This window comes from bacterium (assembly GCA_004322275.1).
Classification (GTDB): Bacteria; Desulfobacterota; Deferrisomatia; order Deferrisomatales; family BM512; genus SCTA01.
The window spans coordinates 1-57,671 of sequence record SCTA01000036.1; the positions used below are offsets into that span (position 1 = coordinate 1).

Annotated in this window: 53 protein-coding genes and 1 tRNA gene (1 of these 54 running past the window's edge); 37 read left to right on the top strand and 17 right to left on the bottom strand. The window is 59.2% G+C overall.

Features of this window, described 5'->3' with window-relative positions; genetic code table 11:
- Positions 1-172 precede the first annotated feature (172 nt).
- The 3 genes from EPN96_10965 to EPN96_10975 are packed head-to-tail and all read left to right on the top strand — an operon-like array spanning position 173 to position 2,426.
- Positions 173-535, top strand: coding sequence for an aspartate 1-decarboxylase (locus EPN96_10965; protein TAL15912.1), 363 nt, complete (start codon positions 173-175; stop codon positions 533-535).
- Entirely contained in the window at positions 472-1,716 is a 1,245-nt protein-coding gene (locus EPN96_10970) for a hypothetical protein (GenBank protein TAL15913.1), read from the top strand. Before EPN96_10965 ends, EPN96_10970 begins: the two co-directional genes overlap by 64 nt.
- 2 nt (positions 1,717-1,718) lie before the next feature.
- Positions 1,719-2,426 (top strand): DUF502 domain-containing protein, encoded by a 708-nt coding sequence (locus EPN96_10975; GenBank protein ID TAL15914.1) that lies wholly within the window; start codon positions 1,719-1,721, stop codon positions 2,424-2,426.
- Between the two features lie 3 nt (positions 2,427-2,429).
- Here EPN96_10975 and EPN96_10980 read toward each other — a convergent pair whose 3' ends face one another.
- Positions 2,430-2,714, bottom strand: coding sequence for a hypothetical protein (locus EPN96_10980; protein ID TAL15915.1), 285 nt, complete (start codon positions 2,712-2,714; stop codon positions 2,430-2,432).
- A 7-nt stretch (positions 2,715-2,721) separates the two neighbouring features.
- Between EPN96_10980 and tilS the strand changes: the two genes are divergently transcribed.
- From tilS to EPN96_11075, 19 genes are all read left to right on the top strand, one after another.
- Positions 2,722-4,134, top strand: a complete 1,413-nt coding sequence (tilS, locus tag EPN96_10985) for a tRNA lysidine(34) synthetase TilS (GenBank protein TAL15916.1) — start codon at positions 2,722-2,724, stop codon at positions 4,132-4,134.
- Positions 4,135-4,276: 142 nt separating this feature from the next.
- The gene (locus tag EPN96_10990; protein ID TAL15973.1) at positions 4,277-6,157 is read left to right on the top strand and encodes an ATP-dependent metallopeptidase FtsH/Yme1/Tma family protein; all 1,881 of its coding nucleotides are present in this window, start codon (positions 4,277-4,279) and stop codon (positions 6,155-6,157) included.
- A 113-nt stretch (positions 6,158-6,270) separates the two neighbouring features.
- Positions 6,271-7,386, top strand: coding sequence for a dihydropteroate synthase (gene folP / locus EPN96_10995; protein ID TAL15974.1), 1,116 nt, complete (start codon positions 6,271-6,273; stop codon positions 7,384-7,386).
- Between the two features lie 3 nt (positions 7,387-7,389).
- A complete protein-coding gene (locus EPN96_11000) occupies positions 7,390-8,214 on the top strand; it encodes a TIGR00159 family protein (GenBank protein TAL15917.1) in 825 nt (274 codons plus the stop codon).
- Positions 8,211-9,122, top strand: coding sequence for a hypothetical protein (locus EPN96_11005; protein ID TAL15918.1), 912 nt, complete (start codon positions 8,211-8,213; stop codon positions 9,120-9,122). Before EPN96_11000 ends, EPN96_11005 begins: the two co-directional genes overlap by 4 nt.
- Positions 9,123-9,155: 33 nt before the next feature.
- Positions 9,156-10,523 carry a phosphoglucosamine mutase gene (locus tag EPN96_11010; GenBank protein TAL15919.1) on the top strand — a complete coding sequence of 456 codons (1,368 nt, stop codon included), beginning with the start codon at positions 9,156-9,158 and terminating at the stop codon, positions 10,521-10,523.
- 15 nt (positions 10,524-10,538) lie between these two features.
- Positions 10,539-11,270: a pyridoxine 5'-phosphate synthase gene (locus EPN96_11015; GenBank protein ID TAL15920.1), complete on the top strand. Its 732-nt coding sequence runs from the start codon at positions 10,539-10,541 to the stop codon at positions 11,268-11,270.
- The gene (locus tag EPN96_11020; GenBank protein TAL15921.1) at positions 11,267-11,647 is read left to right on the top strand and encodes a holo-ACP synthase; all 381 of its coding nucleotides are present in this window, start codon (positions 11,267-11,269) and stop codon (positions 11,645-11,647) included. The genes EPN96_11015 and EPN96_11020 overlap by 4 nt, the downstream gene beginning before the upstream one ends.
- Positions 11,648-11,665: 18 nt before the next feature.
- Positions 11,666-13,201, top strand: coding sequence for an NAD(P)H-hydrate dehydratase (locus tag EPN96_11025; protein ID TAL15922.1), 1,536 nt, complete (start codon positions 11,666-11,668; stop codon positions 13,199-13,201).
- Positions 13,202-13,204: 3 nt separating this feature from the next.
- The gene (locus EPN96_11030; GenBank protein TAL15923.1) at positions 13,205-13,651 is read left to right on the top strand and encodes a CBS domain-containing protein; all 447 of its coding nucleotides are present in this window, start codon (positions 13,205-13,207) and stop codon (positions 13,649-13,651) included.
- On the top strand, positions 13,648-14,151 hold the full coding sequence (gene tsaE, locus EPN96_11035) for a tRNA (adenosine(37)-N6)-threonylcarbamoyltransferase complex ATPase subunit type 1 TsaE (protein TAL15924.1): 504 nt from the start codon (positions 13,648-13,650) through the stop codon (positions 14,149-14,151). The genes EPN96_11030 and tsaE overlap by 4 nt, the downstream gene beginning before the upstream one ends.
- Positions 14,141-15,550, top strand: a complete 1,410-nt coding sequence (lpdA, locus tag EPN96_11040) for a dihydrolipoyl dehydrogenase (GenBank protein TAL15925.1) — start codon at positions 14,141-14,143, stop codon at positions 15,548-15,550. The genes tsaE and lpdA overlap by 11 nt, the downstream gene beginning before the upstream one ends.
- A 4-nt stretch (positions 15,551-15,554) precedes the next feature.
- The gene (locus EPN96_11045) at positions 15,555-16,769 is read left to right on the top strand and encodes an aspartate kinase (GenBank protein ID TAL15926.1); all 1,215 of its coding nucleotides are present in this window, start codon (positions 15,555-15,557) and stop codon (positions 16,767-16,769) included.
- A gap of 71 nt (positions 16,770-16,840) precedes the next feature.
- On the top strand, positions 16,841-18,424 hold the full coding sequence (locus EPN96_11050) for a citramalate synthase (GenBank protein TAL15927.1): 1,584 nt from the start codon (positions 16,841-16,843) through the stop codon (positions 18,422-18,424).
- On the top strand, positions 18,402-18,848 hold the full coding sequence (locus EPN96_11055) for a hypothetical protein (GenBank protein ID TAL15928.1): 447 nt from the start codon (positions 18,402-18,404) through the stop codon (positions 18,846-18,848). The genes EPN96_11050 and EPN96_11055 overlap by 23 nt, the downstream gene beginning before the upstream one ends.
- Positions 18,845-19,768, top strand: a complete 924-nt coding sequence (locus EPN96_11060; GenBank protein ID TAL15929.1) for a cysteine synthase family protein — start codon at positions 18,845-18,847, stop codon at positions 19,766-19,768. Before EPN96_11055 ends, EPN96_11060 begins: the two co-directional genes overlap by 4 nt.
- Positions 19,769-19,917: 149 nt before the next feature.
- On the top strand, positions 19,918-21,159 hold the full coding sequence (gene chrA, locus EPN96_11065; GenBank protein TAL15930.1) for a chromate efflux transporter: 1,242 nt from the start codon (positions 19,918-19,920) through the stop codon (positions 21,157-21,159).
- A 79-nt stretch (positions 21,160-21,238) separates the two neighbouring features.
- On the top strand, positions 21,239-21,619 hold the full coding sequence (locus EPN96_11070) for a diguanylate cyclase (GenBank protein ID TAL15931.1): 381 nt from the start codon (positions 21,239-21,241) through the stop codon (positions 21,617-21,619).
- Between the two features lie 197 nt (positions 21,620-21,816).
- Positions 21,817-23,091: an OmpA family protein gene (locus tag EPN96_11075; GenBank protein ID TAL15932.1), complete on the top strand. Its 1,275-nt coding sequence runs from the start codon at positions 21,817-21,819 to the stop codon at positions 23,089-23,091.
- 16 nt (positions 23,092-23,107) lie between these two features.
- On the opposite strand, the gene EPN96_11080 is transcribed toward EPN96_11075, so the two are convergent.
- From EPN96_11080 to EPN96_11105, 6 genes are all read right to left on the bottom strand, one after another.
- Complete coding sequence (locus tag EPN96_11080; GenBank protein ID TAL15933.1) at positions 23,108-25,354, bottom strand: tandem-95 repeat protein; 2,247 nt, start codon at positions 25,352-25,354, stop codon at positions 23,108-23,110.
- Positions 25,355-25,660: 306 nt separating this feature from the next.
- Positions 25,661-27,085 (bottom strand): hypothetical protein, encoded by a 1,425-nt coding sequence (locus tag EPN96_11085; protein ID TAL15934.1) that lies wholly within the window; start codon positions 27,083-27,085, stop codon positions 25,661-25,663.
- Complete coding sequence (locus EPN96_11090; GenBank protein TAL15935.1) at positions 27,082-27,759, bottom strand: response regulator transcription factor; 678 nt, start codon at positions 27,757-27,759, stop codon at positions 27,082-27,084. Before EPN96_11090 ends, EPN96_11085 begins: the two co-directional genes overlap by 4 nt.
- A 34-nt stretch (positions 27,760-27,793) precedes the next feature.
- On the bottom strand, positions 27,794-29,413 hold the full coding sequence (locus EPN96_11095) for a phospholipid carrier-dependent glycosyltransferase (protein ID TAL15936.1): 1,620 nt from the start codon (positions 29,411-29,413) through the stop codon (positions 27,794-27,796).
- Positions 29,410-29,685, bottom strand: a complete 276-nt coding sequence (locus EPN96_11100) for a hypothetical protein (protein TAL15937.1) — start codon at positions 29,683-29,685, stop codon at positions 29,410-29,412. Before EPN96_11100 ends, EPN96_11095 begins: the two co-directional genes overlap by 4 nt.
- Positions 29,675-30,406 (bottom strand): glycosyltransferase, encoded by a 732-nt coding sequence (locus EPN96_11105; protein ID TAL15938.1) that lies wholly within the window; start codon positions 30,404-30,406, stop codon positions 29,675-29,677. Before EPN96_11105 ends, EPN96_11100 begins: the two co-directional genes overlap by 11 nt.
- Before the next feature lie 290 nt (positions 30,407-30,696).
- On the opposite strand from EPN96_11105, the gene EPN96_11110 reads away from it, so the two are divergent.
- Genes EPN96_11110 through EPN96_11120 form a run of 3 tightly spaced genes read left to right on the top strand, consistent with a single transcriptional unit; the run spans position 30,697 to position 32,808 of the window.
- A complete protein-coding gene (locus EPN96_11110; protein TAL15939.1) occupies positions 30,697-31,929 on the top strand; it encodes a response regulator in 1,233 nt (410 codons plus the stop codon).
- Positions 31,926-32,369, top strand: coding sequence for a hypothetical protein (locus EPN96_11115; GenBank protein TAL15940.1), 444 nt, complete (start codon positions 31,926-31,928; stop codon positions 32,367-32,369). The genes EPN96_11110 and EPN96_11115 overlap by 4 nt, the downstream gene beginning before the upstream one ends.
- A gap of 1 nt (position 32,370) precedes the next feature.
- Positions 32,371-32,808 carry an arsenate reductase ArsC gene (locus tag EPN96_11120; GenBank protein ID TAL15941.1) on the top strand — a complete coding sequence of 146 codons (438 nt, stop codon included), beginning with the start codon at positions 32,371-32,373 and terminating at the stop codon, positions 32,806-32,808.
- Positions 32,809-32,907: 99 nt separating this feature from the next.
- Here the strand turns inward: EPN96_11120 and EPN96_11125 are convergent, their stop codons facing one another.
- From EPN96_11125 to EPN96_11135, 3 genes are all read right to left on the bottom strand, one after another.
- Entirely contained in the window at positions 32,908-33,600 is a 693-nt protein-coding gene (locus EPN96_11125) for a hypothetical protein (protein ID TAL15942.1), read from the bottom strand.
- Positions 33,597-34,130 carry a hypothetical protein gene (locus tag EPN96_11130; protein TAL15975.1) on the bottom strand — a complete coding sequence of 178 codons (534 nt, stop codon included), beginning with the start codon at positions 34,128-34,130 and terminating at the stop codon, positions 33,597-33,599. Before EPN96_11130 ends, EPN96_11125 begins: the two co-directional genes overlap by 4 nt.
- A gap of 479 nt (positions 34,131-34,609) precedes the next feature.
- The gene (locus EPN96_11135) at positions 34,610-35,494 is read right to left on the bottom strand and encodes a PstS family phosphate ABC transporter substrate-binding protein (protein ID TAL15943.1); all 885 of its coding nucleotides are present in this window, start codon (positions 35,492-35,494) and stop codon (positions 34,610-34,612) included.
- 310 nt (positions 35,495-35,804) lie between these two features.
- Here EPN96_11135 and pstC point away from each other — a divergent pair, with 310 nt between their 5' ends.
- From pstC to EPN96_11165, 6 genes are read left to right on the top strand one after another with little or no spacing between them, the layout of a single operon-like run.
- On the top strand, positions 35,805-36,680 hold the full coding sequence (gene pstC, locus EPN96_11140) for a phosphate ABC transporter permease subunit PstC (protein ID TAL15976.1): 876 nt from the start codon (positions 35,805-35,807) through the stop codon (positions 36,678-36,680).
- On the top strand, positions 36,677-37,531 hold the full coding sequence (pstA, locus tag EPN96_11145) for a phosphate ABC transporter permease PstA (protein TAL15944.1): 855 nt from the start codon (positions 36,677-36,679) through the stop codon (positions 37,529-37,531). Before pstC ends, pstA begins: the two co-directional genes overlap by 4 nt.
- 2 nt (positions 37,532-37,533) lie before the next feature.
- Positions 37,534-38,292, top strand: a complete 759-nt coding sequence (locus EPN96_11150) for a phosphate ABC transporter ATP-binding protein (GenBank protein ID TAL15945.1) — start codon at positions 37,534-37,536, stop codon at positions 38,290-38,292.
- A 14-nt stretch (positions 38,293-38,306) separates the two neighbouring features.
- Positions 38,307-39,005 (top strand): phosphate signaling complex protein PhoU, encoded by a 699-nt coding sequence (phoU, locus tag EPN96_11155; GenBank protein TAL15946.1) that lies wholly within the window; start codon positions 38,307-38,309, stop codon positions 39,003-39,005.
- Between the two features lie 3 nt (positions 39,006-39,008).
- Positions 39,009-39,713 carry a response regulator gene (locus tag EPN96_11160; GenBank protein ID TAL15947.1) on the top strand — a complete coding sequence of 235 codons (705 nt, stop codon included), beginning with the start codon at positions 39,009-39,011 and terminating at the stop codon, positions 39,711-39,713.
- A gap of 3 nt (positions 39,714-39,716) precedes the next feature.
- Complete coding sequence (locus EPN96_11165) at positions 39,717-41,450, top strand: HAMP domain-containing histidine kinase (GenBank protein ID TAL15948.1); 1,734 nt, start codon at positions 39,717-39,719, stop codon at positions 41,448-41,450.
- A 128-nt stretch (positions 41,451-41,578) separates the two neighbouring features.
- Here the strand turns inward: EPN96_11165 and EPN96_11170 are convergent.
- The 4 genes from EPN96_11170 to EPN96_11185 form a co-directional block, all read right to left on the bottom strand.
- A tRNA-Cys gene (locus EPN96_11170) sits at positions 41,579-41,652 on the bottom strand.
- A 132-nt stretch (positions 41,653-41,784) separates the two neighbouring features.
- Entirely contained in the window at positions 41,785-45,342 is a 3,558-nt protein-coding gene (nifJ, locus tag EPN96_11175; GenBank protein TAL15949.1) for a pyruvate:ferredoxin (flavodoxin) oxidoreductase, read from the bottom strand.
- Between the two features lie 65 nt (positions 45,343-45,407).
- Positions 45,408-46,127, bottom strand: coding sequence for a Bax inhibitor-1/YccA family protein (locus EPN96_11180; GenBank protein ID TAL15950.1), 720 nt, complete (start codon positions 46,125-46,127; stop codon positions 45,408-45,410).
- A gap of 677 nt (positions 46,128-46,804) precedes the next feature.
- On the bottom strand, positions 46,805-47,530 hold the full coding sequence (locus EPN96_11185; protein ID TAL15977.1) for a (d)CMP kinase: 726 nt from the start codon (positions 47,528-47,530) through the stop codon (positions 46,805-46,807).
- Positions 47,531-48,476: 946 nt separating this feature from the next.
- On the opposite strand from EPN96_11185, the gene EPN96_11190 reads away from it, so the two are divergent.
- The 6 genes from EPN96_11190 to EPN96_11215 all read left to right on the top strand — a co-directional run bounded on the left by EPN96_11190 (position 48,477) and on the right by EPN96_11215 (position 55,004).
- Positions 48,477-49,256 carry a DUF4388 domain-containing protein gene (locus tag EPN96_11190; GenBank protein ID TAL15951.1) on the top strand — a complete coding sequence of 260 codons (780 nt, stop codon included), beginning with the start codon at positions 48,477-48,479 and terminating at the stop codon, positions 49,254-49,256.
- The gene (locus EPN96_11195) at positions 49,121-51,055 is read left to right on the top strand and encodes a hypothetical protein (protein TAL15952.1); all 1,935 of its coding nucleotides are present in this window, start codon (positions 49,121-49,123) and stop codon (positions 51,053-51,055) included. The genes EPN96_11190 and EPN96_11195 overlap by 136 nt, the downstream gene beginning before the upstream one ends.
- Before the next feature lie 2 nt (positions 51,056-51,057).
- Positions 51,058-51,726: a hypothetical protein gene (locus tag EPN96_11200; protein TAL15953.1), complete on the top strand. Its 669-nt coding sequence runs from the start codon at positions 51,058-51,060 to the stop codon at positions 51,724-51,726.
- Positions 51,727-51,865: 139 nt separating this feature from the next.
- Entirely contained in the window at positions 51,866-52,462 is a 597-nt protein-coding gene (locus tag EPN96_11205) for a DUF179 domain-containing protein (protein ID TAL15954.1), read from the top strand.
- Between the two features lie 198 nt (positions 52,463-52,660).
- Positions 52,661-53,791, top strand: a complete 1,131-nt coding sequence (locus tag EPN96_11210) for an ABC transporter substrate-binding protein (GenBank protein ID TAL15955.1) — start codon at positions 52,661-52,663, stop codon at positions 53,789-53,791.
- A gap of 70 nt (positions 53,792-53,861) precedes the next feature.
- Entirely contained in the window at positions 53,862-55,004 is a 1,143-nt protein-coding gene (locus EPN96_11215; GenBank protein ID TAL15956.1) for a LysM peptidoglycan-binding domain-containing protein, read from the top strand.
- 225 nt (positions 55,005-55,229) lie between these two features.
- On the opposite strand, the gene EPN96_11220 is transcribed toward EPN96_11215, so the two are convergent.
- The 3 genes in view from EPN96_11220 to EPN96_11230 are tightly spaced (each overlapping or abutting the next) and all read right to left on the bottom strand, a layout consistent with a single transcriptional unit that may run on beyond the window.
- Positions 55,230-56,177, bottom strand: coding sequence for a 2-dehydropantoate 2-reductase (locus EPN96_11220; GenBank protein ID TAL15957.1), 948 nt, complete (start codon positions 56,175-56,177; stop codon positions 55,230-55,232).
- A complete protein-coding gene (locus EPN96_11225) occupies positions 56,174-57,190 on the bottom strand; it encodes an NDP-sugar synthase (GenBank protein ID TAL15958.1) in 1,017 nt (338 codons plus the stop codon). The genes EPN96_11220 and EPN96_11225 overlap by 4 nt, the downstream gene beginning before the upstream one ends.
- Positions 57,187-57,671, bottom strand: partial view of a ribonuclease HI gene (locus tag EPN96_11230; GenBank protein ID TAL15959.1) — the 3' portion only. Its footprint extends 196 nt past the window's final position; only the last 485 of its 681 coding nucleotides appear in the window; the start codon falls outside the window, past its right edge; the stop codon is at positions 57,187-57,189. The genes EPN96_11225 and EPN96_11230 overlap by 4 nt, the downstream gene beginning before the upstream one ends.

A 57,671-nucleotide genomic window follows, 5' to 3' on the forward strand; every position in this document is an offset into this window, starting at 1 on the left:
TTTGAGAGCGATTTTGTCGCGAAGACTGAGCAAAACCGCAGGCGTAGTTGTTCTACGGCGAGGTTTTGCGATTGATGAGCGGCAAAAGCGGGCCAAAAGCCGGATGCGAGAACGAAGGTTCTATTTACGGACAAGCCCTAAATCCGGCGCTGCATAGAAGGAAACTCCAGAGATGATCAGAAGAATGCTTCAGGGGAAGATACATCGCGCCACCGTCACCGGGGCGGACCTCCACTACGAGGGGTCGATCTCCATCGACACCGCCCTGATGGAAGGCGCCGGAATCCTCCCCTACGAGCAGGTGCAGATTTACAACGTGACCAGCGGCCACCGCTTCGCCACCTACGCCATCGAGGGCGAGCGCGGCAGCGGCGTCATCTGCGTCAATGGCGCGGCGGCCCACAAGGCCTCGAAGGGCGACATAATCATCATCGCCTCCTACGTCTCGATGGAAGACGCGGAGGCCCGGAAATGGAAGCCCAACCTCGTCTACGTAGACGGCCGGAACAAAAGAAGCGGCCTCGCGGCGGCATGAGGCTGCTTCGCGCCCCCCTCGTCTTCACCGGTTTTTCTCCGCTGATTGAAAACGGGGGGGTGCTCCTCGGCGACGACGGCAGGATAGCGTCGGTGGGGGCTGCGAAGGACCTTTTAAAAGACGCTCCCGGCGCACCCGTCGAGGATTTCCCCGATTCTATCCTCCTTCCCCCCCTCGTGAACTGCCACGCCCACCTCGAACTGGCGGCGCTGCCCAAAATCCGGGATGACGTTGACTTCACCGGCTGGCTGGGCGAAGTAGTCGCCGAAAAGAAGAGAGCCTCGCCCGCGGACTTCGAGCGGGGAATAAAAGAGGGGATTGAACTTTGCCGGGTGGGAGGGCAGGGGGTGATAGCCGACGTGGCGAGCGCGACGGGTGTAGAAAAGAGTTACGGGAAGTCCGGTGCGAGGGTGGTCTTTACCCCCGAGCTCATCTGCCTCGATCCCTCCGGCGCTGCGAAAGCCGTTGAAAACGCCCTGGGCCGGAAAGCAGGGGGAAACGCCTCGTGGGGCGGCGTCTTCGCCCACGCGCCCTACACCGTCTGCGAAGAGGCGTATCTCGAATGCGCCAAAGCGCTGCGCCGGGAAGGACTCCTCTTCACCCACGCGGCGGAGAGCCCCGAGGAGGTGGAATACTGCCTTACCGGCAAGGGGGCGATTCCAGAGCGGCTTTTCGGCAATTCGCCGGTAAACCCTCCGCCCTCTCCGGGGCTTCACCCCATCGACTGGCTGGACAAAATCGGCGTTCTGGGCAATCGGACGGTGCTGGTTCACTGCGTCCAGCTCGGAAAAGGCCACGTAAACCTTATAGCGGCCAGGAGGGCGCGGGTCGTCCTCTGCCCCAGGTCCAATAAAAACCTCGGGGTGGGAAGCGCCCCGGCCCTTGAGCTTCTCCGCGCGCGGGTGAATATAGGCCTTGGCACCGACAGCATCCTCAGCGCGGGAGACCTCGACCTCTGGAAGGAAGTCACAGCCGCCGTGGACGACTACGGCTTCTCCCCGGAGGACGCGCTCTTCGCCGGGACTTCCTGGGGAGCCAGGGTTCTCGGTCTGGAGGGGGAAAGCGGCTCTTTATCGCCCGGCCGCCGGGCTGCTATACTCGTGAGGAAGCTTGGGGAGGGGAAAGACCGCTGGGAAAGGATATTCTCCTCCTCCGGCGAAAACTGTTTTTACGTCAATTGAAAATGGGAGCCCGATTGTTTACCAGACTCAAAAACGCGATTAAAAGACACTTTCTGACGGGCCTTCTGGTCTTCGTGCCGATAGCGCTGACGGTCTTTCTCGTCAACTGGCTCGACACCGCGCTGATGGCGAAGATTTCGCTTCTGCCCCCCGACTACAACCCGAACACCTACTTCGAGGGGCGGGTGCCGGGGCTCGGCGTCCTCCTCACCCTTGCGATTATCTACGTCATCGGGTTTATCAGCTCAAACTATCTCGGGAAAATCGTAGTAAAGATCTACGAGAGGCTTTTAAACCAGATACCGGGGGTGAGCTGGCTCTACGGGGTCTCCAAGCAGTTCATGGGGGCGATCTTCAAGCTGCTGGAGGAGCTGCAGGGCAAGGGGGCCGACAAGTTCAGGGGGGTGGCGCTCGTCGAATACCCGCGAAAGGGCATTTACACGCTGGCCTTCATAACGGGGGATTCGGTCGCGGAGATTCAGGAGGTCACCGGCAAGGAGGTGGTCAACATCTTCATACCGACCACCCCCAACCCCACTTCCGGCTTTTTCCTCATGGTCCCGAAGGAGGAGCTTGTCCTTCTGAAAATGACGGTGGAGCAGGCCTTCAGGCTGATCCTGAGCGCCGGGATGGTGGGCGCGGACGCCCCGAAAAAGCAAAAAGAAAGGCCCGCCACTTCGGGGCGGGCCGTTGAAAACGTACCGGTGTAAAGCTTAGCGGCCTTTGGAAGCTCTTTTGCTCGCCTTGAGGGGGTTGAGCATCTTCTGGGTTTCCTGGGCCTCGATCTTGATGTGAGTAGCCATATTGCAGATTCCCATTGCCCACTGGAGCGCGGGAATCGGGTAGACGTGGCAGTACTTGCCGGTGGGCCATTCCTCAACGCGGGCGCAACCCTCGCATTTTTCGACGATCTGGGCGCATTCCTTGGCTTCCTGAAGGCAGCCTTTCTTGCTCCAGAAAAGGCACTCTTTTTCTTTTTTTACTGTCTGGCAACGCATTTTTTGCATGCCCTCCGTTTGGTTGTTACAAGGCCCGGGAGCCGGTGTATTCATGAAAGCGTTGTATAATAGCCACCAAGGAGCGGGGTTGTCAATGGATTTGCGGGAGGAAATTTCACGGGCCGTAGAAGGGGCCCGTCTCGGGGGCAGGGGCATTCTGGCCGCCGTCTCGGGAGGGGTGGATTCGGTCACCCTCCTTCGCCTCCTTTGCGAAACGGGTATAAGGGTCGAGGCGGCCCACGTGGACCACGGCCTTCGCGCCGACAGCGCAAAGGACGCGGAGTTCGTCAGGGAACTGGCGGCGAAACTCGGCGTCCCCTTTCACCTCCTGACCCTTACGCGCGAGGATTTCCCCAAATCCGTGAACGTTCAGGCTGCCGGGAGGGAGCTTCGACGCCGGTTTCTCGAAAATACCCGTGCCGAGAGGGGGCTTGACGCAATCGCCCTCGCCCACCACGCCGACGATCAGGCGGAGACCGTCCTCTTCCGCCTCCTGCGCGGAGCGGGGCCGAGGGGGGTGTGCGGGATGTCGCCCTGGGAGCCTCCTTACCTCCGGCCTCTCCTTTTCGTGAAGCGTTCGGAAATAGAGGGCTACGCCGCCGAAAATGATATTTCCTTCCGCGAGGACCCGACCAACAGGACTCCGCGCTACTCCCGCAACAGGATACGGCGCGAGCTTCTCCCTCTGGCGAGGGATATCTGCCCCGGCGCGGACTCCGCGATTCTGCGCTACAGCGCCCTTGCGAGGCGCGACGAAGAGTTTCTGACCACTCTCGCCCTCGGAGAATTTGAAAAGCTCGCGAAAAGAGAGCCTGAGGGGTACAGCTTTTCCACTCCGGACCTCGCGGCCCTGCCCCTGCCGGTCCGCTCAAGGCTCTACCTCGCGGCCTTCCGCTCCCTGGAGGAAGACACCTCCCTGCTCTCCTCAGGCCACCTCGAAGAGCTTGAATCCCTTCTGGAAGAGGGGAAGCCCTACCGCCGCGCCCCCGTGCCGGGCGGGGCGGTCTTCGCCAGAAGCTACGGCCGGTTCTGGGTGCTGAAAAAGACCGCGCTGAAAACCCCTTCGGGAGAACCGGCTCCAAATGAGTGGGGGGCGGGGGTCTTTGAAAAGCAGGTAATCCCGGCAGGCTCCCTGAGCGTCGAACTACCCGCCGGAAGGCCGGAGGGGGAGATGGTTTTTCGGCTTTGGAGGCCGGGAGACAGGCTTTTCGGGAGAAAGGTCAAGGATATCCTTATGGAAGCGCGTGTGGAGAGGTGGCGAAGGCCCCTTGCCGTGGTCGCCGAGGACAGGGAAGGCGTGGCCGCCCTTTTCGCTCCGGGGGAGCCCGGCTTCGCGCTGGGGGCGGACAAAAATGAGTCCTCCCCGTCCGGCGTTTTCGCCGCCCTCCGCGCCGGATGGTGGCGAAGGCCGCTTTTTTAAGGCAGACGACTCTCGGACCTTTGGCGCGAAGCGCAAAAGTGTGATAAAAATAATAAGTTTACAAAACGTTGCACCACTTCGTTAATACCCCGAAGTCCGGGGATTTTTTCGTGAGGTTTGGATGAGTTCGCCCGCAAGGCAGATGAAGCCCGTTTTCAAGAATCTAGCCCTCTGGCTGCTGATAGCCGTCATTCTGATGCTGGTTTACCAGTTTTTCGGAGAGATAGAGGGAGGCCCCAAAAACGTCCCCTATTCGGATTTCATAGAATCCGTCGAGAAGGGGCGCGTGACCGAAGCCCGCCTTCAAGGGCAGGAGGTCTCCGGCAAATACACCGACAAGACAGCTTTCCGCACCATCCTGCCGCCCGGAGACCCCGACGTGGTCAGAATAATGCGCGAAAAGGGGGTAGCCATCACCGTTGAGCCGAAGGAGGAGACCTCCGTCTTCATGATGCTCCTCGCCAACTGGCTACCGATGATCGTGCTCTTCGCCATCTTCTTCATCTTCATGAGGCAGATGCAGGGCGGCGGCAAGGCTATGACCTTCGGAAAGAGCAGGGCGAAGCTCCTCAGCCAGGACGAGACGAAGGTCACCTTCGCGGATGTCGCCGGCATAGACGAGGCCAAGGAAGAGGTTCAGGAGATCGTCGAGTTTCTGAAAAACCCGAAAAGGTTCACCAAGCTCGGCGGCAGGATACCCAAGGGGGTTCTCCTCATGGGCTCGCCGGGCACAGGCAAGACCCTGCTCGCGAAGGCGATAGCGGGGGAGGCTGGAGTTCCCTTCTTTTCAATCTCCGGCTCGGATTTCGTCGAGATGTTCGTCGGCGTCGGTGCTTCGCGCGTCAGGGACCTCTTCATACAGGGGAAAAAGAACGCGCCCTGCATCATCTTCATCGACGAGATCGACGCGGTAGGAAGACACCGCGGCGCGGGCCTCGGCGGCGGCCACGACGAACGCGAGCAGACCCTGAACCAGCTTCTGGTCGAGATGGACGGCTTTGAATCCAACGAGGGAGTTATACTGATGGCGGCGACCAACCGCCCCGATGTTCTCGACCCCGCCCTCCTTCGTCCCGGCAGGTTCGACAGGCAGGTGGTGGTGCCCCAGCCGGATATCAAGGGCAGGACGGGAATCCTTCGGGTCCATTCCAAGAACGTCCCGATGTCCAGGGACGTGGACCTCGAAATAATCGCCAGGGGGACGCCGGGTTTTTCCGGCGCGGACCTCGAAAACCTCGTCAACGAGGCGGCTCTCGCCGCCGCCCGCGCCGACAAGGAAGCGGTGGAGATGGAGGATTTCGAGAAGGCGAAGGACAAGGTGCTGATGGGCTCCGAGCGCCGCTCGATGGCGCTCTCCGAGGAGGAGAGAAAAGTCACCGCCTATCACGAGGCGGGCCACGCTGTCTGCGCGATAATCCTCCCCTACGCCGACCCGGTCCACAAGGTCTCGATTATACCCCGTGGCCGCGCCCTCGGCATCACCCTCTCGCTTCCCACGGACGACAAGTACACCTATACAAAGGAGTATCTCTACGACCGCATTGCCGTGGCGATGGGGGGACGCGCGGCGGAGGAGATATTCCTCGGCCACATCTCCACCGGAGCCTCCAACGACATCGAAAAGGCCACCGAACTCGCCCGCCGCATGGTCTGCAAGTACGGCATGAGCGACAAACTGGGGCCGATCTCCTACGGGCGCGAGGAGGAGCAGATATTCCTCGGCAAGGAACTGGTCAGCCACAAGGATTTCAGCGAAGCCACCGCGGTGTCCATAGACGGGGAAATAAGATTAATCATCGAAACGAACCTGGAGACCGCCCGCAGGGTTATCAACGAAAACCGCGAAAACGTCGAGAAACTCGTCAGCGCCCTCCTCGAAAAGGAGACTCTGGGCGCGGAGGAGGTCGAATCCCTGATAAGGGGCGTTTCGCCCGCCGGTCCGGCCGCCAAAGGCGAAACGAATCCTCCCGCCGGAGGCGAGACTGCCGAAGGAGAGGCGAAGCAGGAAGAGTTCAATTTCTAGTTCCGGGAGAGACGATAGTGCGATTCGGGGTAAGACGGCTTGACATAAAGACCAGGGAAGACGCCCAAAGAGAGCTTGCGCTGACCCGCGCCGACGAGGCGGGCGTCGCGAGGATGCTCGACAAGGCGCGCTTTCTGGCGATAAAGGTCGAGGGGCTGAAAGCCCCCGCCGCCAACATACTCAAGCAGGAGATGCTCTCCGTCGGCGGCGACGCCTCGGTAGCCCGGGGGGTGATCAACTGTTCCGCCGAGCTAAGTTCCTCCGTGATCATGGGAACCCGAAAGCAGATAAAAAACCTCGTTAAGAAGCTCAAGGCCCAGCCCTTCGGGCTAAAGGTTCTTGCCGACGAACTGACCGAACTTCTCAGGGCGGAGGAGGGTCCCTTTAAAATCGAGTGGCCCGGCGGAACCCTGGACCTCTCCGAGCGGGTGGCGGTCATGGGCATCATCAACGTCACGCCCGACTCCTTTTCGGACGGAAACGACAATTTCCGCTACGAAGACGCCCTCGCGAGCGCTCTTGAAATGGTCGGCGAGGGGGCTGACATCCTCGACATCGGCGGGGAGTCCACCCGCCCCGGAGCCGAGGCCGTCCCGCTCGAAGAAGAGCTGAAAAGAGTCCTTCCCCTCGTCGAGTATCTCGCGCCGAGGGTTAAAGTCCCCATCTCGGTAGATACCTACAAGGCCCAGGTGGCCGGAAGGGCCGTTGAAGCGGGTGCCTCCATCGTAAACGACGTAAGCGGCCTTCGCCTCGACCCGGAAATGGCCTCCACCGTGGCTAAAACCGGCGCGAACGTCGTTGTCATGCACATGAGGGGCGTCCCCCGCGACATGCAGTCCGACACCCACTATGAAGACCTGACCGGGGAGGTTTACGCGAGCCTTGCCGGCAGCGTAAAGCTCGCCCTTGAGGCGGGAGTCGCGCACGGGCGGATTATCGTCGATCCCGGCATAGGTTTCGGCAAATCGGTTGACGGCAATCTCGCTCTTCTCCGGCGGCTGCCCGAATTCACCTCCCTGGGGCTCCCTGTGCTGGTCGGGGCGAGCAGAAAGTCCTTCATCGGAAAGGTCCTGGGCATCGAAAACCCGAAGGAGCGGCTGGAGGGAAGCCTCTCGGCCGCCTCGCTTTCGGTCCTTCTGGGGGCCAACATCATCCGCGCCCACGATGTCAGGGAAACCCGCCGCGCCGTAGACCTGGCCTGGGCCGTGAAAAACGCGGGCCGGGGGTAAGAAGTGTCGGATTTTCATTTTTCCTTCAGCGTAATCGACCTTCTGGACATCCTTTTGGTGGCTTTCGTCATCTACAGGATTCTTTTGCTCATAAAGGGGACGAGAACCTTTCAGGTGCTTCTCGGCCTCGTGGTCATCACCGCGACCTACATGGGAAGCAAGGTGCTCGGGCTGGTCACCATGAGCTGGATGCTGAACACCTTCCTCTCCTCCATAATTCTGGTCCTGGTGATACTCTTCCAGAACGACATACGGAGAGGGCTGGCTCACATGGGACGCCACCCCCTGCTTCGCGGCAACAACGATTCGGGGGAAACCGCCGAGTGCCTCGACGAGATTGTGAGGGCCTCGATGGCGCTGGCGGGGAACAAAACCGGGGCGCTTATCGTCATAGAGAGGGAAACCAGCCTCCAGCACTTCATAGAGGGAGGGATACCGCTCGACGCGAATCTCGGAAAAGACCTCCTTTGCTCCATCTTCCTTACCGATTCCCCCCTCCACGACGGGGCGGTAATCATCCGGGGGAGAAAGATAATACTCGCCTCCGCGATACTGCCGCTGACCTCCAGAATCGACCTCGAACAGGAGCTTGGCACGCGCCACCGCGCGGCGATGGGGATAACCGAGGAGACTGACGCGGTCGTCATAGTCGTCAGCGAGGAGAGGGGGACCTTCTCCATCGTCCTTAACGGCAAGATAACCAGAGACCTCGACGCGGTATCGATGCGCAGGGTCCTGGCGCGCCTCTTCCCCGGCCCGAGGGAAAAAGCGAGGAAGGGAAAGGCGAAACCCAGACCCCGCGTTTTCCCGAAGGAGGGTGCCGCGTGAACACCGAACCGCTGCGCCGCGTTTTCACCGAAAACCGGGGGCTGAAGATAGTATCCCTCCTCATCGCCGTCCTTTTGTGGATGTTCGTGATAGGGGAGAAGCAGAGCGACATCGAACTCGACGTTCCCCTGTCGCTGGTCAACCTCTCCTCGGACCTCGTCATAACCAGCAGGGTGCCCGGCACAATAAGCGTGAGGGTGACGGGCCCCCGGACGATAGTGGCGTCCATCTCCCCCAAGCAGTACGGACTGACGATGGACCTGAAGGGGATTCAGCCGGGAACCTCTTCCTTTGAGATACTGCCGTCGCGTTTCGGCTTCCCCAGGGGAGTAGAGGTCACCTCGATTTCGCCCGCCGTCGTCACCATCGTCGCCGACAGGACCGGCTACAAGAGCCTCGCCATGAAACCCCGGTTCAAGGGAGTTCCGGCGGAGGGGTATGAGGTCGCCGGGGTCGAGGTTTCCCCGCCCGAGGTCACGGTTGCGGCCTCCGAGAGGATTTTGAAGATACACAAGGAGCTCTCCACCGAAGTCATCGACCTCACCGGCATCGACGGGGGCATAACGAAGGTGGTACAGCCGGTTTTCCCCGACCCTTCCTTCCGCAGGGTGGACGACCGCCCGGTAAGCGTCAAGGTGCGCGTGCAGAAAATGAGCGCCGAGAGGGAGTTTCTCGCGGTGCCGGTCGCGCCGCCGGAGGGCGGCTGGGTCGTGGAGCCCCAGGCCGCGGACGTACGGGTAACCGGAAACGTCGGAGTACTGTCCGGGCTCTCGGCAAGAGATATACATATTACGGTTAGTCCGCCGCAAGCCGGTGAAGGCTATTCGCAGGTTGTGGCCGAACTGCCGGAGGGGGCGCGGGTTTTGTCGGTCAATCCGGAAAAAGTCAGGGTACGGCGGGTAAAATGATTTTTGCGTGTGGTTACAGTCTCAGGAGGCCCTATGGGGGATAGAAGAAAGCTCTTCGGAACCGACGGCATAAGGGGCAGGGCGAACATCGAGCCCATGACCTCGGAAACCGTCGTGAAGCTCGGCCGCGCCGCCGCCCACATCTTCAAGGGGCGTCCGCAGAAGATGCGCCACCGGGTCGTCATCGGCAAGGATACCCGGCTTTCCGGCTATATGCTTGAGACCGCCCTCGCTTCGGGTTTCTGCTCGATGGGGGTGGATATCCTGCTGGTGGGGCCGCTGCCGACGCCGGGGATAGCTTTTATCACTTCCAGCATGAGGGCCGACGCCGGGGTTGTAATCTCCGCTTCCCACAACCCCTTCTTTGACAACGGAATAAAGTTTTTCGACCACGACGGCTTCAAACTTCCCGACGAGGTGGAGATAGAGATAGAAGGACTCGTCCTCAGCGATTCGCTCCTGAACGTTCGCCCCACCGATACCGACATCGGCAAGGCCCGGAGGATTGAGGACGCCTGCGGCAGGTACATAGTCCACCTCAAGAGCAAATTCCCCGACCATCTCACCCTCGAAGGGCTTCGCATAGCGCTGGACTGCGCCAACGGGGCCGCCTATCACGTCGCCCCCGACGTGCTGGAGGAACTTGGCGCGGAGGTCTTCAAGATTGGCGTCACCCCCAACGGCGAGAACATCAACCGCGAGTGCGGCAGCCTCTACCCCGAGAAACTCTCCGCCCTCGTCAGGCAGCACCGCGCCGACATCGGCATAGCTCTCGACGGCGACGCCGACCGGCTTATAGTTGTAGACGAGAAGGGCAAGGAGGTGGACGGCGACCAGGTGATGGCCATCTGCGGCAGAAAGCTCTCGCAGCGCGAATGCCTCAAGAAAAACACCGTCGTCGCGACCATAATGAGCAACATGGGGCTGGAGTGCTCGCTTTCCGAGGTGGGGATAACCCTGGAGAGAACCGGAGTCGGTGACCGCTACGTCGTCGAGAGGATGAAACAGAAGGGGTACAACTTCGGCGGCGAGCAGTCGGGCCACCTGATCTTTCTCGACCACGCGACCACCGGCGACGGCACCCTCGCCGCGCTCCAGCTTCTGGCCGTAATGGTGGAGGAGCAAAAGCCGATAAGCGAGCTAGCCAAAGTGATGACGCCCTTCCCGCAGGTCCTCAAGGGAGTGAACGTCAGGGAAAAGCGCCCTCTCTCGGAGCTTGCGGAGGCTTCAAAGGCCATTGCCGACGCGGAAGAGAAACTCGGCTCCAGGGGCAGGGTGGTGGTCCGCTACTCGGGAACGGAAAAGAAGCTGAGAGTGATGCTCGAAGGCGAAAACCAGGACCTGATCGACGAGCTTTGCGACGCGATAGTGGCCGCCATCGTCAAAGAGATCGGCGCTTAGGCCAAAGGAGGTTCTTTGATCCGGCTTGGAGTCAACATAGACCACGTAGCCACCCTGCGGCAGGCCCGCATGATAGACGAACCCGATCCGGTGTGGGCCGTCGTCCTCGCGGAACTGGGAGGCGCCGACCAGATAACCATCCACCTTCGGGAAGACCGCCGCCACATCCAGGACCACGATCTCGAAAGGGTGCTGGCCACGGCGAAGGTTCCGGTGAACCTCGAAATGGCGGTCACGGAGGAGATGGTCGGCATCGCGGCGGAAAAGCGCCCCTTCGTGGTCTGCATGGTCCCCGAGAAGAGGCGGGAGGTCACCACCGAGGGAGGGCTCGACGTGGTGGGGAATCTCAAGGAGGTGAGCGGGGCCGCCGCGAGGATGCGCGACGCCGGGATAAAGGTCAGCCTCTTTATCGACCCCGACGAAAGGCAGGTGGAGGCTTCGGCTATTGCCGGTGCGGACTCGGTCGAGTTCCATACCGGCTCCTACGCCCACGCCTTCGGCTCTGAAAAAGCCAAAGCCGAACTCGCGCGCCTCGAAAACGCCTGCCGCGCCGCAAATGCCGCGGGTCTCAGGGTCCACGCTGGCCACGGGCTCAATCTCAGGAATCTCGCGCCCGTCGTGCGGCTGCCCCACGTCGAGGAACTGAACATCGGCCACGCCATCATCGGCAGGGCCATTTTCGTCGGGCTGAGGGAGACTGTGGCGGAGTACAAACGGCTCATCGAAGAGGTCTTGAAAAGGGGATGATAGCCGGTCTCGGTCTCGACATCGTCAAGGTATCCCGCATCGAGAGGCTCCTAGAAAAACACGGGGAGCGCTTTCTCTGCCGGGTTTACACCGGGGCCGAGAGGACGGAGCTTTTAAAAAAGAACAACTCGCCGGATTCCCTCGCTGCGAGATTCGCCGCCAAGGAAGCGGCGATGAAGGCCCTCGGGTCCGGGTGGGGAGACGGAGTGGGCTGGCGCGACGTAGAGATACTTTCCGGCGTGTCCGGCAGGCCGGAGCTGACTCTTCACGGCGGGGCCGCCCGCATCGCCTCGGAAAAGAGGGTATGCCGCGCGCACCTTTCAATCTCCCACGACGGCGGCATGGCCAGCGCAGTCGTAATCCTGGAAGCGAACTGAAAGGAGGGACCAAGACCGATGTTTCCCCTTCTTGACGCAGCACGCATGGGGCGGCTCGACCGCTACACGATAGGGGAGATCGGCCTCCCCGGTGCGGTGCTGATGGAGACCGCCGGCCGCGCCGTCGCCAGAGAGGCGGTGACCCGCTTCAAGGCGATGCCCGGCGACGGGCACGTCTCCATACTCTGCGGCGGGGGGAACAACGGCGGAGACGGCTTTGTCGCCGCCAGAGGGCTTTCTAACCGGGGGTATCCGGTCCGGGTATACCTCGCCGGAGAAAAAGCGAAGGTGAAAGGCGACGCCGCGCTCCATATGAATGCTTTTTTAAAGTCCGGAGGCAACGTCGCCGAAGCCCTCTCGCCGCCGCCTGACCCCTTCGGAGGGTCATCCTTCATTATAGACGCCCTGCTTGGCACCGGAGTCGAGGGCGAGGTCAGGGAGGAGACCGCCGGGTGGATACGGCGCGTGAATTCTTCCTCTCTCCCGGTCGTCAGCGTCGACATCCCCTCGGGCGTCTCCTCCGACACCGGCAGGGTCATGGGCGAGGCGGTAAAGGCCGCCCTCACGGTCACTTTCGGTTATTACAAAAAAGGGCATTTTCTGGGAGAGGGCGCGGCTCTCGCGGGAGAGGTGGTTCTCGCCGACATAGGGATACCTCCCGGGTCGGCAGCCAGAGAAAACCCCGATCTTTTCCTGCTTGCTAAAAGCGATTTTCGCGGGCTGTTCGCAAGAACGCCTTCGAGCCACAAGGGAGACTACGGACACCTTCTCATTCTCGCGGGTTCCACGGGGAAGATGGGGGCGGCTGCGCTCGCTTCGCTGGCGGCCCTGCGGAGCGGCGCGGGACTTGTGACGGCTGCTTATCCCTCCGGGGCTGCCGAAGAAGCCCGTTTCCCGATGGAGGCGATGACCGCTCCCGTGGGAAAGGGCGGGGAATGGAGCGCCGGGGCCGTCGAAGGGCTGATCGGTCTTGTCGGGAATTCCGACGCCATCGTCCTGGGCCCCGGAATGGGGACCGGCCCCGGCCCGGCGGATTTTCTGGAAAAACTCTTTTCGCTTGGGAACCTTCCTCCCTGCGTGATAGACGCCGACGCGCTGAACATCCTCGCCTCGAACCCGGCGCTCTGGAAGAAAAGGCCGGAAGAGGCGGTGCTTACCCCCCACCCCGGCGAAGCGGGAAGGCTCCTCGGCCTTACCACCGCGCGGATTCAGGAGGACCGCTCCGGCGCGCTGCTGGGGCTGGTCGAAAAGTTCTCCTCGGCGGTAATCCTCAAGGGGGCCTCGACGCTGGTGGGCTCTCCCGGAGAAATTCCCAGGATCGTTTCAAAGGGCAATCCGGGGATGGCGACGGCGGGAAGCGGCGACGTACTTTCGGGAATCGCCGGGGCTTTCCTTGCGCGCGGCCTCGGTGTCCTCAAAGCCGCCGAAGCCGGGGCGTTCATTCACGGCTCCGCCGGGGACGCCGCCTCCGGCCTTTGGGGCGTGGAGTCCCTTATCGCCTCCGACATCACCGAGGCGCTGCCGCAAATTTTCATGGAACTTGAAAAGGAGTAATAGATGAAGACCGCAAGAGATCTCATGACGAGAGAGGTTCACACCGTTACCCCCAACACCGGGCTGAAAGAGCTTGCAAAACTCTTCGCTGAAAAGAGGGTCGGCGGTTTTCCCGTCGTCGAGGCGGGCCGGGTCGTCGGCGTGGTCACCGAGAGCGATCTCATACACCGCGACGAGCGGATTCACATCCCCACCTTCTTCACCCTCTTCGACGCCGTCCTCCCCCTCGGGGGCGAAAAGAAGTTCGAGGAGGAGATGAGAAAGATGGCGGCCACGACGGTGGCCGAGATTATGACCCAGGACCCCATAGTGCTAAGCCCGGATGCGACGCTGACCCAGATGGCCACGGCGATGGGCGAAAAGGGAGTTCACACCCTGCCGGTGGTGGACGCCGAGGGAAAGCTCGTCGGCGTCGTCGGGAAACTCGACCTCATCAGGGCGATGGTGTGACCGGATTCGACTACCTCTCGAAGCGGCCGGGGGACACCCTGCGGCTTGGAGAGGAGCTGGGAAAGGTTGCCGGACCCGGCCTCACGGTGGCGCTTTTCGGGACTCTCGGAGCGGGCAAGACCCTGCTGACGAAGGGAATCGCGAAGGGGCTGGGGGTGAAAAACCCCGCTTACGTGACGAGCCCCACCTTTACCATTCACAAGGTCTATCAGGGCAGGCTGGAACTCAACCACTTCGATTTCTACCGCCTTGGCGGGGAGTTCGATCCCGGCGACCTTGGTATTGAGGAAGTACTAGGCGCAGGCGGAATTTGCGTGATAGAATGGCCGGATAACTTCATTTCTTACCTCGGCGAAGACATACTGTCTTTAAAATTCACCTCCGCCGGAGGTACGAAACGCATCATAAATGTTTCCTGGCGCGGGGAAATAGCGGCCAAAGCGGGCCGCTCGCTTGTGCGCGCCATTGGGGTTATCAAGGAGAGTTGCGATGATTTATGACGTGGCCTTTTTAGGCGCAGGTCCCGGCGGCTATGTCGGGGCCATTCGGGGAGGACAGCTCGGTTCCAAAATCTGTGTCATCGAGGAAAAGAAGCTCGGCGGAACCTGCCTCAATGTCGGCTGCATACCGTCAAAGGCTTTTTACGCCAGCGCCTCGAAGATGCTCGCCCTTTCGGGAGCCAAAGAGTTCGGAATCAACGCGAAACTTGAAAGTTTCGACCTCGCGGCTTGCGTCGCGAGGAAGGACAAGGTCGTCTCCGACCTCGTCGGGGGCGTCAAAAAACTCCTCGCCGGCAACGGCGTGGATATCGTCCACGGCAGGGGCAGGCTGGAAAACCCCGAAACCATAAGGGTTACCACCGCCGACGGCGGAAGCTTCCAGATACAGGCGCGCAACATCATCCTTTCCACCGGCTCCAAGCCGATTGAAATTCCGGCTATGAAGGTGGACGGAGACAAGATAGTCAACTCGGACCAGATCTGGGGCCTGAAGGACCTTCCCGCCCGCCTGGCGATAATCGGTGGCGGAGTCGTCGGCTGCGAACTGGCGCACATCTTCTCGGCCTTCGGCTCGAGGGTCACCGTTATAGAGATGCTCGACCGCCTCCTCGTCACCGAGGACAAGGAGGCCGCCCGCCTGGTCCAGAAGACCCTCAAGGCCCGGGACGTAGAGGTAAAGACCGGCGTCCGCGTCGAGAAAGCCGAGGTCGCGGGCAAAGAGGTCAAGGTCACTCTGGCCACCGGCGAGGAGCTCGCTTTCGACCGCGTGGTAGTCTCCATCGGGCGCGTTCCCCGCAGCCGGAACATCGGCCTCGAAGACGCGGGGCTGGAGCTCGACGAAAAAGGTTTCGTGGCGGTCAACGACGAGATGGAGACGGAGATTCCCGGCATCTACGCCGTCGGCGACGTGGTAGGAAAATATATGCTCGCCCACGTAGCCACCAGCGAGGCGATGGTCGCGGTCCACAACGCCCTCGGGAAGAAGTACTGGATGGATTACTCCACCGTGCCGAGAGCCACCTTCACCAGCCCGGAAGTAGCCTCGGTCGGAACCACCGAGGAAGAGCTCAAAAAGAGCGGCGCGGAGTACCGCGTCGGCAGGTTCGCCTACGCCGCCAGCGGCAAGGCCGTCTGCATGGGCGAGAAGGAAGGGTTCATAAAGATAATCTCCGACGACGATACCGGCAGGATAGTGGGAGCTACGATCGCGGGCCACAGCGCCGCCGAGATTATCGGAGAGGTCGCCGTCGCCATGAGGATGGAAGCCTCGCCCGGCGACATCGTCACCACCATCCACACCCATCCGACCATAAGCGAGGTAATTCTGGAGGCCAGCGAGGACACGATGGGCCTTTCAATTCACAAAATGGTGCGCAGAAGCCGCCCCGAGGAGGAATAACCGTATGGCTCTGGTGGTCCAGAAATACGGAGGCACCTCCGTCGGAGACGTAGAGAGGATAGCGAACGTAGCGAGGCGGGTCGCCGGATACCATGCCAGGGGCGACAAGGTCGTCGTCGTGGTGTCGGCCATGTCGGGGCAGACGGATTCTCTTATCCGCCTCGCCGCTTGCATAACCGACCGCCCCAGCGAAAGGGAGATGGACGTTCTGCTCTCCACCGGCGAGCAGGTTACAATCGCCCTTCTGGCGATAACCCTTCGCCACATGGGCGTACCCGCGGTTTCCTTTACCGGTGCGCAGATAAAGATGGTCACCGATTCGGCGCACATGAAGGCCCGGATATCCTCCGTCGAAACCCAGAACCTGATGAAGGCGCTCGACGACGGCAACGTCGCGGTCGTGGCGGGCTTTCAGGGAGTCGACGAGAGCGGCGACATAACCACGCTGGGCAGGGGAGGCTCCGACACCAGCGCCGTCGCCGTCGCCGCCGCCCTGAATGCCGACGTCTGCGAGATATACACCGACGTGGACGGCGTTTACACCACCGATCCGAACCTCTGCGACAAGGCCCGGAAGCTCTCCAAAATCTCTTACGACGAGATGCTGGAACTGGCTTCGGTCGGCGCGAAGGTTCTGCAGATACGCTCAGTCGAATTCGCTAAAAAATACAAAGTGCCCGTCCATGTCCGCTCCTCCTTCAACGACAACGAGGGGACGTGGGTTGTCGAGGAGGACGACAGTATGGAACAGGTTATCGTGGCAGGCATCGCTTACGACCGTAACGAGGCCAAGGTAAGCGTCAAGGCGGTGCCCGACAGGCCGGGAATCGCGGCCAGAATCTTCGGCGCGCTTGCCGAGCACAACATAGTGGTGGACGTTATCGTCCAGGACATAGGCGAAAGCGGAAAAGCCTCCATCACCTTCACCGTTCCCAAGGCCGATCTGACCAAGGCCCTTGAGGTGATAAAGCCCTGCGCCGACGAGCTTGGCGCGAAAGAGATAGCCACCGACAACAGCATAGCGAAGATCTCCGTCGTCGGCGTCGGGATGAAGAGCCACGCCGGGGTCGCCGCCAAGATGTTCAAGGTGCTTGCCGCCGAGGGCGTAAATATCCTCATGATCTCGACCTCGGAGATAAAGGTCTCCTGCGTCATCGAGGCCAAGTACACCGAACTGGCGGTAAGGGTTTTGCATACAGCTTTCGGGCTTGATAAGTAGTTTTTCCCCAGGCATTCAATCTGATCGGGGTCCGGTGGACCCCGAGTTTGTTTGCGACCAAGGGGCATAAAATGACCGTTAAAATTTACGACACCACCCTTCGCGACGGCACGCAGTCCGAGGACATAGCCTTCAGTGCCGAGGACAAGCTGCGCGTAGCGAAGAAGATCGACGAGCTCGGCGTCCACTACATCGAGGGCGGCTGGCCCGGCTCCAACCCCAAGGATATCAAGTTCTTCGAGCTTGCGCGCAAGGAGCATTTCCAAAACGCCCGCCTTTGCGCCTTCGGCTCCACCTGCCGCGCGGATACCACTCCCTCCAAAGACGCCAACATCCAGAAGCTGCTGAAGGCCGGGACGCCCGTCGTCACCATCTTCGGCAAGAGTTGGGATATGCACGTCAGGGAGGCGCTCCGCATCGACGAGGAGCGCAACCTCGAAATAATCGAGCGCAGCGTCTGGTACCTGAAATCCAGGGTCGAGGAGGTGCTTTACGACGCCGAGCACTTCTTCGACGGTTACAAGGCTAATCCCGGTTACGCGATGGAGACTGTGCGTGCGGCCGTGAGGGGCGGGGCTGAGGTGATAGTCCTCTGCGACACCAACGGCGGGACGATGCCCTGGGAGATAGAGGAAATCGTAGGAGAGGTCCTCCGCGAGACCGGGGCCGTGGTCGGGATACACTGCCACAACGACAGCGAGCTTGCCGTTGCTAATTCTCTCGTCGCGGTCCGCGCCGGGGCGGCGCACGTGCAGGGCACGATGAACGGCTACGGCGAGCGCTGCGGCAACGCCAACCTCGTCTCGATAATCCCCAACCTCGCTCTGAAGCAGAAAATCGACACGATACCTGCCGAAAAGCTTGCGCTCCTTAGGGAGACTTCCCGCTTCATCGACGAACTGGCCAACGTAACCCACAACAAACACCAGCCCTTCGTCGGCGACAGCGCCTTCGCCCACAAGGGAGGCGTCCACGTCTCGGCGGTGCTTAGAAACGCGCTCACCTACGAGCATATCGACCCCTCCCTCGTCGGCAACCGCCAGCGCATCCTCCTTTCCGACCTCTCCGGCAAGGCCAGCATCCTCTCCAAAGCGAAGCAGATCGGCCTTGAGATTAACGAGAAAGACCCGGCTGCGGTCCAGATACTGAACGAGCTTAAGCGCCTCGAAGAAGAGGGCTTCATGTACGAGGGGGCCGAGGCCAGCTTCGAGATGCTCTTCAAAAAACAGCTTGGCCTACACAGGAAGTTCTTCGATCTCCTCGGCTTTCGGGTCATAGACGAAAAGCGCGCCGGAGACAGGACTCCCTTCTCCGAGGCCGCGATAATGGTGAAGGTGGGCGACGAGATAGAGCACACCGCCGCCATCGGAAACGGCCCCCTGAACGCGCTCGACTGCGCGCTTCGCAAGGCGCTGGAGAAGTTCTACCCCTCCATAAAGGACATCAGGCTCACCGATTTCAAGGTCCGCGTCCTTTCGGGTTCCGGCGGGACCGGGACGGGGGCGAGGGTGCGCGTCCTCATCGAATCCAGCGACGGAAAGAACAGCTGGGGTACGGTCGGGGTGGACGAGAACATAATCCAGGCCTCCTACATGGCCCTTGTAGACGCCATAGAGTACAAGCTCCTCAGCGATGAAAAAGAAAACGGCGGATAACCTTTCGGCAAGTTCTGAGGCGGGGCTCCTGCTCGCGGGGGCGCTCTGCCTCGCGGCTGTGCTCCTGCACGGCAGGTTCGACCGGCCGCGAGGCGCGCCTTTTCCCCGCGTCGGGCAGCTTTCGGGCGGGGAATTTTCGGTAAGCGAAGAAGCGGGGCCGGAAATATCGTCTATCGGCGGCTGGCGCGGGCTTTTGCTGGGAAATCCTCTAGATCTGAACGGAGCGGCCTCCGAGGACCTGATGGCCCTTCCGGGGGTCGGCGAGAAGACCGCCGCGAAGATTCTCCTTACGCGCGAAAAACTCGGCGGTTTTTCGGAAGTGGGCGATATAAGGAAAACTCCCTCCATCGGCAAGGTGCGGTACGGGAGACTCAAAGAGTGGCTGACGGTTTCGGAACGTAAATTTGCGGAGGGCGAAAAGTGACCCGTTTTGCTGAAGAACTTACGCTGGCGATAGGCAATACACCGTTGGTGCGCATAAAGAACCTGTGCCCGAACCCCAACGTGCGGGTGCTTGCCAAGCTGGAAGGCTCCAACCCCGGCGGCTCGGTCAAGGATCGCACGGCCTGGTACATGATACGCGAGGCCGAGAAAAAGGGGCTCCTCACCAAAGATAAGGTGATACTGGAGGCCACCAGCGGCAACACCGGAATCGCGCTTGCGATGATAGGGGCGGTCAGGGGCTACAAGGTCAAGCTCGTAATGCCCGCCTGCGTAAGCGTCGAGCGCAGGGCGATTCTGGAGGCTTACGGGGCCGATCTCGTCCTCTCCCCCGCGTGCGACGCCACCGACGGCGCCATCCGCAAGGCCCACAAGATACTTGAAGAGAGCCCGGAAGAGTATTACATGCCAAACCAGTTCGAGAACGAGGCGAACGTGCTGGCCCACTACGAGACCACCGGCCCCGAGATATGGGAGCAGACCGGAGGCGACCTCGATTTCGTCGTAGCGGGTCTCGGGACCTCCGGCACGGCGATGGGCATTTCGCGCTTCATGCACGAGAAGTCCGGCAGGGTGAAGGTTATAGCCGCCGAGCCCCTTCCCGGCCACCGGATACAGGGGCTGAAGAACATGCAGGAGTCGATAGTGCCCTCCATCTACAACCCGGACAAGCTCGACCTCGTTATGAAGGTAAAGGACGAGGACGCCTTCGAGACGGCGCGGCTGATGGCCGAAAAGGAAGGGCTCTTCGTCGGGATGTCTTCCGGCGCGGCGATGGCCGTCGCGCTAAAGGTCGCCGAGGGCATGAAGGAAGGCACGATAGCCGCCATCCTTCCCGACAGGGGCGACCGCTACCTCAGCACAAACCTCTTTCGCTCGGTTTGCGGCGAGTGCCCTCCGTAAACCGCAAAACTTCGTCTTTTCTTCGATTTACTTTGTCAGGCTTCAAAAAATGATCCTCGAAATACTACACGGTATTCCTCCGGTCATTTTTCTCGCCTTCCTAGTTCTCGAAGAAAATACTCGTTTGCGCTATTGGCGAGCTGTAACCATTGTTTTCGCGGGGAATCAAATGTAAATCGCCAGCCGTTGGCCCAACGCCGCTTTCCCGAAAGACTTTAATTTTGCCTGACAGGGTACGACTCAGAGAAATCGCATTAGCCTATCTTGGCGTTGGGGCGACAGCCTTCGGCGGCCCGGTCGTCATTCAGAAGCTGAGAAAAATGCCCGCTTCCCGCAAGTGGCTCACGGAAAAGGAGATGGACGAGGGGCTTTCTCTCGTGCAGCTTTATCCCGGAACGATCGGCATGGATCTCGTGGCTTACACCGGCTACAGGCTGCGCGGAGCGACCGGAGCGGTAGTCGCCACCACTTCCTTCGCCCTGCCCTCCTTTCTCCTGATTCTGCTTCTCTCCTGGCTTTACTTCACCTTCGGGACTCTCCCCTGGATGCCCAGCCTCTTCCTGGGGCTCGAAGCCCTCGTCATCGGAATTTTGTGCAATCTTCTGATCGATCTGGGGAGAAGCAATCTGCGCACTACCGGGCGGGCGATTGTCGGCGCGGCGGCGTTTGGAGCCCTCCTCTTCAAAATGAACGCGATTGCAATAGTCTTTCTGGCGCTGGCCCTCGGAGCCTTGTTCCTTCGCCCGAAAGCGAGGGAAGAGCACTTCGGCGAAGACGTTGAAGAGAGCGCGGGGCCGAAGCGCTGGCTGGGTATCGGCGCGGTGACCGGCGCGGTTTTTGCGGCGGTTCTGGCGGCGCTGGCGATTCCCTCTCTTATGAGCTCGATGGGGCTGGTTTTTTTCAAGATCGGCTCGGTCGCGTTCGGAAACGGGGCGACAATCCTGCCGCTCATTCAGGCCGACGTGGTGAACAAACACCAATGGCTCACGCCCGGCCAGTTCGCCGATGGCATAGCGATGGGGCAGATAACTCCGGGGCCGTTTCTCATCACCGCCGCCTTCGTCGGCTACAAGATGGCCGGAGCGGCCGGGGCGGCGCTCGCTACCTTCGCGATCTTCTCCCCCTCGATAGCCATGACGCTCGTGTTCACCGAGCTTTTCAGACATGTAAGGCACCTGGAAGGCGCGCGGGGGGCGCTGGCGGGGGTGATGGCGTCCTTTGTAGGGCTTCTGGCCCTGATGGTGATACAGCTCGGCTCGCACGCCCTGAAGGGGCCGAAGGAGTTTATTTTCGCGGCGCTGGCGCTCGCCGGAGTGCGGTACCTGAAACTGGATGCGGCGTTGGTCTTCGCGGCGGGGCTTTCGCTCTGGGCGATTGTCTCGATGATTTGAGGCGAATTTGCCCTCCGGTTGATTTACTGTTATAAAATCCCTAAAGAATTTGGCAACCTCGATCGAACGGAGATTAACCATGAAGATATGCTTCCCGGTAGAGCGAAACGAAGGGCTCGAAAGCAAGGTGTTCGACCACTTCGGCTCCGCGCCCCTCTTTGTGATGGTAGACCTTGAAAGCAACGAGGTGACTGAAGTCCGAAACAGGGATACGAGCCACGCGCACGGCTCCTGTCAGCCCCTCAAGGCTATCAGCGATCACCCCGTCAGCGCCGTCGTGGTCGGCGGAATAGGCGGCGGGGCGCTTAGCGGCCTTACCAGCGCCAATATCGCAGTCTACAGGTCGAAGGGCTCTACGATCGCGGAGAACCTAAGCCTCCTGGCGAGCGGCTCCCTCGATAAATGGAGCCCCGGTTTCGTCTGCGGCGGACATGGAGAAGGGCACGCCTGCAGCCATTGAGGGCTTGGTAGAGTGAATGGAAAAGGGCCTCCGCGCAAAAAGAGGCCCTTTTTTAATGAGCCTGAACCGGTCTAAATCTCCGTCGCCTTGAGCCGCATCAGACCGGGCTGGTCATTATCTGTTTTCCGGGCGGGGGAATTGTGTTAAGAAATAATACCTTGGCAGGAAAAAACTTCTAAACTTGCTCAAGGTGCCTAATGAGACCAGCCATTTTTGTCTTTTCCGTGATTTTTGCATGCGCCTTGCCGTTCATTTCGGCAATGGCGCTGGAGCGAAACGGCCTCGTCGAGATTTCGCCTTTTGCGGGCGTAAACCGCTTCGACCCTTCCCTGAGCGACACGACCGGCGCGGCGCTGGGAGTTCGCGGCGGGTATCACTTCAACAACTCCTGGGGGGCGGAACTTGAGCTTCTCCACGCTTTTTCGGACAGGAAAGACGACGAAATATCCCTGACCGCCGCAAGCATGGGAGCGCTTTACCACCCGCCGTTTTTGTCCTCTGAAAAGCTCTCGCCCTATCTCGGTTTCGGCGTCGGCTCGGCTTTCTACGACTACGACAATCTCAATAAATCCGGTATCGAGCGGGAGTGGACCTTTCACTACGGAGCGGGAGCCGGATACGGCGTCAGCGACCGGCTGTCCGTACGGGGCGACCTGCGCCAGATAGTCACACATGGCCCCGCGCGTTACAATCTGCTTGCCACCGTCGGGGTCTCGTGGTTCTTTGACGGCCCCAAAGGCTCCCCCCCGGTAGCCGAAAAGCCCGTGGAACCGGCCCCGGCGCCGCCAGCCGAAGTCAAGGCGGAGCCCCCGGCCCTTCCGGCAGCCGTCGCGCTTGCTCCGAAGGTAGAGGACGGAGACGACGACGGTGATGGAGTTCCCAACAGCCTCGACAAGTGCCCCGGCACTCCCCGCGGCATGAAGGTGGATTCCGACGGATGTCTTTTCAGGGAAGAGCCCCCGAAAACCGAAGTAGCGATCAGACCCGTGGAAGCGGCAAAAGCACCGGAAGCTCCGAAAGCCCCGGTAGCAGCCGAAGCTCCGAAAGCGCCCAAAGCTCCCGAAGTGGCAAAGGCGATCGTGCCCGAGGTAAAACCTGCGGCGTCCGCTCCCGCGTCTGAAAAGAAGGTCGAACGCCTGGAGCTGTCCATGCAGTTTGACCTCAATTCCCACGCGGTGAAAAAGAAATATCTGGAGGAAGTGGAGAAGCTCGCGCAGTTCATGGCGGCCAATCCGAAGGCGCGAATAACCATAGAAGGTTACGCAGACAGCACGGGCGAGGCTGGGTACAACCAGACTCTCTCGGAGAAGAGAGCGAAAAGTCTGGCGCGGATTTTAATAAAAACCTGGAAGATCTCTCCTGACCGCATCAAAGCCGCGGGTTACGGCGAGACCCGCCCGATAGCCCCCAACGACACCAGAGCGGGACGGGCCAAGAACCGCAGGGTAACGGCTGTCGTCACAACGGAGTAACCGGAATCCCGAAATCCTACCTGCGCCGCTTGAGCGGAGCATTCCTGACGGGCGAAACGCCGCTTCCCGAAATCGCGTCAACCCCGTCGCAGTCCTGATCGATTCCGTCGCCCGGGATGTCGAAGGCGTTGTCATTTATCCCCGGGTTCGTGTCGTCGCAGTCGTGCTCGAACCACATACCCATCGTCCCGGAGCCGTCCATGTCGATGTCAAAGCCCTGCGGTATCGCGCATATCACGTACGAGAGAGGCTGGTCTGGCTCAATCGTCCGGAGGAATGCCTTTTGGGGGGTTTCGGTGTCGTTTGCGATCAAAACGTATCCATCCCATTTAGGATTCGTTCGGAGGCTAGTATCGGCCACCTCAAGCAATATTATGCCGTAAGTGGTTTCCTGCAGCGGCCAACTGTAATAGCCTATTACCTCGACCCCCACCATTTCATGGGGCGGTATATCCACCGTGAACCAGTCCACGTCGTTTAGGTCGTGAAGAGTGTGCATCGCCTCCGGGAAAAATTCCGACCTTCTCGTGAATTCGTACTGCATACCCTGCGCCGTGACCAGTTCGGTGGCGGTCTCCATCGTATCGTCATCCTCGAAGGGATCCGGAACCTCGGCGACGAGGGCGTCGGTCCCCGTGCAGTTCTGGTCGATCCCGTCGCCGGCTATATCCGTAGCCTTTGGATTTATTCCGGGGTCCGTCTCGTTGCAGTCGTGAAAAGCGGACCAGTTGTCGCCGTCGTTGTCCACGAAGGGATGGACCTCAAGGCTGTAGCTCATCAGCCCCCGGATAATATAGCCGTTGACCTTCAGGTAATAATCGCCGTCCGCTGCGGGGGTGTACTGAAAGCAGCTGTCGTACCCCACGCAGTCATCGTTTTGCGTAAGACAGGTCGTACCGTCGGTGTCGAAGAGCCAAAGCCAGGTGTCGCCGTTGATCGAAAGATGGGAGGTTGTGAACTCGTAGGTGACGCCGCCGGTAAGGCTGATGCGCATCCAGTCTGCGTCGCCGACCGGAAAGATCGAACGAAACTGGATTTCTCCTATTTCAAGCAAGCCCGCATTCTCCGGGCCGCTGTCGTTTTCATAGCCGTCCGGGTCCGTCGGGTAGGTATAGGGAGTGGTGATGGTGATCGATTCCGAGTCTTCGAGGGTTCCGTCGCTGACGGTAAAGGTGGCGTAGTAGATCCCCGCATCGGAATAAACCGGAGCCCAGCTTATTTCGCCGGTTGAAGGGTTGAAGGACGCTCTCGGGGGAAGGCCGGAGGCGCTGAAGGCGACCTCGTCGCCGTCGGGGTCCGTCGCCTCGAGTGTTAATTCAAGGATGGCGTTCTCGAACACGATAATGGGGCCGATGAAGCCGAGAACCGGCGCGCGGTTGACGTTGGCAACCGTTATCGTGACCGTCTCCGAGTCTTCGAGGGTTCCGTCGCTGATGGTGAAGGTAATGTCGTAGCTTCCGGCGTCGGAATAGCCCGGCGTCCAGCCGAAGTCGCCGGTTGAAGCATTCAGCGTCGCTCCGGCGGGAAGCCCTTCGGCGCCGTAGGCGAGGGTGTCTCCGTCGGGATCGGTCGCCGCAAGGGTAAAGGAAAGCGCCGAGTTTTCGTCCACTCCCCTGGAGCCGGTGGGTTCGAGAACCGGCGCGCGGTTGACGTTATTCACCGTCACAGTGACCGTCTCGGAGACCTCCATGAATCCGTCGCTGACGGTGAATGTTATGTCGTAGCTTCCGGCGTCGGAATAGCCCGTCGCCCAGCTTAATTCGCCGGTTGAGCCGTTCAGCGTCGCTCCGGCGGGAAGCCCTTCGGCGCCGCAGGCGAGGGTGTCGCCGTCCGGGTCGGCCGCCGCGAGGGTATATGAAAGGGTTGAGTTCTCGTCCACGGCGAGGGTGACGATGGGTTCGAGAACCGGCGCGCGGTCCACGTTGTTTACCGTTATGGTGACCGTCTTCGTGGTTTCCAGTTCCCCGTCGCTGACGGTGAAGACGACCTCGTAGCTTCCCGCGTCGGAATAGCCCGGCGTCCAGTCGAACTCGCCGGTGGCGGGGACAAAGGACGCCCCCTGGGGGAGGCTCGCTGCGCCGTATCTGAGTACGCCGCCATCGATATCCGTTGCAGTCAGTATGAAGGCGACGGTGGAGTTCTCGTCAACCGTGACGGAACCCGGCAAATCAAAAACCGGGGGGTTATGCACTTCAACCGAATCGCTGCAGGCCTGGGTGAAAAGGATCAAGGCTCCAGCCGCTATGAACAATGGGAAACGCATCTTAACTCCCAATCCCGCCTCAGGCTCTTTTCCCGGGCGGAGGCAATGTGGGTGGGTAAGTTGAAAATGCCGGCGTCATGCGGTGGAAAGACGCCAAGCGCCTTAAAACTGAAAATTGGGCGCACCTGAGAATATGCCGGATTGAAGTTCAGGGTCAATTTTTAAAGCTTCGCGATGACTTTGCCGTTTCGGAGTTTCTCTCTTTTGGTTTACGCATCGGAGGGGGCTTGCGTTACTTTTCGGCGAAGAAAAAAAAGACTTCCCCAGGAATCCCCATTTTGATTGCCGGTACCGGTTTTTTGGAATTCAAATCCTGAATCGCAACTGGAACGTGCTGCCTTTGCCGGGTTCGCTTTCCAGAGTTATTTTTGCTTCGTGCATCGCCGCTATTTCCCTGACGATGGCGAGGCCGAGACCCGCGCCGCCGCCTGCGCGCGCCGAGACCTTGTCCACGCAGTAGAAGCGGTCGAATATTTTATCGTGATGTTCTTTGGCGATCCCGATTCCGGTATCAGTTACCGCCACCGTGGGGTCGGGATTGTTTGAAAGCTCCAGAACCACCCGTCCCCCCTCGGGGGTGTACCTGACGGCGTTCTCAAGAAGGTTGGACACCGCTTCGACGATAAGCGTTTCATTGCCGCGAACGGTTATCCCGGGGGAAATATTTTTTTCCATAGAGATATTTTTAAAGCTCGCAAAAGCCCTGTTAAGTTCGATCGCTTCCGAGCATGCGTCCGCCATGTCAACCAGGTTGCCGGGGTTGGAGTCATGCTCCACATTCTGCACGCGGGCCAGAGCAAGAAGACTTTCTACGATATTCGACAAGCGGTGCGAAGCGCGACCTACCGCTTCAAGGGTTTTTTTCAATTCTTCCGCGTCGCGTTCCTTGCGTAGTGCCACCTCGCATTGCACGCGGATGGCGCTTATCGGAGTGCGAAGCTCATGAGCGGCGTCGCAGGTGAATTGCTTCTGTCTCTTGTAGGCGTCGGTTAGCCGGGCAAGAGCGTGGTTCAGCGCCACGACAAGAGAGTGAACCTCTTTGTCCACCCCGTCTTCATTTAGTTTCTCACTGCCGGATTCCGGGCCGACCAGGTCCGCTTGCGCGGACAAACGCTTGATGGGAGTGAGCGCACGGGAAACAACCCCCGCCGGTATCAGCAGGAGCAATACGAAAAACCCGCCTAGCCCCAAAGCCAGCCTTGTGCCGAACAAGGCGAGGGTTTCGTCAACATCCTCCATGAGATGCCCCACGGACACTACGTATTGCCTGTTCTCCACCGTGGGAAGGGTTTTCCCCGGATTTTGCGTTTTCCAGTATACGCGGTCCATTTCATCGTCTTCAGTCGCCTTCGTGATCGGGATGGTTATTACCCGGTAAGAGCGTCCGTTCAAAGAAAGCGTCTCAAACCGGTCCTTAACCTGTGTCTCCGGAGGATTGGGGACCGAGGAGCTTGCGATTTTCCCCGAAGACTCTCTTATGACGAAAAACGAATCCGCTTCAGGGCCCGTGAACCGGGATATCTGCGGCTCCCGCAGCTCCAGTTCAAAAACACCGCCGACCTCCAATTCCATTGCGGATGCGACGCCGTTGGCCATTACTCCAAGCGTTTCATCGAGTCCGCTTAGCAAATCCCGGCGGACCAGCCCGTAGATTGTCCAATAGGTAAGAAAAAGAGACAGAGCCGTGAGCGCCGCCAAAGGCACGAGAATGCGCATACGGATTGATTTCATGAGGGGGACTCGGGCAGCCGGAAGCCCACTCCGCGCACGGTTTCAATCAAGGCGGCTCCGGTGGCTTTCAATAATTTCTTTCGCAGATTGGCCACATGGGCGTCGATGACGTTGGAATCGCATTCAAAGGCGCTATCGTAAACGTTCAGGGCAAGGCGCGTGCGGGTGAGCGCCTTCCCCCTGTTCAGCAAAAAGGTCTCCAGTAACTGGAATTCTTTGTGGGTAAGGTCTACCGGCTGGTTGTCCCAAAGCGCAAGGTGAGCTTCCGGTTTCATCTCAAGCCTCCCCCAGAGAAGCCGCCCCTGGGGAAATCCGGACGAACGCCTCAGCACCGCCCGAATCCTGGCGAGCAGTTCCTCAAAGCTGAAGGGCTTGGAAAGATAGTCGTCTCCGCCCAGCCGAAGGCCCCTCACCCTGTCCTCGACATCTTTGCGCGCCGTCAGAAAAACCACCGGTACATCGTTGTGTTCGGAACGAAGCGTTTCCAGAATCTGAAAACCGCTTACCTCCGGGAGCGAAATATCCAGCAGAATCAGATCATAATCCTGGATTTGCGCCAGATGCAGGCCATCAGCGCCTCCGGCGGCGTGATCGACGATAAAGCCTTCTTCTCGAAGCCCCCTGCAAAGGGCGCTGGCAAGGTCCTCGTTGTCTTCGACGATAAGCAGTCTCATCTGGGTGAACTCCCGGTATGATGGAAGCGGAATGTTATTTTTCAGAGGCCTCATTGTCCGCAGCCGGATTCCACCTGTAAAGGGCCCACACTCTTTTTCTGGAGGGATTGAACGGGTCCGCCGCCTCTCTTCTCAGAACCTCCTGAATACCGCGCGGAGGATGCCGGAAATCATAGGGCTCTCCTACAAGCCATCCTCCGCCCGGAAGCGCGGCGGCGAGTTCCTCCTCGCTGTTTACGTTGGCGACAAAGCGCCTCAGGTAAAAGTTTGAGGAAACCAGATCGTTGTTCCAATTGACGACCGGGCCGTCGCTCCCTGTGGCGGTTGCAACCTCGGCAAAAAATGACGCCGGGCTCCTGTAGGCGTCAATGACGGGAACAAAACCCATCGTCCCGAGAACAGAGACAGCCAAAAAAGAAACCCCAAAAAATTTTATCGCATCGAAATCTCGATAACGCCAGAGGAACAGGTAAACTACCGCAACTCCCGCCACCGCCATAAGAAGGCCGAAGGAGATTTTTCCGGAGCCCAGCGTGAGCAGCCACCCACAGGCAAGGATAAGTAGCGCCGGGGAAAGCCATCCGGCGAAACGGAAAAACGGCCTCGACAGGCGGCCGGTGAGACTCTTTTCCATGGAGTGAACCTGGGCGGCAGCCGCCAGCGCGAGCCCGGGAGCGAGGGAAAGTAGGTAATGGGCGCGCTTGCTCGTTGCCATACTGAGAAAAATCACTCCGGCGGCGAACCACAGAAAAGGCCAAAGAGCCTTAAGCCCTTCTCTTGACGTGGCGCGCCTCAAAAGAGAGGGCAAAAAAACCACAACCGGCCCAAAAGCCGCCAGCATCGGAATATAGTACCAGAAAGGTTCCTTGTGGGTTGTAAAAGTGGGGTCCGCGATACGGTTAACGCTCTCGCCGAGCCATACGTCGAGGGCTCCGGGCACGTTCCGATAGACGTAGATGAACCAGGGCGCGGCCAGCAGTACGTGGGCCAGAAGGAAAAGCGGCAGGTCCAAATAGCCTGTCCGCCGCTTCCCCTTCGGCGAGGCCAGCTCGCAGGCAACGACTCCCGGCAGTGGAAACACCCAGCCGAGGGGGCCCTTGACCATAAAGCCGAGCGCCAGAGAGCACGCGAAGAGAAACCGCCAGCCGGTATCCTCGCCGGATTTAGCGCCCGGACGCACCCGGAACCAGGAATAGACAGAGAGGGTGGAGAAAAAGGCCAGCAGAGGCTCCGTCTCGGCGTTTTGCCCCATGAGGAGGACCAGAGGCATGGAGGCGAAGAGGACGCCCGCAGTGGCGGGATCGCAGTAAAGGCGGCCGTCCTCGGGAGATTTCCAGCGCCCGGCAATGCCGGCGACCAGCAAAAGGGTAGCCAGTGTCGCCAAAACCGCCGGAATGCGCGCCGTCCCTTCCGTGGCGCGGCCCGTGACGGTGAAAACCGCAGCCATTAACCAGTAGCTAAGCGGCGGCTTGGTGACGAAAGGCTCTCCTTCGAGGGTAGGGACGAGCCAGTTGCCTGAAGCGGCGACCTCCCGGGCTACCTCGGCGCGCCTTCCCTCTCCGTGATTACCCCAAAAGCCTCGGCTGGCTGAGCCCAGAGTCAGCGTCGCGGCCAGCAGCAGGGCTATAAGGATGGTCTGACTCGCGGTTTTCATGCGGATTCGGCGACCGCTTCCTCATCTTTCCACAGCATCAGGTTTCGCACGTAAACCACCAGGCCGAATCCCTGACCGAGGATGAATACCGGATCCATTTTATGGATTGCGTAGACGAGAAGAAGCGTACTTCCGAAAAGCGAAAGGTACCAGAACAGCTTCGGCACCGTGCTCTTTCGTTTCTTCTCGCTCACGACCCACTGAACCAGCAGCCTCCCGGAAAAAAGAGCCTGCGCGCTAAAGCCCAGCACGAGCCAGAGATCAATCTCCATGTATTTCCTCCCACTGGTTGGCGAAATGTCTCTTTTGCATCCAGCGCACCGCCAGCAGATCCATCAAAGGGCCCGTCAGCCTGTTCCAGAAATTGTATTTCGCCTTGCCGCGTATTCGGGGGCGGTGGCTCACCGGAACCTGTATCACCCTGGCCCCTTCGAGCTTCAGCAGGGTCGGAAGAAACCTGTGGAGGCCGGTAAACAGCTTTATCCTGTCGAGGTGCTGTTTGCGATAAACCTTAAGCGAGCAGCCCGTGTCGATAATGTCTTCGCCGGTCACCCGGTTGCGAATCCAGTTGGCGATTTTCGAGCTCATGCGCTTTATAAAGGTGTCGCGCCTGTTGGCCCTTATGCCGATAATCACATCCCCGCGGTCCAGATGGGAGAGAAGTTTCGGCAGGTCGCGAGGATCGTTTTGCAAATCCGTATCCAGCGTAGCCACGACCGAACCCCTGGCGGCGGCGAAACCCGCCGCCATCGCGGCTGAAAGCCCCGAGTTGCGCTTTAGCGCCACCAGGCGTATCCCGAGAGCAGGGTATAGCGCGCGCGCCTCCGAAATCTCTCTTTGGGTGCCGTCGGTGGAAGCGTCGTCGACAAAAACGCACTCGATCTCGTCGAAGTGCGAGAGCAGCCCTGTCAGAGCCTCCATAATTTCGCCCGTCAGGGGGATTATATTCCCCTCCTCATTGTACGCGGGCAATACTATTGACAGCCTGCTCACGGCGAAAGCGCCTTCGGTGAGGCAAAAAGTCTTGCAACCATACGTGCTCCTCCTGTCTGAAGGCCGTATGATATGCAATCAATTATGAATAAATCATGAAGACCGCCGAATAATCCATTTGTGGCGAAAAGAGAAGTTTTCCGCACAAAAAACAGAACAACAAGGGAGCTCCAGGTCAACAGCCTGAGGTCCTCTCTTTTTGAGAGGCTTTTTTTGCTGCGCCGCCTGTTTAACGGAATAAAAACCTCCTCATAACAAATCCGAAACACTCTCCCGTTACTATTCTGACCATGGATTTAAAAAGACGTTCCGCCGGGCGCGGGGCGAGAAAAGGAGCAGCCATGCGGTCAGAAGCGATTTCAATCGAAAACAAAACCCTCGGCAAGCCTGTTGTATTAATAGTCGAGGACGAGCCGGAGATAGCGGAGATTATCAGGATAAATCTGGAGGCGAGGGGGATGGAGGTCCATTGGGCCGATACGGGGCTGAAGGCCTGCTCTCTGGTAGCGATCAAGCATCCGGACGCCATAATTCTGGATCTGATGCTTCCCGACATCGACGGCAGGGAGATATGCAGGCTGATTCGCCGCCATGACGACGCCTCTGTCGCCCAGACTCCGGTTCTGATGCTTACGGCGCTTGGGGACGTCAACCACCGGGAGATAGGCCTTGAGGCGGGCGCAGACGACTACATGGGCAAACCCTTTTCGGTTAAGGAGCTTTGCCTCCGGGTGGATACTCTGGTTCAAAAGAACATTTTCAGGAAGGATTCGGAGGCGAAAATAGGCCGCCTGAAAATGGATTCGGAAGAAGCGAGAATGCGCGAGGGGGTTTTGCTGCATGAGATAGCCAACAAGCTCGTTGCCATAGGAGGGTTTTCAAAGCGGCTGGAGATGCGCGCCAACAGCCTTTGCGAGGACGAGATCAGGGCGCTGGCGCGGGATATAAGCCGGTCGGCGGCGTACCTCGAATCAGCCGCGAGCGGCGTGCGCGCCCTCAAGGAGATCGAGGATACCTGCACTAGCTACAAGTGCCTTTGCGACCTGCGGGAGGGCGCTTCGGACGCCATAGCGCTGCACCGCGGGCATGCCGATAAAAAGGGAATCCTGATTTTCGAGGAGATAAACGAGGAGTGCGTCAGCGCCTCGCTTCCCGCGGAGATAGCCCGCCTCATAGTCTCGAACCTCATCGAGAACGCCGTCAATTACTGCCCCGTGATGAGCACTATCGTGGTCAGGACGCTTTACAGCGGGGGCAGCGCGGTCATAGAGGTTGAGGACGACGGGCCGGGCATCGGGGAAGAGGATCAGCGGCACATCTTCGACTACCGCTACCGGGGCAAAAATTCCGGCGGGATTCCCGGCTCCGGGATGGGGCTTTACATAGTGCGCGCCTCGGCGGGGCGCTTCGGAGGAAAAGTGGAAATAATAAGCGGAGACGGAAGGGCCGGAGTCCTCGTAAGGGTCTCTTTCCCGAAAACGGCGGAATCCGGGGGCGGCGCGGATTCGGTGGTGATTGTATGAAAAACCATGAAGAAATTTCAACCCGGCTGGAGAGCCTCGTAGAGACCGGCGTTCGCGGGGCTCTCGTCGCCTTCATGGTAGTGATTCTGGGGGCGATAGCCTTCACCACCCTGAATACGGCCAAAATCCTGCTCTCCTTTTCAGCCATTTCGGTAGAGGAGCTGTCACGCGGTATAATGCTCAACTCATTGTCCATACTGGCGATGGTCGAGATATACCGGACGGCCAAGATTTATTTTTCGGAGGGCAGGGTCAAGGTCACTTACATAATCGACTCGGTGCTGGTGACCGTGCTGACCGAAATCCTCGGTTTCTGGTACAAGGAGATGTCGCGGGAGAAACTTGTCGCGGCTGTTATACTGGTACTTGTACTGGGGGGCATCCGGGTGCTGGCGGTGCGGTTTTCTCCCAACCGCAGGGAATTCACGGAGGTTTTTTAATATGAATCAACAGGCAAAAAAGAAAACCGTTCTTTTCCTCTGCACCGGCAACTCCTGCCGCAGCCAGATGGCCGAAGGGTGGCTCCGCCACCTCTCCGGCGGCCGCGTGGAGGCGCTCTCCGCCGGGACAAAGCCGATCAGCGTACACCCCCTGGCGATTCGCGCGATGGCGGAGGCCGGGGTAGACATCTCCGGCCAGAGGTCGAAATCCGCCGACGAATACATGGACAGAGAGATCGACCTCCTCGTCACGGTCTGCGACTCCGCCAGAGAGTCATGCCCCATCTTCACCGGAAAGGTCGGCGAGCGCCGCCACATGCCCTTCGAGGACCCCGCCTCGGCGGTCGGGAGCTACGAAGAGGTCATGGAGGTGTTCAGGCGGGTTAGGGACGAGATTCGGGATGGAGTTGAGGAACTTTTGAAAGATATGGTGTATTAGACATGATGGCGGGCCTATCCGCCTTCAAAAGGACCAACCCTCTCCGAGCCACATAAAATTTTAGGTCAAAGTCTATCGCGGCTTAGTTATTGAAACGTATCAAGAGGACGGTTGGCCATCGGCTATTCTTCTTAACCAATCACCGTACTTCACAAATTGCTCATTTACATTCTTTAAGTCCTGTATAAGGTCAGAATATCCAATAATCTGGCGTTGCAACTCTTGAGGTGGCGTGTTTGGTTGATTTTTCCTAAGGAGGTCATATTCATGCCGAAACCTGGCTTGCCATCGCGTTAAATGTGGTCGCAGACCTTCATTTAAAACTGTGTGCATTATGTGAACAAGTTTTCTTGTATCTTCGCAATCTCTTAACTTATGGGCTGGAATCTGTTTTGTTAAATCTCGCAATATGCCAAAAAGCTGATACCAGCTATTATATACTTCTACAATGACATCGTTCTCTTCGTCAAACCTCAAGCCAACTTTTCTAGTGTTTATTTCCACCCACGCTTGGTAGGCAATTCTAACCGTATCAGTATTTGGTTTAATTTTTACTTTCCCCAAATTAGCTATTTCAAGCTCTGCCTCGACAGGGCTCCATGTGGCTAGTACCCATTTCCAACGCCTAAAAAAATGAATGCTAAAAAAAATGACAAGTAAAAATATGATAATTAGAAGAATAGGGCCGAGACGTAAGGTAAGGCCACCTGATTCAAGTGAAAGTTTTAGCAACTCTGCCAAGTCAAAGCTTAACGGCATAGCAATAGGGGTATCTGAGGCACACTGACTCACGGCAGACTCCGGTTCATTTTCGGCAAACTATTATCGATCAATCTTGTTAGTTTAGCACGATCCTTTGCTACACTTATAGCCGTTGTGAGTTCAGACGGATTTTCAGTCCAATTAATCCAATATGCGTATCCAGTAGCGATGTTGGCATGAAGTCTATCGGGTACAACAATTTTGCCTTCATTGTTTTTTGTGTGGGCAGGAAGTATAATACCTAACAAAGCATGCTCTTTATTGAGAGTCATGGATATTTCCCAATCAACCCATCTGCGTTTCCAAGTCTCAACCCCACATAAAACTATAGTTACGGATGATCCCTTAATATTATTATCTCTAATTTCTTGTCTAATGTAATTAGTATCTTCGCTGTCAATACTTCTCTCTAGCGACTTATCTATTATTATATCATACCCACTGCCAAATACTGTATTAAACTTGTCATACCATGGTTGATCTTTGCCATGATGGTAACTCACAAAAACCTTTGGTTTCACTTGAGGTTGAAACAATGAACCTAAAAGTGAAAGGGGGATTTTGGGCTGCTGATCCATGATGTCTTCCTTGCTGGCTCGTATGGCATGTTGGCGACAGCATAGCGCAACAAAAATTTGCGCCAACTATAATGATTTAATTTCGCCGCTATTATACGCCTGTAGGCTGTGGATAAAAAGGTCGTTCCGGCCGCCTCCTTCGGCAAGCCAAGTCGCGTAGGGCGGGCTCGGCCCGCCATCTTCTAAATACACTAATGTAATTCTATACTTGCCGGGCTTCGCCCCGCACCCGAGGCACTTTTTTTAGAAAAAAGTGCCAAGAAGCGCGAGGCGAAGTCTCGCTAGCTGTAAATTGATGGGCTAAAGCCCATCCTACCCCTGAATTCCGCCTTCGCGGGAATGACGAGAGTAAAACATTATGGTTTTGGCGGGCCAAGCCCGCCCTGTGCTCTGTGCAACGATCGCCAAGCGCAAAAAAGGCCGCGAATTTCGCGGCCTTTTTTAGCTTCCAGGATGAAAATTTACTTGATGGCTTTCTGGTTCTTCTCGACGAGTTCCTTGCCGATGGTGTCGAAGCCGGCCTTTTCGGCCATCTTCTGGCCTTCGTCGGAAAGCTCGAACTCGATGAGGGCCTTAACGTCGCCCTTGGGCTTGCCGTTTACGTACTGGTAAAGGGTGCGGGCGAGGGGGTACTTGCCGGACTTCACCGCGGCGGTGTCGAGCGGGCTTACTTCCTTGCCGTCCTTGCCGATTACGTTGAGGGGCTTGATGCCGGGGACCAGCTTTTTGTTCTCGTCGACGATGTAGCCGACGCCGACGTAGCCTATCGCGGAGGCGTCCCTGGCGACCGCCTCGATGATCTGGGAATTGCCGTTCATCTGGTTCATCTTGGTGGAGTAGTCTTTCTTCCCGAGGACGTGCTCCTGAAAGAAGACGTAGGTGCCGGAGTTGGGCTGTCTGCCGTAGAGGGTGACGGGGGCGTCGTTGCCGCCGAGCTGCTTCCAGTTGGTTATCTCGCCGCGGAAGAGCTTGCCGACGTCGTCGGGAGTGAGCGCCTTTACGGGGTTGCCGGAGCCGACGATTACGGAAAGGCCGTCGATGGCGACGGCTATTTCCACGACCTCGACGCCCTTGGCCTTGCCCTGCTCGACTTCGCTGCTTTTAACGTCGCGGGAGGAGTTGGCGATGTCGCACTTGCCGTCGATGAGCGCCGCAATGCCGGTGCCCGAGCCGCCGCCCGTGACCGCGACGAGCTTGCCGGTCTTTTCGGTGAAGACCTCGGCCCAGCTCTGGGAGAGGTTGACGAGGGTGTCGGACCCTTTTACCTGCACCATGCTGGGTGCGGCGAAGGCCGTTCCCGCGATGAGAAGGGAGGCGACTGCTGCTGCGATGAAGTTTCTTTTCATGATTTCTCCTTACTTTGGGTTGATTTTTTTCTTCCTCGTGCTACGAGAGAAATCATAGCGGCCTTTTGTTACGGGAATATGAACGCAAGCTGAAGATTCGCTTAACCGCCGTTCAAGCCGGAAAAATTGCAGAAAGCATGAGGGATTTCGGTATTAACGGCATGACAACTCCGCCGTAACATTGCCGTAACATGATTTTTGTAGACTTCTTTCAAACTATTATAAGGAGTCTTTTCAAAAAGTGAACGGCGCGGAAATAACGGTAAAAAGAGAGATCGCCGCACCTCTGCTCCCCAGGAAGGCCCGGGCGGTGAGGAGGAGCGAAAGACTCATAGAATGGGCGCTGGCCGCCTCGGCCTATGCCTCCATTTTCGTGCTGGCGGGCATTTTCATCCTCCTACTCTGGCAGGGGGCGCAGGCCTTCAAAGAGATTTCCATATTTGAATTCGTCACCTCCGCGCGCTGGGACCCCACGAGCCCGGAAAAGGCCGGTTACGGCATCATCTCGATGGTCTTTTCGACCTTTCTCGTTTCCCTCGGGGCGATGATCATAACGATACCTCTGGGAGTCGGCGTCGCCGCCTACCTTTCGGAATTCGCCGATTACCGGGTGCGCGAGCTCCTCAAGCCCGCAATCGAGGTGCTCGCAAGCGTGCCCAGCGTAGTCGTCGGCTTTCTGGGCGTCGCGGTCATAGGTCCGTGGATAGCCAGAACCTTCAACATCCCCAACGGACTGAACGCCCTCAACGGGTCGATTCTCCTCTCCGTTATGTGCCTCCCCACGGTGGTGAGCCTCTCGGAGGACGCCTTTCGCGCCGTGCCGCAGGAGTACCGGCAGGGAAGCCTCGCCCTGGGGGCAAATTCATGGGAGACGCTCATAGGCGTGACCCTGCCGGGGGCCGCGCCGGGGATTCTGGCCGCCGTGATGCTCTCTTTGGGGCGCGCGATAGGCGAGACGATGACGGTGCTTATGGCCTGCGGCAACGCCCCCGCTTTCCCGACCGATTTTCTCGCCGCCGTCCGCACCATGACGGCGACGATAGCCATCGAACTCGGCGAGGTGCCGCAGGGAACCACCCACTTCTACGCCCTCTTCGCGGTGGGGTTCGCCCTCTTCATCCTCTCCTTCGCGGTCAACCTCGTCGCGGATTACGTCCTCCATCGCTATCAGGGCAGACGCCGATGAAGCGCTTCTGGTCCCTTATCGGACGTTCCTACCTCGTTTTGTGCACCCTCGCGGCTTTTGTTGCGCTCGTCTTCATTCTCGGAATCATAACCAGCAGGGGGTGGGGAGTGATGAGCTGGGAATTTCTCACCGCCATGCCGCGAAAGGGTATGACCGAAGGGGGAATCTACCCCGCCATCGCCGGAACGGCGTTCGTGAGCATGCTCACCCTCATATTTTCCCTTCCTCTCGGGGTCGGAGCCGCGATCTACCTTAACGAGTACGCCGAGGACAGCAAGGGAACCCGCCTCATAAGGCTTGCCATACGGAATCTTTCGGGGGTCCCGAGCGTAGTTTACGGCCTCTTCGGCGTGGTTCTCTTCGTGACCCTGATGAAGTTGGGGACCAATCTCCTCTCGGCGGGGCTCACGATGGGACTTTTGACCCTGCCGTGGATAATCACGGCCAGCGAAGAGGCGCTTCGCTCCGTCCCGAGAGCTTACCGCGACGGCGCTCTGGCTCTCGGGGCGACGCGCTGGCAGGCGATACGCACGGCGGTCCTTCCCCCGGCCATGCCGGGAATTCTTACCGGGGCGATACTCGGGCTTTCGCGGGCGGCTGGGGAGACCGCGCCGATACTCTTCACGGGCGCGGCCTTCTACCTGCCCTACGTGCCGAAATCGCCCACCGACCAGTTCATGGCGCTGCCCTACCACCTCTACATACTGGCCACGCAGCACCAGTCGATCGAAAAGGTCAGGCCGCTCGCCTACGGCACGGCGCTCACCCTCGTGGGTCTTGTGTTCATACTGAATCTGGGAGCATTCCTCATACGTTACAGGATGAGAAGAAAGCTGGAGAAAGCGCGATAGACATGACGGAAGCAAGAATCAGCTGCCGCAATCTGAGCCTCTGGTACGACCAGAAACAGGGGCTGGATTCCATAAGCCTCGATATCCCGAACAATCAGGTGACGGCGCTCATCGGCCCCTCGGGCTGCGGAAAGTCCACCTTCCTTCGGTGCCTCAACCGGATGAACGACCTGATACCCGGCGTCCGCACCGAGGGCGAGATTTTCCTCGACGGGGAGGACATCCTCTCTCCCGCTACGGACGTGGTCGAGCTTAGAAGGCGCGTCGGGATGGTCTTCCAGAAATCCAACCCCTTCCCGAAGTCGATCTTCGACAACGTGGCCTACGGGCCGAAGCTCCACGGGAAAAAAGACAAGACAGTGCTGGCTGAAATAGTGGAGAATTCCCTAAAGAAGGCTTCGCTCTGGGACGAAGTGAAGGACCGCCTGCGGGAATCGGCCCTGCAGCTCTCGGGCGGGCAGCAGCAGCGCCTCTGCATCGCCAGAGCCCTTGCCGTTGAGCCGGAAGTTATCCTGATGGACGAGCCCGCAAGCGCCCTCGACCCGATCTCCACCGCCCGGCTCGAAGACCTTATAGAGGAATTAAAAACGCGCTACGCCATAATCATAGTCACCCACAATATGCAGCAGGCAGCCAGAATCTCGCAGAATACGGCCTTCTTTTACATGGGCAGACTTATAGAATACGATAGGACCGAAAAGATCTTCACGAATCCCAAAGAAGAGCGCACCGAAGCTTACGTCACCGGGCGTTTCGGCTAGGAATGGAATAGACGATGGAAAAGCACACCAGCAAATCCTACGAGCAGGACCTCGAAAAACTGAGGGAGAAGATTCTCAGGATGGGCGGTCTTTGCGAAGAGGCGATAGCCAATTCAATGAAGGCGCTTATCGAAAGGGACGTGGCTCTTGCAAAGGAGACCATCGCGCGCGACCACATTATAAACAAGCTGGAGGTCGAGATCGACGAGCAGTGCATAGAGCTTCTGGCTCTTCGCCAGCCCGCCGGAAGCGACCTTCGCCTGATTATCACGGGGCTGAAGATATCGACCGACCTCGAAAGAATCGGAGATCTTTCGGTAAACCTCTGCGAGCGCACCCTCGAACTCATAGAAGCGCCGCCCCTAAAGCCCCTCATCGACCTGCCGCGCATGGCGCAAAAGGCGATGAGCATGGTTCACGACAGCCTGGACGCCTATGTGCTTCGCGACGCTGAGCTGGCTCAGAGCGTATGCGCCCGTGACGACGAGGTTGACCGGATCAACGAGCAGGTTTTCAGGGAACTGGTGACCTACATGATCGAGAACCCCTCCAACATATCGCGGGCGCTCGGACTCGGCATGGTAGGCAGGTACCTCGAGCGCATCGCAGACCACGCCACGAACATCTCCCAGATGGTCATATACCTGGTAAAGGGCAAGGACATCCGACATACTTATTTTGCGGAGAAATGCGCCGCCGTGGACGGAGATTAGCCTATGACGCGAATCCTCATAGTCGATGACGAGGAAGATATTCTCGACCTGGTTGAATACAACCTCTCGATTTCCGGGTTCAAGGTGGAAAAGGCGCTCACCGGCAGAACGGCTCTGACGCTGGCCGAGGAGAACCCGCCGGAACTGGTCATCCTCGACGAAATGCTCCCGGACCTTCGCGGCTTCGAGGTGCTTCGCGCGATCCGCTCCCGTCCAAAGACACAATCCATCCCGGTAATCATGCTGACCGCCAGAAGCGCCGAGGCCGACAAGCTGGTCGGCTTCGAGCTGGGCGCGGACGATTTCGTCACCAAGCCCTTCAGCCCCGGGGAACTTCTCGCGCGGGTGAGGGCGGTGCTGAAGCGCTCGCGCGGCGAAGGTTCGAGGCGTCCCTCGCTGCGTTTCGGGGAGCTTTCGATAGACATGGACGCCCACCGGGCCTTCAAGGGCAAGGAAGAACTCTTCCTTACCCCGCAGGAGTTCCGGCTGCTGGCTTTTTTCGCGACGCACCCCGACAGGGTCTACAACCGCGACCAGCTCGTTTCGCAGGCGTGGGATTCCGAGGTTTTCGTGGACCCGCGCACCGTTGACGTGCACGTGCGACGCCTCCGCTCCCGCATCGAGGACGACCCGGCGAACCCGAAATGGATTGAAACGGTCCGGGGAACCGGCTACCGCTTCAATCCTTCCTCCAAAGAGGGGGATTGACCCTTGTCCCGCAGCTTTTTCTCCAGGGTATTCCTTCAGAGCGTTTTCGTTCTTCTGGCGCTGATAATAGCCGGGGGCGTCGCCCTCGACCGCTTTTTGACCGAGAGCGAGATAAACCGGCTCGGCGACCAGGTTGAGCGCTTCGCCCTCATGCTCAGGGAAGATACGGTCCGCCATGCGGACTTCTCCGGTCTCCAGCCCCTCGTCAGGCGGCTGGGCGACGCGACGCGCGTGCGCTTTACCGTAGTGGACAAGACCGGAAAGGTTCTGGCCGACTCCCACCTCGACCCCTCCGTGATGGAAAACCACTCCACCCACCCGGAGGTAGCCGAGGCGCTTGCCGGGCGGGAGGGGAGAAACCTTCGCCACAGCGCCTCCCTCGGCATAGAGATGCTCTACGTGGCCATTCCGGGCGATCCGGTATTTCGCGCCGCCGTCCCGGTATCCGAGGTGAAGGCGGTGCTGGGTCAGGTGCGGATGAGAATGGCCCTAGCGGCGGTTCCCGCCGTCCTGATTGCGCTCCTTCTGGCCTGGTTTCTGGCGAGATCTCTGAACTCCCGGATCGAGAGGATGATACGGTTCGCTTCCGCCATCGAGAAGGGGGACTACTCCCAGATTCTCCGCTCCGAGGGGGACGACGAACTGGCCGACATGGAGCGAAGCCTGACCGCGCTTAGGGACGAGATAGAAAAACAGGTAGAAAAACTGAGGCGCGACAAGGAAACCCTCTCGGCCCTGATAGAGGGTTTTCCCCACGCCGTCTTCGTCTTCGACAAAGACAAAAACCTCTCCCTCGCCAACTCGCACGCGCGAAAACTCCTTCGCATAGCTTCCCTCGGAGTCTTCACCTTCAACGTGGGCGAGGCGATAAGAAATCCGAAGGTGCTCGAAGCGGTGGAGAGCGTGTCTGCAGGCGAGGCCGCCTCCGAGCCGTTCCGCATCTCCTGGAGCGAACCTCACCGGAAGTTCGAGGTGACCGTACACCCCCTTCCGGGGGAAGACGGAAACCCCGAGGTCTTGCTGGTTCTTCGCGACATAACGAGGGAGACCCATCTGGAAAAGGTCAGGAGCGACTTCATCGTAAACCTCGCCCACGAGCTTAGGACTCCGCTGACGGCGATAAGGGGCTCTGCCGAAACCGTTCTCGATTCCGCCCTTTCCGACCCGGTCGCGGTCAAAAAATTCCTTGAAACGATCAAGAGAAACTCCCTGCGGCTGGAGAACCTCCTGACCGACGTCTCGGACCTCGCCAGAGCCGAAACGGCGGCCGAGAAAGTCAAGATCGCCTCCTTCGACGCCCGCGAGCCCGCCCGCCACGTCTCCGAGCTTTTCGCCGGCGAGGCGCAAAAGAACGGCATTGCGATGAAAGTCTCCCTGCCGGAAGAGCCCCTGTTCATGGACTCGGATCCGGAAAAAATCGAGCAGATACTCATAAATCTGGTCCAGAACGCGGTCCGCTACACCCTTGAGGGCGGAGAAGTCTCCATATCGCTCGGCAGGGAGGAAGGCGGCGTTGTCTACACGGTAGCCGACACCGGCATAGGCATTCCACCCGAAGACCTGCCCCGCGTCACCGAACGCTTCTACCGCGTCGACCCCGGCCGCTCCCGCGCCATGGGGGGGACCGGCCTCGGCCTCTCCATCGTCAAGCATCTCGCGGAAAGCCTCGGCGCGAGACTTGAGATCGCCAGCGAATACGGCAAAGGGACGACGGTAAGAGTAACCGTGCCCGCCTAGACAACCCGTCCGAAAGGCCTATTTACGGGCAAGCCTTGGGTCACGCTTCGGCATATATGACAAAAAGGGGTCTCGCGAGGAGACCCCTTTTCATTTCATAACCAGCTGTAATGGCTGGAGTTTTTAGCTGGAGGCGCCACCCAGATTTGAACTGGGGATGAAGGTTTTGCAGACCTCTGCCTTACCACTTGGCCATGGCGCCCGGAGACTGTGAAGATTAAACGCGAAGGACTTTCTTGTCAAGAGGGGAGAGGAGCACCGGGCTGCTCGCCCTTCCAGAAAAAGAGGCGTCCGGAGTAAGCTCCGGACGCCTCGCTTTGCGTTTTTTGCGGTGCTATTTCGGCATCTTCATTGATGCCAGAGCCTGATAGAGGTGGTAGCGGCTGGTGGTCTCCTTTTGCGCTTCCTCCATGAGGTATGCGGCGCGTTCCGGGTCTACCAGCTTGAGCATCTTGTAGCGGGTTTCGTTGTAGGCGTAATCGGCCAGGGGAATCTTTATGTCGCCGGAATCCAGCTGGAGCGGGTTCTCTCCGGCGAGCGTTCTGCGCGGGTCGAAGCGGTAAAGCGGCCAGTGGCCGGATTCCACCGCCATCTTCTGCTGCTCGTTGCCGTGGCTAAGGTCGAAACCCTGCGCGATGCAGTGGGAGTAAGCGATGATCAGCGAGGGGCCGTTGTAGCTCTCGGCCTCCTGCATGGCGCGGATGGTGTGGGCGTCGCGCGCGCCCAGCGAGACCTGTGCGACGTAGATTGTGCCGTAGGTCATGGCTATCATGCCGAGGTCTTTTTTGGGCAGGGGCTTGCCCGCCGCCGCGAACTTCGCCGCCGCGCCGAGAGGAGTGGCCTTGGACTGCTGGCCGCCGGTGTTGGAATAGACCTCGGTGTCGAGGACGAGGACGTTTACGTTGTGGCCGGAAGCCAGGACGTGGTCGAGGCCGCCGTAGCCGATGTCGTAGGCCCAGCCGTCGCCGCCGAGAATCCAGACGGACTTCTTGACGAAGTAATCCGCCACGTCCAGAAGGCGGTGCGCCTCCTTGCCCTTTATCTCCTCGATTTTGGCCTTGAGGGCGGCTACTCGCTTTCGCTGCTCCTCGATTCCGGCTTCGGTCGTCTGGTCCGCGCCGAGAATGGACGCTACGAGGTCGTCGCCGACCTTCGGGGCCGCCTTCCTGAGAAGCTCGGAGGCGTACTCTCTGTGCTGGTCGATTGAGACTCTGAAACCCAGGCCGAATTCGGCGTTGTCCTCGAAGAGGGAGTTCGCCCAAGCCGGGCCTCTGCCCTCTTTGTTCTTGGTGTAGGGCGTCGTCGGAAGATTTCCGCCGTAGATGGAGGTGCAGCCGGTGGCGTTGGCTATCATGAGCCTGTCGCCGAAGAGCTGGGTAAGGAGTTTTACGTAGGGGGTCTCGCCGCAGCCCGCGCAGGAGCCGGAGAACTCGAAGAGAGGCTCGCGGAGCTGACTTCCCCTTACGTCGGATTTCAGCGTGGAGGGGTCGGGGCGGGGAATGGTGAGGAAATAGTTGAAGCTCTCCTTTTCTTCCTCGACGTGTTCCGCCCTTGGCCTGAGGTTTATCGCCTTTATCGCGGGGTCGGCCTTGTCGGCCGCCGGGCAGGTCCTCACGCAGAGGCCGCAGCCGGTACAGTCCTCGGGCGCGACCTGTACGGTGAACTTCATACCCTCGAAATCCTTTGTCTTTGAATCCGTGCTTCTGAAAGCGGCCGGAGCCTTCGCGAGGTATTTCGGGTCGTAATAGTTTATGCGTATGGTGGCGTGGGGGCAGGTCATCGAGCACTTGCCGCACTGGATGCACAGGTCTTTGTCCCAGATCGGTATCGAATGGGCGATGTTTCTCTTTTCCCACTTCGTCGTGCCGGTGGGCCAGGTGCCGTCCGGAGCGAAGGCGCTGACGGGAAGCTGGTCGCCCTTGCCCGCGATCATAATCGCAGTCACGTTCTTAACAAAATCCGGCGCCTCGGGAGAGACGGTCGGGGGAAGGGGGCGCAGGGAACTCACCTTCTTCGGGATTTTGACCTCGAAGAGGTTCGCGAGGGTCTGGTCGACGGCCTCGAAGTTCTTTCTGACGACTTCCTTGCCCTTCTTTCCGTAAGTCTTCTCGATGGCGGCCTTGATCTTGGCTATCGCCTCCTCCCTCGGAAGGACGCCGGAGATGGCGAAGAAGCAGGTCTGCATGACGGTGTTGATCCTGCCGCCCATGCCGGTGCTGCGGGCGACCTCGCCGGCGTCGATAACGTAGAACTTCAGCTTCTTTTCGATTATCGAGCTCTGGACGGGGGAGGGGAGCACGTCCCAGACCTTGTCCGGCCCGAAGGGCGTGTTGAGAAGAAAGGTCGCCCCCTTCTGCGCGGTCTGGAGCATGTCGAACTTCTCCAGAAAAGCGTGGAGGTGGCACGCCACGAAGCTGGCCTTGTGTATCTGGAAGGTAGAGCGTATCGGGCGGGGGCCGAAGCGAAGGTGCGAGATGGTCGTGCCGCCGGATTTCTTCGAGTCGTAGACGAAGTACCCCTGGGCGTAGAAATCAGTCTCCTCGCCGATAATCTTGATCGAGTTCTTGTTCGCCCCGACCGTACCGTCGGCTCCGAGGCCGAAGAAGACCGCCCTTACGACGTCGTCCGGCTCGATGTCGAAGCTCTCGTCGTAGACGAGGCTGAGCCCGGTAACGTCGTCGTTGATGCCCACGGTGAAGTGGAGCCTCGGGTCGGGCTTTTTCAGCTTGTCGAAGACCGCCTTTATCATCGCGGGGTTGAATTCCTTCGACGAGAGGCCGTAGCGCCCTCCGATGACCAGGGGGTCGCGCCTGAGGGTGCAAAAACCGCTCGCTTTGGCCTCGCGCAGGGCGCAGACCACGTCCATGTACAGCGGCTCGCCGAGCGCGCCCGATTCCTTGCACCTGTCCATGACGGCTATCGCCTTCACTGCGTCGGGAAGGGCCTTCATCAGGTGGGCGGCGGAGAAGGGGCGGAAGAGGCGGACCTTGACGCAGCCGACCTTCTCGCCCCTGGCGGCCAGGTATTCGACGGTCTCGTGGACTGCCTCCGCGCCGGAGCCCATTATCACGATGACGCGCTCCGCCTCGGGGTGTCCGACGTAGTCGAAGAGGCGGTATTCGCGCCCGGTGATGTGCTTGAACTTCTCCATCGCGGCCTCGACCTTTTCCGGTACCGCCGCGTAGAAGGAGTTGCTTGTCTCCCTGGTCTGGAAATAGGTGTCGGGGTTGGCCGCGCTGCCGCGAAGGACCGGCCTGTCGGGAGTAAGCGCCCGCGCCCTGTGCTCATGTATCGACTTCTCGCAGACCAGGTGGCGGAGATCCTCGTCGGAGAGTATCTCTATCTTCGCTACCTCGTGGGAGGTGCGGAAGCCGTCGAAAAAGTGGAGGAAGGGTATGCGCGAGGTAAGCGTCGAGGTGTGGGCTATCGCCGCGAGGTCGTGGGCTTCCTGCGGGGAGTTCGAGGCGAGCATGGCAAAGCCGGTCTGACGCACGGCCATAACGTCGCACTGATCCCCGAAGATGGAGAGAGACTGGACGGCAAGGGCGCGGGCGCTGACGTGCATCGCAAAGGGGGTAAGCTCGCCCGCGATCTTGTACATGTTGGGAATCATCAGCAAAAGCCCCTGGGAGGCCGTGAAAGTGGTTACCAGAGAGCCGGACTGTACGGCGCCGTGCATCGCGCCGGCGGCCCCGCCCTCGGACTGCATTTCAACCACTTTGGGAACCGTTCCCCAGATGTTCTTCTGCCCGTTGGCGCTCCACTCGTCTGCGTGTTCGCCCATCGTCGAGGAAGGGGTAATCGGGTAGATTACCGCGATCTCTGAAAGGCGGTGCGCAACCGAGGCGACGGCTTCGTTGCCGTCGACGGTGAGCATGCGGCGTTGGGACATTAACAACCTCCTCGAATTATGGTGATTTCTGGAATATTCGCTTCAAATCGGTTCAAAGGCTCTTGTTAGTCGCGAGAGCGGCCGGTGAGCCGGAGCATGAACAAAAACAGGTTGACGAAATCGAGGTACAAGGCCAGCGCCCCGTAGATTGAGGCGCGGGAGAGAGAGTCGTCGCCGTAGGCGGAGGCCTCCAGGCCGATGCGCTGTATCTTCTGGGAATCGTAGGCCGCGAGCCCCGTGAAGATGAAGACGCCCAGATAGGTCAGCGCCCAGTCCAGCCACGCCAGGGCGGTGAAGATGTTAACCACGGTGGCGATTACCAGCCCCAGAAGCCCCATGAGAAGAAAGGAGCCCCAGGAGGTAAGGTCTTTTTTGGTGAAGGTGCCGTAAAGCGCCGCTCCCCCGAAGACCGCCGACGACACCGCAAGGGTCTGAAGCACCGAGGCTGAGGTATAGCGCAGAAGGACGACCGACATCGTCATGCCGGAAAGGGCGCTGTAAAGCACGAAAAGCCAGCTCGCCGTAGCGGTGGAGATTCTGCCTATCGCCCAGGAAAGTCCCATCACGAGGCCGAGCTGGGCGATGATGAGGCCGGTGAACCACGCTCCGTTCATGATGAAGGTGGTCATCAGGTAGTCGCTCTTCAGGACCAGAAGCGCGGCGGCCGCGCTAACCCCGAGACCTCCCGCCATCCAGCCGTAGACGTTTGTGATGAATCTAGTGCGAACCTGCACCCAGACTTTTTCGTCGATGGCGGGAACGCTTCCGTTTATGGTACCGTACATAATTGAAAACCTCTGAATTTCCTTGTTTCTTCCGTAAAATTTCCTGCGGGCCGATATTTTAAAAACCCCAGGGAAAACAGGTCGAACGATAAATATAACTTCCAAAACCCGCCCCATCAAGGGTTCGGGAAAACTTTTAACCTCACTTAAAAAAATATGATTTGAGTCAATTTAAGGAAGCGCCGAAAGACGCTCGCCGGGGCGTAAATTATTCTTTATTATCAATGCCTTGCGGCTACCGGAATGAGGCGGGGGTTTCGGACGGCTGCAAAACCCCCCTGCGACCCCCCCCTCCCGGACCCTGTTTCCCTGCGTTTTCCGAAAGAAAAATATACCGGGTTTTGGCCGCCGGGGAGCTTTTTAGCCGCGCCCGGAGGATGCTCCGGGGAAAAGGTCAGGGGAAGTCCGCGAATAGAAAATTTTTACCCCGGTCTCTTCGCCGGAGTCCTTGACTAACGGGTTTTTCGTCGTTAACTTTTTTTCTGTAAGGAATTCAAAACGGAAGGAGGTGTTTTGGTGATGAAACGTTTCATGCTTCCGAGAGTCGCGCACTGCAGCGAAGGCTGCACTAGCTAGTCCCGGACAAGACTCAAAACTGTCCGACAGCCTTTAAACCCCGTGTATCAGGCCGTAAGGTCCGGTACACGGGGTTTCGTTTTTTGGCCGGGTGAAGATTATTATGACTTTTTGATCTCCATCGCCTTAAGGGCGAGACGCTCAATCTCCCGTGCGACCTCTTCGGCGCTAAGCTCTCCGGAATCGATGAGGACCGCGTCGTCGGCTGGTTTGAGGGGCGAGTGGGCGCGGGTGGAGTCGTTTTTGTCCCTCTCCTTGATGTCGGCGAGGATCTTTTCGTAAACCGCCTCCTGCCCCCTCTCGTGCAGTTCGAGAACCCGCCTTTTCGCCCGGCGCTCGGGAGAGGCGGTGAGATATATCTTCAAAAAGGCGTCGGGGAACACCACCGTGCCCATGTCGCGCCCCTCCGCGACGGTCGGGGCTCCCAGGCCGATGGTGCGCTGGAAGGAGGCCATCGCCTCCCTCACGGTCCGCACCGCCGAGACGCGGGAGGCCAGCGAACTTACCCTGTGTTCCCGTATCTTCTCCGAGAGGTCCTCGCCGTCGAGGTAAATCTTCGCGGTCCCCCCCTCCCTGCGGAACTCCAGGGTGGTTTCGGCGCAGAGTTTTGCGAGCGCCTCCTCGTCCTCGAAGGACACGCCTTCCCTGTCGGCCTTCCAGCCTATGGCGCGGTACATCGCCCCGGTGTCGAGGTAGTTGAACCCCAGCTTTCCGGCGACAAGTTTCGCCACGGTGGATTTTCCGGCTCCCGAGGGGCCGTCGATGGTGACTACCGTGACTCTTTTCCCCGCGCCCCCTTCTTCCTCCCGGCGGAGGTTGTCGAAGATCGCTTTCCAGACCTCCTCGTAACCTTCTCCGTCTTTCGCCGTGGTGAGAATTATTCTGCCGCCGTAGCCGATGGAGGCGGCAATCTCTCTGGCCCTCTTCTCCCGCTGGGACCTCGGGGCCTTGTCCGCCTTGGTCACGACAGGCAAAAGGGTTTTACCGGAATCGCGGACAAGACCGGCGAACCACCTGTCGTCGCCGGAGGGCTCCCGCCGTATGTCGAGGAGTTGCACGACTATGGCAATCTTGCCGCACTCTTTTATGAATTCAGCTACCCGCTCGATCCAGCGCCGCACCTCTTCCTTCGGGGCTTCGGCGTATCCGTAGCCGGGAACGTCCACCAGAATCAGCTTTTCGTCCACCTCGAAGAAGTTGAGAAGCCTCGTTCTGCCGGGCGTGCAGGAGGTGCGGGCGATATTTTTTCTTTTCAGTATGAAATTAATAAAGGAGGATTTCCCGACGTTGGAGCGCCCGGCGACCACCACCATGGGCAGTTCCGTAGCGGGCTCGCCGCGCCAGCGGGGCTCGGAAATAATAAATTTAGCCAGTGATGGGTTGAACTTTTTAGTTTTCACGAAAGCGCCGGAGGTTGGGCCGCAGGGCCGCAGGAATTTTTAAATAACGTCAAAGATGTTTACGTACGATATTGCCAATTAAAGAAAATATCAACTTCTGCCTTGACACGAAGGGGGTTGGGAAAAAAGAATGTGAAGGTTACAAGCGCGACGTGTCCATGCCGAAATTCATAACGCATCCGGACAGGGAGGGGTATGCTTTGACTACTGGCCCCGGCGCATTCGCAAATTGCAGCCAGACGCCGGTGAACCTTATACTTTTTTCAAAGGCGGCAAGTTGCGGAAAATCGGGCGGCGAAAAATTACCCGTCCCGATACGGACGGCGCTGCGTGAAAGTAACTTTAACGGCGCCACCACGGGAGTTTAGCGGCATTGGAGCTTTGGGGTAATCTTAAGGATTTCAGTCTTCCCGACGTGATTCAGCTCGTCGGGTTCGGCAGGAAGAGCGGTGTGCTCGGCGTAGAGCACAACGGCGCTTCCGCCAGGCTTTTTTTTCAGGAAGGAAACGTCGTTCACGCCGAAATGGGAGACCTTTCCGGTGAAGACGCCGTCTTCATGCTCTTTCGCCTCGTCGAGGGGGAGTTCCGCTTCAGGGCCGATTTAAAGCCTCCCGCGCAGACGATTTTCATGGACCCGACAAATCTGGTCATGGAAGCCGCCCGCCTCATGGACGAATCCGCGAGGGATTCCCGGGAAGCAAGGGAGAAAGCGGCGGAAGCCCAGCCTGTGGTCGAGGCCGCTCAGGAGGTTGAGGCGGTTTCGCCGCCGCCCCCCCCTGCTGAAGACGATTTCTCCACCGAACTTCCGGAAATTTTTGTAGAAGAAGAAACTGTAAGCGTTCTGGGGTACGATTCTGGCGATGGCTATGGTATAATAGCGCCGGTTGAGGAGCCAGTAGCTTCACAGCCTCCAGCCAGGAAGGTCTCGACTCCCGCGGAAATCCGTGAGGAATTGAAGGTTATTCTTGAACAGAAATTCGGCCGCGAATCAAAGCGGCTATTGCAAGCGGTGGAGAAATGCGGGGATACACTAGACGAATTCCAGCAGCTGGTGACGAGGGTGGAGCGTTTCGTTTCAGCCTTCGTCGATCCGAAGTCCGCCTCCCAGATAGGGGACGAACTTCGCCAGATTGTATCAAAACTCTCTTCCTGACGGCGGTTCTCCTCCTCGCTCTTTCCCCCCTGAAGGCGCTCGCCCTCCCCCTCGACATCGTCTTTCCCGGCGACGTTCTCTATGACATTACCTCCGACAGCGAAGATAAAAAGATCGCGCAGATAACCGACGCGGTGAAAACCGCCAACTCCCGCGCCGAATCTTTCAGCTACACCCGCGAGGAGGGCAACCTCCGCCTTAAATTTTCCTTTTTCACCGATGAGGGGAAGGCCGAGTTCTTCCTTTACGGCTCCAAGAACGACTACTACCGCATGGCTATGGGCAAGGGCGGGGAAACCCTCTGCGACGCCGACGAGAGGGTGGAGTACGCCGCCACCTCGAAGACGAAGGAGGGGGTTGTCTATAAGGTCAATTTCGTGGGTTTCGACCTCCTCAAAAAAGCCGAGGAGGACAAAATAACGAAAGTACTCCAGGAGGCCATCGACTCCAACGACCCCAGAGCCCTCGAAGAGTTCGCCAAAACCTATAAAAGCACCCCCCAGGCCGTTGTCGCCACGAAAAAAGCCCAGGCGCTGAAGGAAGAAATGGCCTGGGAGAGGGCTAAAAAGGACGATACCAGAGACAGCCTCCAGGCTTTCCTGAATTACTACCCCCACTCGATCTACCGCCTTGCCGCGCAAAAACGGCTCGACGAAATGAAAAACGCCGAAAAAGTCGCCGAGGCAAAGAGGAAGGCAGAGGAAGAAAACAGGAAAAAAGCCGAAGAGGAAGCAAAAAAACGCGCCGGCGAGGAAAAGGCGAGAAAGGCGATATCAAGCGCCTACGCTTCCGCGCGGTCGGCCGACACTGTTGAGGCCTACGAAAAATTCCTCCAGATCTATCCCGAATCCCCCGACGCGCAGGCCGCGAGGGAAAGAATCGAGACAGTCAGGGAGGATTCCCTCTACGAGAAGAGCCGGGGCACGGACAAGGGGCTCGCCGAATATCTTCGCGCCTACCCCGAGGGACGCCACGCGGAAGACGCCAGGAGAACGCTGGAGGAGCTCAAGTCCCAGACCGGAGACGTCCTCAAGGTGAAAAAGGGCTCCCGCTCGCCCGCCGTTGACGGCAACGACAGCGATCAGGTGTGGGGCGAGTCGAAAGTACTCAAGGTTCCCCTCCAGGGCGGAGCCGGGGGGACGATGGAGATTCGCGCCGTGCAAAACGGCAACGAAATCTTTTTCCTCGTCAAGTGGCCGGACAGGACCAAGAACGTCGCTTACCGGCCCTGGGTTCGCCAGAACAAACGGTTCCGTCCCTCGGAAGAGGTTGACGACGCCTTCTCGATGGCCCTTTACATGGGCAGGCAGCCCGGCGATTCCTGCATGGTAAGCGGTGAAGAGCAGGAGATGGACGTCTGGCTGTGGCGCGCTTTCTGGTCGGAGCTTTCGGGGTACGCGGCGGACAAGATTCTCAAGATCAGCCGCTCTCCCCTTCCCGAATCCAATATCTACCAGGCCAGAAACGGCGCCAGCATACACGTACAGAACAAATCCGACGGCGGAAAGCCCGCCTGGGAGTTGTACGTCCCCATCGCGTCCGCAACCACCCTCGACACCGTCCCCAGTTACGTAAAAGCCCAGCCCTCCGGCAGCTCGGGCGACGTGCGGGCCGTGGGGAGCTGGAGAAACAACATGTGGACCGTGGAGTTTTCGCGCAAGCTGGCCACCGGGAACCTCGACGACGTGACCCTGAAGCTGGGAGGCCACTACTACGCCTCCTTCGCCGCCTACGACCACTCGGAAAAAAGCGACCATTCCTCGACGAAACTTATCACCCTCGATATCGAAGGGAAGTAAAAATGAGTGAAAGACCTGCTGGTGTAGAACTAAGACGCTGGTTCACCTACCTCGTGGCGCTCCTCATCTTCGTCAACATCACGACAGTTACGATAAGCGTTCTCATAAACCGGGCCGTGCACGGCGTCGTGGCCGAGTACCAGCCCTTCGCGCAGGCCGCCAGCGAAATCGAACAGCACGTCACCGCCGTTCAGCGCGACATGTACACCTACCTCTACACCGGGGCCGGGGCCAAGAACCCCGCGCTCGCCGAGCAGCAGCTTACCGCAATCGGGGTGGAGACGGACGCGCTGCTGGCGCGCATCGCCAAGGCCAGGGAGATAACCACGGAGAGCGCCAACCTTAAATCTCTCGACGAAATAGCCTCGAAGACCCAGCAGTACAGAAACACCATCGACGCACTGGCCTATGCCATAGGAGACACGGTCAACTTCAACCTGCTGACCGACCTCCTCACCCAGGCCAACAAGAGCGGCGAGGAAGTGGCGGAAAGCGCGGCGGCTCTCCAGAAGGCGGCGAGGCAGGAGATTATGGCCCGCAACTCGCGCGCCTCCATGCTTACCAGCTTCGCCATGTGGCTCTTTATAGTAGTCATGGGAGCCTCCATAGGCGTCCTTCTGGCGCTGAAGCACTGGTGGGCGAAGTTCCAGGAGATAATGCTGGGAATCTAGGGTTTTCCAAAAAGCGAAAATTGCAGTCTTGAAAATCCCGTCTTTTTTTTGGCGGGATTTTTTTGTTTTTACAACTTTTGTCGCCAAAACCGGATAAATTTAATGCGTTGGCAAAAACGCGCCGGACGAAGCGGGTGGAATGCTTTTGGCCCGCCGGACGAAATCGCTCCCGGAGACTCCCATCGACACTATAAATCTTAAAGGTCAATTCCTCGTCGCGATGCCGCACATGACGGACCCGAACTTTCACCGTGCGGTCGTTCTCGTCTGCGAACACGCGGCGGAAGGCGCAATGGGGCTCGTGGTCAACAGGCCTTTGCCCTGCTGCCTGAAAGAGGTGCTTGAGGGGCTCGAAATTCCGGGGACCGGGGGAACGGATGCGCTTGCCCACTGCGGCGGGCCGGTCGAGCCCCAGATGGGCTTTTTGCTTTATTCAGGCGGACCGAAGTACGAGCACTCCCTTGAGGTCACCGATTTCGTGAGCCTGGGCACGACGCTAAACATCCTCGCCGAGATCGCCAGGAACGAAGGGCCGAAAAAGTTCTTCTTCGCCCTCGGTTATTCAGGCTGGGGCCCCGGACAGTTGGACGACGAGATACGGAGAAACGACTGGCTGGTCATTCCCGCCTCCGAACAGATCGTTTACGATCTTCCCTATGAGGAGCGCTGGGACGCCGCGATACGGATACTCGGGATAAAGCCGGATATGCTCGGTAAAACCTTCGGCACCGCCTGACCTCGCTCCCCCCGCTCCCGCAAACGCGCGGAAGTTTCGGTAAAACCCTCTTTGCTTTGATTTTCCTCAAAAACGAGTTGATTTCGGCCTGCCGGCAGGCCGCGCGGCGCATTGCGATTGCGGTTTTTTGCCGTTGGGTTATTCTTGCCCTCGCCCAATCGCTTAAAATCATGCGCACAATCAATCCTTGAGGACGCCATGATGCCGAAGTTACCGATGCGTCTTTTCATGTCAGCCGCAGCCGCTTTTCTGCTTTATTCAGCCTGTTCGCGGGAGCCCGCCCGCATACCTGTAATCCGCGTCGCTTGCGCCCCCCACGACCACCACGCCGCTCTCTACGTAGCGGCGCTCTCGCCGGAGTATTTTCAGGAAAACGGCAATCTCTACCTTCAGGAAAAAACCTTTAAGAAGGATTACGACCTCATAGAGGGGGGGACCGTCATAGCCCACGTCACCCTCGATTCGAGCGGCGGGGATTCGCAAAACGTCCGGAAACTCTGCGAGGACCAGTTCGACTTCGCTTTCGGCTCTTTTCCGGAAATGGTTCGGGCCGTCGATGAGGGGAGGCCGGTAAAGGTAGTCGCGCCGATAACGACGGGCGGAACGGGCCTGGTGGTGAGCGCCGATATGTGCGCCCGAAGCTGGAAGGAGTTCGTGGCGCTTGCCCGCTGGCGGGAAAAACCCCTGCGCATCGGGTACAAGACCGAGGGGTCAAATCAGCAGGGGGCTCTGGGGGCCGCTCTTTGGCGCGAGGGGATTCCCTCTGGAAAGTGGCTGGAGAATTCCTCGGCAAGGGTTCTGATGATCAACCTCTACGGACAAAACAACCTGATCCCGGCGGTGAAAGCGGGCCTCGTAGACGGGTTCGTGGGAATGCAGCCGCTTCTGGCGGAGGCCCAGTTCGCCGGAGCGGGAAAGATAATCGCATATATCGGGGACTTTGAAACGGCCGGAGGCGAGGGGTATTTCCCCTGCTGCGCCCTCGGGGCCAGAGAGGAGTTCATCAGCCGAAACCCCGGGCAAGCCGAAAAATTCCTCACCCTGGTCCTGCGCGCCAACCGCTACGTATCCCAAAATCCCGGCAAGATAGCCCAAAAGGTCGCGAAGTGGCTCGAAAAGCCGGTCGAGATCGAGGAAATGAGCCTCCCCACGATCAAATATTCCACGGACTTCAAAGACGGCTGGAAAGAGAGCGCCGACGCCTGGCTAAGGGACGCGATCGAGAAAAGGGAACTTGTGGGAGCGGTCAGGAAGGCTTACGAAGAAGGTGAAACGTGGCAGAAGGTCTTCGACCTGCCTTTGCTTGATAAAGCGTCGAAAAAACTTTAGGCATGCGAATCGGCGTCCGACGGAGTACAATCTTTCGCAAAGAAGTTCTGTAACAGCACCGGAGCGTTTTATGAATTCCCTCGCCAGATTTTTTACGCCTTTAATTCTTGCCGCGCTCCTGAGCTGCGGCGCGCCCGCCAAAGCCGAAGGATGGCCCGTAGACCCCGTCGGCCGTCTCGTAGCGGTCGGCCTTCCCGAGAAGATCCTTTTTTGCGGCAAGGAGATTCCTCTCGGCTACGAGGACGTGCGGGAGAGGCTGGAATTCGAGCTTCTCGTGATTCTCGGAAACCCCGTCCAGACCTCCCTCTGGCTCAAGAGAATGCCCCGCTATTTTCCCGATATAGAGCGGGCGCTGAAACAGGAGGGGCTTCCCGACGACCTCAAATACGTCGCCGTCGCGGAATCCAACCTTCGCGCCGACGCCCTCAGCAAGGCCGGGGCCTCGGGGCCGTGGCAGTTCATGAAGGCGACGGGAAGCGAAAAAGGGCTCAAACAGACAAGGTGCATGGACGAGCGCAGGGACTGGGACAAGGCTACCTGCGCGGCGACGGATTTTCTGGAGGATCTTTACGGAACCTTCGGCGACTGGCCGCTCGCCCTGGCCGCCTACAACGCGGGGCCGGGGAGGGTTATGGACGCCAGAAGGGAACAGGGGGAATCGAGTTACTTCGCCCTCAAGCTCCCCGCCGAGACCGAGCGCTACGTATTTCGCATAATCGCCGCGAAGCTGGTCGGCGAAAATCCCGAGAGGTTCGGGATAGACATGTCCCAGGCGAAGCTCTACGCGGAACTTGATACCGACGAGGTGGAGCTTTCGGTGAGAAAATCCATCTCTCCGAAGACCGTCGCCTCCTACGCGGGCATAAGCTACCGCTACCTCCTGATTCTGAACCCGTGGATGACCGGCGGGGACCTCCCTGAGGGCAGGTACTTCATAACGATACCCGCCGCCAACAAGGAACTCTTCGCGAAAGCCTCCGCCCCTTCAAAACAGCCCCCGCCGCCCCCGGCCGTAAAGCCCGCCGCCCCCGATCAGGCCGTCGCCTCTGCCCAGACCGGAGCGGGAACCTACGACGTTCAGCCCGGCGACAGTCTCTCGCTGATCGCCCGGAAGCACTCGGTAAAGCTGGGCGACCTGATGAGCGCGAACGGGTTGGGGAAGACAAGCCCCCTAAAGCCCGGCCAGAAGCTCATAATCCCCGTTCAGAACTAGTAGGGGTTGTTTAAAACTACTGTGAGCCCCGTCTTCTTCGTCGCGTGCTCGCTCGAAGCTCGCCTAACACCCGGTTATGTCTCGCTTCTCGCTGCGCGTCTCCTTGAATCCGGGGCTTCTCGTGACGTTTTAAATAACCCCTAAAGGAATGATGAAACCCGGATTGCCGGAAGCTGAAGTAAAATCAGGAGCTTTCCCTTTAAGCTTCTAAACGACCTCGGGGTTCTATCGGCGGGAGATCTCCGAGTTTATCTTTCTTTCTTCCGCCAGCACCCGGTCGAGGCACTTTAAAAGCCCGTAAAGCACCTCGTTCGAGGGGGTGGCGACGCGGGCGTGCTTTCCCCGGCGGACCACAGTTCCGTTTATCGCCTCGAACTCCAGCCTCCCGCCCCTCTCCACGTCCTGCAGCATCGAGGTGCGAAGGTCCCGGTACTGATCGTTGGACTCCAGCACCCTAAAGACAAGGTCGGAGGGAAGCTGCACCCCCTCGGCTTTGGCCACCGCCAGCGCCTCCTCCATCGCGTCCTTCGCTATCTTCGCGCACTCCTGAACGGCGAGGAGTTGGCCGACGGTGGCCCGGGTGAGCGCCGAAATGGCGTTGAAGGAGAGGTTCCAGAGGAGCTTTTTCCACTGTTCGGCTATTATCTCGGAACTTACCTTCACGGCGATCCCCGCGTCGGCGAAGGCCGACTCCACCCGAACCGCCCTTATGGTCTTCCTCCCGTCGGTCTCGCCCAGAATCACCCTTCCGGCGGCGCTGTGGATCACCTCGCCGGGCACGTCGATCCTCGCCCCTATGTAACAGAGGCCGTGCAGGACCCTTCCCGGCCCTATCATCTCCTCTATAGCCTCCTCGTTTCCCAAGCCGTTCTGGAGGGAGAGGACCGGAGTCCGGGGGTCGAGGAGGGGGGCGATCTTGCGCGCCGCCTCGGCGGTATCGTAGGATTTGACGGTGAAGAGGACAAGGTCGCAGACCCCGACTTCTTCGGGGTCGGTGGCGGTCTTCATTATTATGTCGAAATCGCCGTCGATCGAGCGGACCCTGAGGGAGTCGCGCTTCATCCTCGTAAGGTGGGGCCCCCTACCTATCAGGATCACCTCAAGCCCGGCCCTGGCGAGTCTCGCGCCGAAGTAGGAGCCGACCGCCCCCGCGCCCATCACGGCTATTCTCATCTTGCGCCTCCGGGTCCGGTGATTATCCTGCCAAACCCCGCCTCGATGGCTAAATCGAGGTCTTCTTTAACCTGCACGCCGTCCCAGACCACCGAGCCCGAGACGCGGGCCCCCCTGCGCACCCTCGCGTCCCTTCCGAGGACGGCGAAGGGCCCCGCCTGCGCCCCTCCTTCGACCACCGCGCCCTCTCCGAGCCAGGAGGGACCGGCTATCTTTCCTCCCTCTTTCGTCTCCGAGTCAGACGCGAAGAAGGTTCCGGGAGCTTCCTTTGGAATCCCTCCGCGTTCGAGAAGAGTGAAATGGGCGGAAAGGTAGCTCTCCGGCGTCCCGAGGTCGCTCCAGAAGTAGCCTTCATGGGGGCAGTAGCCGAAGAGGTCGAGTCCCGCCCCTACCATCGCCGCGTTCACCTCGCGGTTGACGCAGAAGGAATTCTCGCCTACGGCGCGGAAAAAGGGGACCGCCTCGGGTGAGAAGATGTGCATCCCGGTGAAGAGCATCTGTTTGCCGCAAGGGGAACCGGGGCGGCGCGCCGACAAAAAGCGCACCACGCGCCCCTCATCGTCGATCTCTATCGGCCCCTCGCACCCGGCGGGAGCCGGGGAAAGGGATAGGGTGGCGGAGCTTTTGCGTTCGAGGTGGAAGGCCAGCATCGGGGAGGGGTCCAGCCCCCGGTAGGTGTCTCCGTTGACCAGAAAGAAGTGGTCGAACCCCAGAAGGTCCAGCCAGGGCAGGACGGCCCCCCCGGTGCCGAGGATATCCCCCCGCTCCTCGCTCCAGAAGACCTCCACCCCGGCAGGGATGCGGGGGGAAAGCGCTTCCACCACCGTTTCGCCGAGGTAGTGGAGGTTTACCACTACGTCCCTCACCCCCGCCCCCGCCAAGGAATCGAGGGCCAGAGAGGCGATGGGAACGGAGAAAAAAGGGAAGGCCGGCTTGGCCCTGTGAAGCGTCAGGGGCCGCAGCCTCGTGCCGAAACCCGCCGCCAGTACGAAACCCTTGGGAAGGGCGATCATTTGTCCTCCCAGTCGGCTATCGCCGCTATGTGCTCGGAGCGGGTCTTCACCTTCCTGCACTTCGAGCCGCGCACCCCCTTAATCCGCGCCTCGCATTCGACCCAGCTCTTGTGCTCCTCGATCGCCCCGTCAACGCAGCTCAGGTAGAGCGGAGAAGGGTAGGGCGCGTCCTCTTTGCCGCCCGCGAAAATCCACGACCCGTCGCCCGTTTTCAGTTCCGGTTTGTCGCCCCGCGCGAAGGAGTTGGCTATCTTATCGCACCTCTCGTTTTCGGGATGGCCCGCGTGGCCCCGGACGTGCTCCCAGAGGACCTTCCGCGTCGAGATAAGACCGTCAAGCTCCCGCCAGAGGTCGAGGTTCAAGACCTCCTCGCCGTCGCTCTTGCGCCACCCCTTCTTTTTCCACCCGCGGAGCCACTTGGAAGCTCCATCGACGAGGTATTTGGAATCGGTGACGACGAGGCAATGACCTCCTTCTTCGA

Excerpts from the sequence above, each read along its gene's own strand:
- EPN96_10965 (TAL15912.1), top strand. The coding sequence starts at position 173 with ATGATCAGAAGAATGCTTCAGGGGAAGATACATCGCGCCACCGTCACC.
- EPN96_10970 (TAL15913.1), top strand. The coding sequence starts at position 472 with ATGGAAGCCCAACCTCGTCTACGTAGACGGCCGGAACAAAAGAAGCGG.
- EPN96_10975 (TAL15914.1), top strand. The coding sequence starts at position 1,719 with ATGGGAGCCCGATTGTTTACCAGACTCAAAAACGCGATTAAAAGACAC.
- EPN96_10980 (TAL15915.1), bottom strand. The coding sequence starts at position 2,714 with ATGCGTTGCCAGACAGTAAAAAAAGAAAAAGAGTGCCTTTTCTGGAGC.
- tilS (TAL15916.1), top strand. The coding sequence starts at position 2,722 with ATGCCCTCCGTTTGGTTGTTACAAGGCCCGGGAGCCGGTGTATTCATG.
- EPN96_10990 (TAL15973.1), top strand. The coding sequence starts at position 4,277 with ATGAAGCCCGTTTTCAAGAATCTAGCCCTCTGGCTGCTGATAGCCGTC.
- folP (TAL15974.1), top strand. The coding sequence starts at position 6,271 with ATGCTCGACAAGGCGCGCTTTCTGGCGATAAAGGTCGAGGGGCTGAAA.
- EPN96_11010 (TAL15919.1), top strand. The coding sequence starts at position 9,156 with ATGGGGGATAGAAGAAAGCTCTTCGGAACCGACGGCATAAGGGGCAGG.
- EPN96_11020 (TAL15921.1), top strand. The coding sequence starts at position 11,267 with ATGATAGCCGGTCTCGGTCTCGACATCGTCAAGGTATCCCGCATCGAG.
- EPN96_11025 (TAL15922.1), top strand. The coding sequence starts at position 11,666 with ATGTTTCCCCTTCTTGACGCAGCACGCATGGGGCGGCTCGACCGCTAC.
- EPN96_11030 (TAL15923.1), top strand. The coding sequence starts at position 13,205 with ATGAAGACCGCAAGAGATCTCATGACGAGAGAGGTTCACACCGTTACC.
- lpdA (TAL15925.1), top strand. The coding sequence starts at position 14,141 with ATGATTTATGACGTGGCCTTTTTAGGCGCAGGTCCCGGCGGCTATGTC.
- EPN96_11045 (TAL15926.1), top strand. The coding sequence starts at position 15,555 with ATGGCTCTGGTGGTCCAGAAATACGGAGGCACCTCCGTCGGAGACGTA.
- EPN96_11050 (TAL15927.1), top strand. The coding sequence starts at position 16,841 with ATGACCGTTAAAATTTACGACACCACCCTTCGCGACGGCACGCAGTCC.
- EPN96_11055 (TAL15928.1), top strand. The coding sequence starts at position 18,402 with ATGAAAAAGAAAACGGCGGATAACCTTTCGGCAAGTTCTGAGGCGGGG.
- EPN96_11070 (TAL15931.1), top strand. The coding sequence starts at position 21,239 with ATGAAGATATGCTTCCCGGTAGAGCGAAACGAAGGGCTCGAAAGCAAG.
- EPN96_11075 (TAL15932.1), top strand. The coding sequence starts at position 21,817 with ATGAGACCAGCCATTTTTGTCTTTTCCGTGATTTTTGCATGCGCCTTG.
- EPN96_11080 (TAL15933.1), bottom strand. The coding sequence starts at position 25,354 with ATGCGTTTCCCATTGTTCATAGCGGCTGGAGCCTTGATCCTTTTCACC.
- EPN96_11085 (TAL15934.1), bottom strand. The coding sequence starts at position 27,085 with ATGAAATCAATCCGTATGCGCATTCTCGTGCCTTTGGCGGCGCTCACG.
- EPN96_11090 (TAL15935.1), bottom strand. The coding sequence starts at position 27,759 with ATGAGACTGCTTATCGTCGAAGACAACGAGGACCTTGCCAGCGCCCTT.
- EPN96_11095 (TAL15936.1), bottom strand. The coding sequence starts at position 29,413 with ATGAAAACCGCGAGTCAGACCATCCTTATAGCCCTGCTGCTGGCCGCG.
- EPN96_11100 (TAL15937.1), bottom strand. The coding sequence starts at position 29,685 with ATGGAGATTGATCTCTGGCTCGTGCTGGGCTTTAGCGCGCAGGCTCTT.
- EPN96_11110 (TAL15939.1), top strand. The coding sequence starts at position 30,697 with ATGGATTTAAAAAGACGTTCCGCCGGGCGCGGGGCGAGAAAAGGAGCA.
- EPN96_11115 (TAL15940.1), top strand. The coding sequence starts at position 31,926 with ATGAAAAACCATGAAGAAATTTCAACCCGGCTGGAGAGCCTCGTAGAG.
- EPN96_11120 (TAL15941.1), top strand. The coding sequence starts at position 32,371 with ATGAATCAACAGGCAAAAAAGAAAACCGTTCTTTTCCTCTGCACCGGC.
- EPN96_11135 (TAL15943.1), bottom strand. The coding sequence starts at position 35,494 with ATGAAAAGAAACTTCATCGCAGCAGCAGTCGCCTCCCTTCTCATCGCG.
- pstA (TAL15944.1), top strand. The coding sequence starts at position 36,677 with ATGAAGCGCTTCTGGTCCCTTATCGGACGTTCCTACCTCGTTTTGTGC.
- EPN96_11150 (TAL15945.1), top strand. The coding sequence starts at position 37,534 with ATGACGGAAGCAAGAATCAGCTGCCGCAATCTGAGCCTCTGGTACGAC.
- phoU (TAL15946.1), top strand. The coding sequence starts at position 38,307 with ATGGAAAAGCACACCAGCAAATCCTACGAGCAGGACCTCGAAAAACTG.
- EPN96_11160 (TAL15947.1), top strand. The coding sequence starts at position 39,009 with ATGACGCGAATCCTCATAGTCGATGACGAGGAAGATATTCTCGACCTG.
- nifJ (TAL15949.1), bottom strand. The coding sequence starts at position 45,342 with ATGTCCCAACGCCGCATGCTCACCGTCGACGGCAACGAAGCCGTCGCC.
- EPN96_11180 (TAL15950.1), bottom strand. The coding sequence starts at position 46,127 with ATGTACGGTACCATAAACGGAAGCGTTCCCGCCATCGACGAAAAAGTC.
- EPN96_11195 (TAL15952.1), top strand. The coding sequence starts at position 49,121 with ATGCGGGGATACACTAGACGAATTCCAGCAGCTGGTGACGAGGGTGGA.
- EPN96_11200 (TAL15953.1), top strand. The coding sequence starts at position 51,058 with ATGAGTGAAAGACCTGCTGGTGTAGAACTAAGACGCTGGTTCACCTAC.
- EPN96_11205 (TAL15954.1), top strand. The coding sequence starts at position 51,866 with ATGCTTTTGGCCCGCCGGACGAAATCGCTCCCGGAGACTCCCATCGAC.
- EPN96_11210 (TAL15955.1), top strand. The coding sequence starts at position 52,661 with ATGATGCCGAAGTTACCGATGCGTCTTTTCATGTCAGCCGCAGCCGCT.
- EPN96_11215 (TAL15956.1), top strand. The coding sequence starts at position 53,862 with ATGAATTCCCTCGCCAGATTTTTTACGCCTTTAATTCTTGCCGCGCTC.
- EPN96_11220 (TAL15957.1), bottom strand. The coding sequence starts at position 56,177 with ATGAGAATAGCCGTGATGGGCGCGGGGGCGGTCGGCTCCTACTTCGGC.
- EPN96_11225 (TAL15958.1), bottom strand. The coding sequence starts at position 57,190 with ATGATCGCCCTTCCCAAGGGTTTCGTACTGGCGGCGGGTTTCGGCACG.